At 62.3% G+C, this 57671-nt stretch carries 32 protein-coding genes (2 of these 32 only partly in view); 3 read left to right on the top strand and 29 right to left on the bottom strand.

Features of this window, described 5'->3' with window-relative positions; genetic code table 11:
* The 25 genes from C4J85_RS00875 to C4J85_RS00745 all read right to left on the bottom strand — a co-directional run.
* On the bottom strand, window positions 1-6856 hold the 5' portion of the coding sequence (locus tag C4J85_RS00875; protein WP_256657855.1) for a DUF637 domain-containing protein. The gene continues 2351 nt to the left of window position 1, outside the view; only the first 6856 of its 9207 coding nucleotides appear in the window; the start codon lies at window positions 6854-6856; its stop codon lies beyond the left edge, outside the window.
* Window positions 6857-7211: 355 nt separating this feature from the next.
* Complete coding sequence (locus C4J85_RS00870) at window positions 7212-7757, bottom strand: hypothetical protein (protein WP_124408771.1); 546 nt, start codon at window positions 7755-7757, stop codon at window positions 7212-7214.
* A gap of 212 nt (window positions 7758-7969) precedes the next feature.
* A complete protein-coding gene (locus C4J85_RS00865) occupies window positions 7970-8176 on the bottom strand; it encodes a hypothetical protein (protein WP_124408770.1) in 207 nt (68 codons plus the stop codon).
* A gap of 467 nt (window positions 8177-8643) precedes the next feature.
* Window positions 8644-9300, bottom strand: a complete 657-nt coding sequence (locus C4J85_RS00860; protein WP_305955171.1) for a hypothetical protein — start codon at window positions 9298-9300, stop codon at window positions 8644-8646.
* Between the two features lie 177 nt (window positions 9301-9477).
* Window positions 9478-9876, bottom strand: a complete 399-nt coding sequence (locus tag C4J85_RS00855) for a hypothetical protein (protein ID WP_124408769.1) — start codon at window positions 9874-9876, stop codon at window positions 9478-9480.
* Between the two features lie 596 nt (window positions 9877-10472).
* Window positions 10473-11000: a hypothetical protein gene (locus C4J85_RS00850; protein WP_256657854.1), complete on the bottom strand. Its 528-nt coding sequence runs from the start codon at window positions 10998-11000 to the stop codon at window positions 10473-10475.
* The gene (locus C4J85_RS27595; RefSeq protein WP_256657853.1) at window positions 10997-21331 is read right to left on the bottom strand and encodes a hemagglutinin repeat-containing protein; all 10335 of its coding nucleotides are present in this window, start codon (window positions 21329-21331) and stop codon (window positions 10997-10999) included. The genes C4J85_RS00850 and C4J85_RS27595 overlap by 4 nt, the downstream gene beginning before the upstream one ends.
* Before the next feature lie 31 nt (window positions 21332-21362).
* A complete protein-coding gene (locus tag C4J85_RS00835) occupies window positions 21363-23084 on the bottom strand; it encodes a ShlB/FhaC/HecB family hemolysin secretion/activation protein (protein ID WP_124408768.1) in 1722 nt (573 codons plus the stop codon).
* Window positions 23085-23788: 704 nt separating this feature from the next.
* Window positions 23789-24271, bottom strand: coding sequence for a poly-beta-1,6-N-acetyl-D-glucosamine biosynthesis protein PgaD (gene pgaD, locus C4J85_RS00830; RefSeq protein WP_124360714.1), 483 nt, complete (start codon window positions 24269-24271; stop codon window positions 23789-23791).
* Window positions 24272-24273: 2 nt separating this feature from the next.
* Window positions 24274-25614 (bottom strand): poly-beta-1,6-N-acetyl-D-glucosamine synthase, encoded by a 1341-nt coding sequence (gene pgaC / locus C4J85_RS00825; RefSeq protein ID WP_124408767.1) that lies wholly within the window; start codon window positions 25612-25614, stop codon window positions 24274-24276.
* A gap of 2 nt (window positions 25615-25616) precedes the next feature.
* Window positions 25617-27614, bottom strand: a complete 1998-nt coding sequence (gene pgaB / locus C4J85_RS00820) for a poly-beta-1,6-N-acetyl-D-glucosamine N-deacetylase PgaB (protein ID WP_124408766.1) — start codon at window positions 27612-27614, stop codon at window positions 25617-25619.
* A gap of 12 nt (window positions 27615-27626) precedes the next feature.
* On the bottom strand, window positions 27627-30107 hold the full coding sequence (gene pgaA, locus C4J85_RS00815; protein WP_124408765.1) for a poly-beta-1,6 N-acetyl-D-glucosamine export porin PgaA: 2481 nt from the start codon (window positions 30105-30107) through the stop codon (window positions 27627-27629).
* Window positions 30108-30408: 301 nt separating this feature from the next.
* Window positions 30409-31905 carry a YdgA family protein gene (locus C4J85_RS00810; RefSeq protein ID WP_124408764.1) on the bottom strand — a complete coding sequence of 499 codons (1497 nt, stop codon included), beginning with the start codon at window positions 31903-31905 and terminating at the stop codon, window positions 30409-30411.
* A 239-nt stretch (window positions 31906-32144) separates the two neighbouring features.
* The gene (locus tag C4J85_RS00805) at window positions 32145-32777 is read right to left on the bottom strand and encodes an NADH:ubiquinone oxidoreductase subunit N (RefSeq protein ID WP_124365346.1); all 633 of its coding nucleotides are present in this window, start codon (window positions 32775-32777) and stop codon (window positions 32145-32147) included.
* Between the two features lie 77 nt (window positions 32778-32854).
* Entirely contained in the window at window positions 32855-34297 is a 1443-nt protein-coding gene (locus tag C4J85_RS00800; RefSeq protein WP_124408763.1) for an efflux transporter outer membrane subunit, read from the bottom strand.
* Window positions 34294-35184 (bottom strand): efflux RND transporter periplasmic adaptor subunit, encoded by an 891-nt coding sequence (locus tag C4J85_RS00795; protein ID WP_124408762.1) that lies wholly within the window; start codon window positions 35182-35184, stop codon window positions 34294-34296. The genes C4J85_RS00800 and C4J85_RS00795 overlap by 4 nt, the downstream gene beginning before the upstream one ends.
* The gene (locus tag C4J85_RS00790) at window positions 35181-35390 is read right to left on the bottom strand and encodes a DUF1656 domain-containing protein (RefSeq protein WP_065876857.1); all 210 of its coding nucleotides are present in this window, start codon (window positions 35388-35390) and stop codon (window positions 35181-35183) included. The genes C4J85_RS00795 and C4J85_RS00790 overlap by 4 nt, the downstream gene beginning before the upstream one ends.
* Entirely contained in the window at window positions 35387-37465 is a 2079-nt protein-coding gene (locus tag C4J85_RS00785; RefSeq protein WP_124408761.1) for an FUSC family protein, read from the bottom strand. The genes C4J85_RS00790 and C4J85_RS00785 overlap by 4 nt, the downstream gene beginning before the upstream one ends.
* Window positions 37462-37881 carry a MarR family winged helix-turn-helix transcriptional regulator gene (locus tag C4J85_RS00780; RefSeq protein ID WP_124408760.1) on the bottom strand — a complete coding sequence of 140 codons (420 nt, stop codon included), beginning with the start codon at window positions 37879-37881 and terminating at the stop codon, window positions 37462-37464. The genes C4J85_RS00785 and C4J85_RS00780 overlap by 4 nt, the downstream gene beginning before the upstream one ends.
* Before the next feature lie 834 nt (window positions 37882-38715).
* Window positions 38716-38973, bottom strand: coding sequence for a DUF2789 domain-containing protein (locus C4J85_RS00770; protein WP_124360704.1), 258 nt, complete (start codon window positions 38971-38973; stop codon window positions 38716-38718).
* A 9-nt stretch (window positions 38974-38982) separates the two neighbouring features.
* Window positions 38983-39594: an adenylyl-sulfate kinase gene (cysC, locus tag C4J85_RS00765; protein WP_124408758.1), complete on the bottom strand. Its 612-nt coding sequence runs from the start codon at window positions 39592-39594 to the stop codon at window positions 38983-38985.
* On the bottom strand, window positions 39578-41092 hold the full coding sequence (locus C4J85_RS00760; RefSeq protein ID WP_124360702.1) for a TolC family protein: 1515 nt from the start codon (window positions 41090-41092) through the stop codon (window positions 39578-39580). The genes cysC and C4J85_RS00760 overlap by 17 nt, the downstream gene beginning before the upstream one ends.
* Before the next feature lie 41 nt (window positions 41093-41133).
* The gene (locus tag C4J85_RS00755) at window positions 41134-49011 is read right to left on the bottom strand and encodes an Ig-like domain-containing protein (protein ID WP_124408757.1); all 7878 of its coding nucleotides are present in this window, start codon (window positions 49009-49011) and stop codon (window positions 41134-41136) included.
* Between the two features lie 49 nt (window positions 49012-49060).
* A complete protein-coding gene (locus C4J85_RS00750) occupies window positions 49061-49903 on the bottom strand; it encodes a sulfotransferase (RefSeq protein ID WP_124411152.1) in 843 nt (280 codons plus the stop codon).
* Between the two features lie 110 nt (window positions 49904-50013).
* Window positions 50014-51627, bottom strand: a complete 1614-nt coding sequence (locus tag C4J85_RS00745) for a glycosyltransferase family 39 protein (protein ID WP_124408756.1) — start codon at window positions 51625-51627, stop codon at window positions 50014-50016.
* Window positions 51628-51827: 200 nt separating this feature from the next.
* On the opposite strand from C4J85_RS00745, the gene C4J85_RS00740 reads away from it, so the two are divergent.
* Both C4J85_RS00740 and C4J85_RS00735 read left to right on the top strand, forming a co-directional pair.
* Complete coding sequence (locus tag C4J85_RS00740) at window positions 51828-52418, top strand: phage tail protein (protein ID WP_124360699.1); 591 nt, start codon at window positions 51828-51830, stop codon at window positions 52416-52418.
* 49 nt (window positions 52419-52467) lie between these two features.
* On the top strand, window positions 52468-52776 hold the full coding sequence (locus tag C4J85_RS00735; protein WP_124360698.1) for a hypothetical protein: 309 nt from the start codon (window positions 52468-52470) through the stop codon (window positions 52774-52776).
* On the opposite strand, the gene C4J85_RS00730 is transcribed toward C4J85_RS00735, so the two are convergent.
* From C4J85_RS00730 to C4J85_RS00715, 4 genes are read right to left on the bottom strand one after another with little or no spacing between them, the layout of a single operon-like run.
* On the bottom strand, window positions 52752-53267 hold the full coding sequence (locus tag C4J85_RS00730) for a GNAT family N-acetyltransferase (protein WP_124408755.1): 516 nt from the start codon (window positions 53265-53267) through the stop codon (window positions 52752-52754). The genes C4J85_RS00735 and C4J85_RS00730 overlap by 25 nt on opposite strands.
* 11 nt (window positions 53268-53278) lie before the next feature.
* Window positions 53279-55375: a biotin/lipoyl-binding protein gene (locus tag C4J85_RS00725; protein WP_124408754.1), complete on the bottom strand. Its 2097-nt coding sequence runs from the start codon at window positions 55373-55375 to the stop codon at window positions 53279-53281.
* On the bottom strand, window positions 55375-56694 hold the full coding sequence (locus C4J85_RS00720; protein WP_124408753.1) for an efflux RND transporter periplasmic adaptor subunit: 1320 nt from the start codon (window positions 56692-56694) through the stop codon (window positions 55375-55377). Before C4J85_RS00720 ends, C4J85_RS00725 begins: the two co-directional genes overlap by 1 nt.
* A complete protein-coding gene (locus tag C4J85_RS00715) occupies window positions 56691-57461 on the bottom strand; it encodes an efflux RND transporter periplasmic adaptor subunit (RefSeq protein ID WP_124408752.1) in 771 nt (256 codons plus the stop codon). The genes C4J85_RS00720 and C4J85_RS00715 overlap by 4 nt, the downstream gene beginning before the upstream one ends.
* Window positions 57462-57620: 159 nt before the next feature.
* Here C4J85_RS00715 and C4J85_RS00710 point away from each other — a divergent pair, with 159 nt between their 5' ends.
* Window positions 57621-57671: the 5' portion of an outer membrane assembly lipoprotein YfiO gene (locus C4J85_RS00710; RefSeq protein ID WP_124408751.1), read on the top strand. Its footprint extends 2112 nt past the window's final position; the window shows 51 of its 2163 coding nt (coding positions 1-51); its start codon is at window positions 57621-57623; its stop codon lies beyond the right edge, outside the window.

Genomic DNA, 57671 nt, shown 5'->3' with positions numbered 1-57671 from the left:
CTGTAGAAATGCCACTTTCGATGACGGCATGAGTGCCACCGCGCAGGACAGCATCCTGAGCTTTTGGCCAGCTGAGCCAATCACTGGAATAACCCGGGTTCTGCACCGGCCCCGCCGTAGTGACTTTCGCGCCCGCGCCGTCGGCCGGGCTCGCGCCCTTGAACCAATTACTGTCGGCGTAGTTCAACGCCCCGGTCGCCAGCCCAGCGATAGCGGCGTTTTTCAGGCTGCTGCTGCTGAAAGTGTCCTTGAGCGCAATGCCGATGTTGCCTTTGTTGTTGATCGTGCTCACAGCACCGGTACTGGCCAGCGAGGTCAGCGCGGCGGTGGCCATCATGTTACCTAGCCCCGCACTTGTGGCTGCAACCGCCGCCGACGTACTGGTCGCCGCAACCGCAGCTGTGCCGGCGGCCATGGTTGAACCAGCCGATGCACCTGCGCCCACCAATGCACTCGCGCCACCCGCCGTCACAATGGTGACGATAATGATGACCGCCAACATGGCGCCCTGGCCCATGCCGGAGTTGCTGTACTTGAAGGAGTCGTGCAGCTCTTTGACTTGCCGCCAATCCACGTCACCGCGCTTCTCGGCGTCCTTAATCCAGGCTAATTGCGGGTCGGCCTTGACCATGGTGTCGATAGTCTGGCTGACGGTTTGCTGGTCGACTTGTTTGACGTCGATCTTCAGGCCGTTAACGGCTTCGATGACGGTCTGCCCCTTGGCAACCAGCTCACTCTGACGCAAGGTTTCATCGGTCTTGCCTTTGCCCTTCATTGAGAACCAAGCCATGTTGCTCTTGCTCTTGGTATGGCTCTCGTCGTGATAGTCCTTTACGCCTTCAAACGTCACGGCGCCGCCGCTTTTCAGGATCAGGTCGTTGCCGCTGTTGAGCTTGGCGACCTGGTACAGCTGGTCGCCGTTGCTAACCAAAGTCAGGTTGCCTGCGGTTTTGATCTCAGTGCCGACGTTGGTGGTCTGGGTAACTTCATCACGCTTGGCTTTTTTCGCGCCCCAGCCGCCGTTTTCCTTCATGTCATACAGGGTATGCGTGCTGTTCTGCGCCGCCAACAAACTCAACTTATCCCCGCTATACAGATAAGCCTCATTCCCCGCACTGATCCTGCTCGCCACAATCGTGGTATCACGCCCAGCCTGGCTGACAAAATCCCCGCCTGCCGTCAGTACGCTGGCCACTTGGGTGGTCTGGTCGTCTGAGGTCTTGATGCGTTTTTTGCCGTGCTTTTCCTTGCCCTCGACGTTGTGCATGTCGCTGACCGAGGCGACGTTGAGGTCGCGGCCGGCGGCGATGGTGAGGTCTTTGCCGGCCGTGGCGTTGCTGCCGATGATGTTGACGTCTTGCCCGGCTTGCATGTTGATGCTGCCGCCCGCCGTGACGCTGGCGGCGAGGTTTTTGACGTCGGTGGTGATGCTGGATTTGTGCCCGCCGTCGCTGAACTCGTGTTTCACGCGGGTATCGCTGGCGGCGATGAGGTTGAGGTCGCGGCCGGCGGTGAGGTTGGCGTCGTTGCCGGCGGTGAGGGCGCCGCGGTTGGTGAGGTCGCGGCCGGCGTCGATGGCGAGGTTTTCGCGGGCGACGATGGTGCCGGCGCTGGTGTCGGTGAGGGTGCGCATGCCGGCGCCGTCACGTACCTGGATGGCGGTGTTGTCGTTGGTGACATCGCCTTTGAGCGCGGTGAGGCTGACTTGCTTGCCGCGGATTTCGCCGGCCATGGCGTTGCGGATGCTGTCCTGGGCCAGCAAGTTGAGGTTGTTGCCGGCTTCGACCAGGCCGCCGGTGTAGATACTGCCGCTGCTGATGGCGGACAGGTTGTTGCTGGCGCGCAGGGTGCCGACGTTGATCAGGTCGCCGCCGGTGACCAGGTTGAGGTCGCGGCCCTGGATCAGGCTGTTGCCGCGCACGTTGCGCGACTCGGCCTGGGCCAGGTAGAGCACGGGCACGAGGACGGTCTGGCCATCGATGACGCGGTTTTCCATCCACACGATGTCGTGGGTCAGGGCGCCGACTTGCTGGCCGGTGAGGGACACGCCGAGGCTCAGGCGCAGGGCGTCTTTGCTGGCCAGTGCGTTGTCCATCAGGTAGCGGAACTGGTCGGCGTCGCTGTAGAGGCCGCCGGCGAGGAAGCGTTGGCCGGTTTGCGCGAGCACGGCGTCGCGGATCAGGCGGGTTTCGTACTGGCCGTCACCGAGGCGGCGCCAGGCGTTGTCGGAATTGAAGCCGAGTTTGCCGAGCATGTAGTCGGAGCTGAAGAAGCCCGATATCGAGGTGAACTCGGGGTTGGTTTCGATCAGGTAGTGGCTGGTGGGGTCGGCGTTCTTGACGAACAGGCCGTACTCGCCCTTGGGCAGTTGGAAGGTGGGCGAGGTGGTGGGGTCGACCGGGGCGAAGGCGGTGCCGGTGTAGTCCACGGGCACGAAGCCACCGCCAGGGGCCACGCCCACTACAGGCAATACGCTGCCGGGCGCCTGGGCGCTCGGGTCGTTGGCGTGTTTGCTCAGGTTGATGTTGATACCGCCGACGGGGATGCCGGTCTGGTCGTCGCCGAGGGTTCCAGTGAGTTGTGCCAGGGTGTTTTCGTGCAGGGTGCCGTTTTGCAGGGTGCGAGCAACGTTGAGGTTGACCGTGCCGCCGGCTTGTAGCGTCGCCGCGTAGCCAGGGCCGCCGTTGTCGGTCCAGGTAGTGACATTACTGACCTCGGCAAAACGGGCATCGGAAGACCGCGCCTTGAGTGCTTCAAACCGTGCCAGATCGAAGTTGCCGGCTGCGACGGCGGCATTGAACGCTGGGACGTCGTGAAACTCCATCTGGTCCCAATAATCGGTGTCGATCTTTTTGGGTGTACCCACGACGATGCTGTTTTGGCCGGTGCGGGTGCCCGCGCCCTGATTGAGCAGGTCGTTGGCGCTGATGCTCAGGTTGCCATTGGCGGCCAGCAGGCTGTAGCGGTTCTGAACGTTGTCGCCCTGGATGACCACGTCTTTGCCAGCGATTAGGCGAGCAGGTGCCGAGTCCTTGATCGCCGACTCGAGATAGGTCTGGTAAATGTTGATCTGCCCGCGCTTGAACCAGTCGTGGCCGGCGCAATGCTGGCCACAAACCCATTCTATACGGCCGGTTGTCAGTGTCTGGCCCAGCTCGAACTCTGCTTTGGCGTTTTCCACAAACGCGGAATTGATGCCGATATTGCCTTCGCTTTCCACAGTGCCGGAAAGGTTGCTGAAACCTGCCGCACGCCCGCCATCTACCGCCGCAAAGCTCAGGTTGCCCTTGCTGTAGACGTCACCGTAAAGGTTGCTGAAGCCATTGGCGCGCAACGCCATGTCGCCGCCGCTGAACAACAGCGAATCGGCGGCATTGGTGATGCCGTTGACGGCGGTCAGGTTCACCGCGCCCTGGGCACCGAGGGTGCCACGGTTGTCGATTTGCGCGGCTGCGATATCCAGTTGCTGGCGGGCGGTGAGGAAACCGAGGTTGTCCAAGGTGCCGCTCAGGTTGAGCTGAGTGCGTACGCCGGCCAGGCGGCCGCCGTTCTGGTTGAGATTGTTCGCAGCGACGGTGAGGGTTTGCAGAGCCGAGACGCGGCCGCTGTTGCTCATATCGCCAGTGGTGATGCTGATGTCACCGTCGCTGAGCAGTTCGCCGCCGTTGTCCAGGCTGGCCACGTTGAGGACCAAACCCTTGGCGCTGGCCATGCGGTCACCGGCCTTGAGGGCCAGCGCTTGGTCGCTCTTGTAGGTGAGCACGTCGTTGAGTTGCACGCGGCCCAGGCCGTCGACTTTGCCGAACGCCCAGTCGGCGCTGCCCATGCCCTGGATATTGCCCTGGCTGCCGGACAGGCTGGCGGTGTTGAGGTGGAACAGGCCGGTGCCGGCGTGTTGCAGCATGCCGTTCTGGTTGTTGAGGCTGGCCGCGTCGAGGTTGAAGGCCTGACTGCCGAATTCCAGGGTGCCATTCTGGTTGTTTACCGCCCCACTGAGGTTGAGGCTGCTGCTGGCGCCGCCCAGCCCGCGCAGTTGGCCGTTGGCGCTGTTATCCAGGTTGCCACCGGTGAGGGTCAGGCCCTGGTTGGCTTCGATCAGGCCGCCCTGGTTGGTGAGGGTGTCGCGAGAGGTGAGGTTGAGCTGGTTGCCGCTGATCTGGCCGCCTGCGCTGTTGTCGAGGGTGGCGCCGCTGACGGTCACCTGCTCTTTGCCGAACAGTTTGCCGCCACGGTTGGCCAGGGCTTGCACGGTGAGTTGCAGATTGCCGACCAGGCTCGCCATCAGGCCGTCGCTGCCGTTGTTCACGCTGTCGGCGGTGACGCTCAGGCTGTCGCCCTGCACGGTGCCGCCCTGATTATCCAGGCTGGTGGTGGTCAATTCGGTGAGGGCGCCGCCGCTGAGGATCAGGCCCTTGCGGTTGCTCAGGTCCCGGCCGCTGTAGCTCAAGCCCCCGGCGCCGGCCAGCAGTTGGCCGTTGTTGTTGTTCAGGTGCTGGGCGGCGATGTCCAGGCGCTTGCCGCGCAGGGTGCCGCCGTCGTTGTTGAGGGTGGTGAGCTGCTTGACCAATACGCTGCGTTCGCCCGCATCGATCTGGCCGCCGACGTTGGTGAGCAGGCCGCTGACCTTGAGCACCACGTCGCCGCCATCGCTGACCAGTGCGCCTTTGTTGCTGTTGTTGAAGGTCTGCGCGGTCACGTCGACGGTCTGGCCCAGCAGGATGCCGGCGCTGTTGTCGAAACGCTCGCCCTGCAATTGCAGCAGGCCTTCGCTCTGGATGCGGCCCTGGGCGTTAAGCAACTGGCCCGGGCCTTTGAGCAGCAGGCTGACGCCCTGGGCACCACCGGCGAGCAGGCCGGCGCTGCGGTTGTCGAGGCCGGAGGCGCGCACGTCGAGTTGGTCACCCAATACGCGCCCGGCACGGTTGTCGATGTCACCGCCGGCAACGTCGAGCAGCAGTTGCTTGCCGACGATCACGCCGTTCTGGTTATCCAGGTTCGCGGCGTGCAGTTCAATATCGCCCTGCCCCGCCTGCAGGCGGCCCTGGGCGTTGTTGAGCTGTTGCGCGGCGGTGAGGGTCAGCTTGCCGGTGTCGGCGCTCAGCACGCCGTTGGCATTACTGCTGAGGTTGCCGGCAGTGACGTTGAGGTCGGTGCTGGCCTGGGCGAAACCCTGGTTGTTGTTGAAGGTGTTGGCGACGGTGAGGTTGAGCGCGCCGCCGTCCGCCTGGATCAGCCCCTTGAGGCTGTTGTCGAGGTCACTGGCATTGACGGTGGCGGTCTTGGCCACCAGCACGCCGTTCTGGTTATTGAGCTTGCCGGCGTTGACCGTCAGGTCGTTGGCGATGACTTGGCCGCCGCTGTTGTTCAGGTCGGCACTGGTCAGCACCAGGCTGCCACCGGCCATTTCGATACGGCCCTGGCGGTTGTCCAGAGAGGCGCTGTTGAGCGTGGCGGCCTGGCCTTCGCCGAAGCGGATCAGGCCGCCGAGGTTGACGATGGCCGGCGAGTTGATCGCCAGGCTCTGCTCGCCGTACAGGCGTGCGCTGACACCCTGGTTAGTCAGCTTGGCGCTGCTGAGGTCGACGGTCTTGGCCTGGATGATCGCGCCCTGGTTGGTCAGCGCCTGCGCGGCGGTGATCGCCAACGCGCGGCTGGCCAGCAGGTTGCCGGAGGTGGTGACGGTTTGCGCGTTGACCACCAGATCGCCGGTGGTGTTGCGGGTGTTATCGGCGGCGACGCCGGCTTCGATGATGCCGGGGTTGTTCACGTTGGCCGCGTTGAGTTCGATGCGCTGGCCGGCGGCGATGCTTTTCTGGTTGACCAGGTTCTGAGCGCTGGTGACCTGCACGTTGCCGTTGGCGTAGACCTTGTCGGTCAGCTCGACATTCGGCGCCGTGACCTTGACGTTGCCGGTGGCCGCCGCCTGCGCCACGCTCAACCGCCCATTGGCATCAAGCTGGATATCCCCACCACTGGCCGCCAGCGTACCGTCGAGCTTCACGCCCACACCGGCCTCGGTGCCCACCAGTTTGATCGCACCGGCATACATGCCGCCCAGGGCCGAGGAGTCGATCGCCAGCTCGGGTTTGGCGCTGCCGTCATCGGCGCGGACGTTGGTTTTCAGGGTTTGCGCATCGACGTCGTTGCGCCCGGCGATCACGTTGAGTTCGCGGGCGTTGATTTTCGCGTTGATCTTGGCGGAGCGGGTGATGATGTCGAAGCGGTCGACGTTGCTGGCGTTCAGGCCTTCGCCGTCGATGGTCACGGCGCCGCCGTCGACCTGGTAGCTTTTGAGCTGGCCGGTCGGGTCGAGCACCGGTTTGCCGGTGGTCAGGGTCACGTTCGGCGTGTTGATAAAGCCGCAGCCGCTGCAGGTAATCCCGTACGGGTTGGCGACGATGACCTTGGCCGACTGCCCCGCCACTTCGGTATAACCGCGCAACTGGCTGGCGCTGCCGCCGTTGACTTCGTTGAGGATGACGCTGGCCGCGCCGCCCTTGAGGTTGGGGTTGCCGACGATGTAGCCGCCCAGCTGGGTGTTCACCACGGTGCCGGTGGCGTTGTTGAGGATCACGCCGTTGGGGCCGACGTTGTACTGCTGGAACTGGTTATGGGACAAACCCGCGCCGTTGGGCGTGGCGATGTTCACCACCGGCACGCCATTGCCCGCCGCACCCACGGTGGTGCCCGGCGCGCTGACCACGATGCCCTCGGCCTGGGCCAGCAGCGGCTGCCAGAACAGCGCGTTGGCCAGGATCAACGCCAGCCCGCGCTTGGGCAGGCCGAAGAACGCGTTGCGCGGCTTCAGGGCGGCAGAAGGTTGGCGGGCCAGAAAGGCGAATTGGCGAACATCCATTTTCGTAGTCTCGTTGCAGCGGGCATTAAGGACATGCGGTAGTAACCGGCGCTGTGGCTCGCTCATTACTGTCGACACGCGATCGTCAGGCTGGCGGGAAATAGAACCTCAAGCTCTTATTTCCATATCGAGAAAATGCCATTACTTAGCCATCAAATCGCCGAATAGGTTAGTACAAGGAAAGGGGCAAAAGTTCGCGAGGGATGTGTGAATTGGATCCCACTTATCGGGAATTTATGTGCAGGGCTGTTTTGAATAGCGGCGACGCAGCCGGCGAGTGAGATCCATCAGTTGCTGCCGCATCAGCGGGCGCCTACCTGAGCTGGGAGGAGCGGCCGAAACTCAGGGAGGCTATCTATTGTTTTGCACAACTACTCGATGGGACTTCTGCGATAGGGCCAGGCATCTCTACACCGGAGAGCAGTCGAATCACTGCGCCGCATCTCCAGTCATGCCGGTCCAGATACGCCTCATAATCCTTACCTGCCTCTGGAGTAAATACTTGAGGAGCTGGCGCACAGATGAATTGGTCAGTGACCATTTTCATCACGACCACAGAAGGGGCGCCTGCGGGGATAATAAACTCTGAGTACGATTCGCCATAGCTCAGATGATCACTCCTCCATGACGCAGGCATTCCGATGCTTCGTCTGGTGTGTTTGCCCAGGGTGGAATTGAGCTTATCTGCAAGAGTATCGCCGTAGGCATAAAGAGGTTCTTTGCTCGAAGCGCAGTCTTGCCCAGGATTGATTGCGACGGGCAAACCGTTGTTTCCGAAAAGACGGATTCTTGCGAAGGTTGTGTGATCGTAGAGCTGCTCTTGTATAGGCTGTTCGTGATTAGTAGAGCCACAGCCGCTGAGCAACAGCGCAGAAAAAAGGGCAAGTAATCGAATGTTCAAGAACAACTCCTTGGGTCAGATATCACACCGTAACTGGCAAATTCCGCATACCTAAATGTGACTGATGAATGCATCCTATATCGCTTCGATCGCTATTATAAGCGAATCCTCTCCGCCAGCTAAGCACAGCGGCGATGCGGCACGAACTTGGCCAAACGAATTAAGGCCTTTTAGATTTGCCGAAGGCAAATTTAAGGCCAAACTCATCAAACTTAATAAGCTATCCACTCTACCTCAAAATCAAATAACTGAGCTTGAAGCTCTGCCTCATGCTCGAACCAGTAGTCAAACCCTTCAGTATCACTTTTCTTCAAGTAAAGATAATACCCGCCAGTGTCGCCATCATGGTCGCCCACAACAACAATTTTCCAGCCAGAGTATTCGCCAGTGACAACGACACCCTTCCGAACGATAGACATATTTATATCCTAGCCCGCATAGGGAACATGATTGTTAGGAATATATTTTCCAGTCACAGGGGCTTTAACTTCAAAAATGTACATGCGGAACTTCTGGGGCCTGTGCTCATGATATAGATCCTGTAGCGAAAAAAAGTGATCTGCCCCCTATTCCCCGATTTTCAAACATCCAAGGGAGCTATTAATTCAGCACAATAGGAAGCACAATAGGGGTCAGACCACTATTCTCACTATTCTCATGTTTCTAGGGAGATCTATATCTGATTCACTTAAGCGCACTCCGGGGAACAACAACCTCACCTGAAAAATTTCTCTCAAAGGAACTGACGTGACTAAAATATTGGGACCCATGCGGATCGAGAATGGCTACAACGGAAATCCATTTCTAGTTATAATCCCATCAACCACAATGAAATGAGAAAAGTCAACGCAAAAACATGGTCTAACCCCTATTCGCCCCAGGCATATCATCCCTGAATTACACAAATAGCTGTAATAAGCTGATTCGGCTGTTCCTCCAGAGTAACCCCCCACCCCGTAATTTCAAGGGCACCATAATCACGACCGGTATAAAACCACCCTTCCGCCTCATCAAACTCCAAGCTTGTAAATGGCAAAATATCAGATATAAAACTTCCCAAACCTATGCACCCCGACAACAGCCCCTTGTAAACAAATTTATGCGCAGACTCGCCTGGAAAGCTAAAGTCATAAACCTTAACTGCGTACACTTTCCCACTACGAATAAGAATAGATAATGCAGGGATCGCTTTTTTAAACTCACTGACAATTTCATCATCAAACAATGAAAAAGAATAACCACCATTACCGCACTCATCCAGACCATACCTACTCAAGCAAAGGTCTGGCGCCCCTTCAAACCGATACCGCAAAAAATTCTTATCAGTCAAATATCTCGAAAGCACAGCCTCCAGATCACCAGCACTCGCATGCAACGGTATTCCTGCAAGTGATACACCAGGAACAATTGAAGCATTCCAAACTACAGAAAAACTATCTAGCGGCTTCATTTGGAAATCCACTTGTTGGTGGCAGTACAAAATAGGGGTCAAAAACGTGGTCTGACCCCCCAATTCCGCTTCCAGAGCAACAGCATCAGGCATAAACCGATGCTCTCACTCTGGCGTCTTGGCCTCGAATACTTGAGATGCTCCAGCACCGGATTGTCCTGCTCGAAATTGGCGGATATGGAGCTATTGCTGCGCGATGAAGTGCACCGGCAAACTCAGAGACTGGAGTAGATTTGTGGGGATTCCTCAGGGTTTGCCCTCTATTCCCTGCTATTTCACGCTCGACCTTGTATACCTATTACTGATTTCAGAGTAATTAATGGTCACAGAATTAACGTCATCAACAACACAATTCCATTTTTTACCGAACTCGTACGCCAACCATAAATACATCTCCATCGACCCTTTTGAGTGTCCCAACTGCATTTCAATCATTGTCCTCGGTGTGGCACCCAATAAAGTCTCCCATTCTAAAATATCTTGCGCATCATAAAAACCTATGAATTTTTCGGAGGTGAGTAATGACACATACAAAGTCGCCTCGCCCCAGCTCAATACTCCGCGACTACGTTTACCGCCGCTGACGATTCCACCTATAGAGTGAAGAAAATCAGCGAACGTGTCTTCATCAATTTCCACATCCGATATAATTGATGCTGAGTCGCTCACAACTATAACCCCCCTTTTTTGGCCCCATACTCGAATAACTCTTCGACGCTATTAATTACTTTAACCCCTACCTTTTCATAAGCTTTGATCTGCTGCGGCTTAACCACGTTCGGAGCAAAAAGCAAAATAGGAAGCAAAATAGGGGTCAGACCACTATTCTCATGTTTTTAGGGAAATCTATATTTGATTTCACCTAAGCGCACTCCGAGGAACAACAACCTCACCTGAAAAATTTCTCTCAAAGGTACTGACGAGACTAAAATATTGGGACCCATGCGGATCGCGAATAGCTACAACGGAGTTCCCTTTCTAGTTATAGCCCCGTCAACCGCAATAAGATGGGAAAAGTCAGCGCAAAAACGTGGTCTGCCCCCTATTCACCCACCTTAGAGACTCGACAACCATAGGCACTTCTACTGGACAAGCCTGAAAAGCAAGTTCGCAAGCCACTTTTACAGCAATTTTTCGTCGCTCCTCACTGACCAACTTAAGCTTTTCTACAAGTCCTTTCTCAACCATTTCTAAACGCATAATCATTGTTTAGCCTTTGGCAGTGGTTTTAATATGGCGCGGACACATCCTGTGCGCTCTTTAAACTACGACTGCCAGAATGTCAGACAGACGCCATATTCATCTAGAAGATCGTCAGCAATTTCAAACTGAAATACTTTTTCTGGAAAGGCGTCGGTTAACGCGCGTTTCCAATATCTAGTGATCTGTTCAGCAAATAAATGACAAAGACGATAATCTTCTTCCGACAGACCCACTTTAAATACGGGTCGGCCCGGTGCATCCTCCCACTTTGAAAAGAACTGATTTATTGAAAAAATATTTCTGTATCGTTCAACGTCTCTACGCGATGTACTTTGCTCCAACACACCAGATTCGGTCTCAACCAGCCCGTTCAAATGAAATTTTTGCGGATCGTATTGCTGAGCGTTAGGCAGCCAGAAAATGTGACCATTGACCTCAATAAAATCAGGAGAGAGCAAACCCAGAACAGAAATTGCCTGTTCTAATGAAACCAAGTGCCCTACATATGAAAAAAACTCCCCGGAGCCAATATCTGAAACAAACAGACTTAACGACTCTTTAGAAATATTACCCTGATAAATTTTCATCATTTCAACCCCAAGCTATCAAGAACCGATCGAGGAACATTTCCCTCAAAAACTTTTGTATCACTTCCCTTCTTGGGGAAATATGTTCCATTCGGAGCTTGGTTCCATTCGACCACCTTAATCCGGGAGCTAGACACATCATATAGTGCACGCCCCTCAGGACCGTAGACAACAACATGCCCATTTCCAAGATTCGCATAAGAATCGGGAGTTTGCCCTTGCAACGGATACTGAACACCACCACGCGTTCCCGTGACCGTCACATTCGTTTCCCTAAGTCCCTTGGTATAATCTAAATCAATAGTATTACCGGCAGAGTCCGTAATGAACCTGGGTGTATTTGGAGCGTTGGTAGTTGTTTTTGGACCCGCGAAATCCGCATCGTTAGCAGCAGCCTTACCAGCATCTACAAAGCCAGTTTCTCCAGAAACCAGCCCTGAAGGGGTTGCCTTCGCCCCCCCCAACTCTACTCGAGCAGCGACCTTAGCCGTAACCTTCTCCGCCAGCAAGGCGCCACCCTTCACCAGCCCACCGCCAGCTGAAAGGACCGCAGCCATATCGCTGATCAGCCTTCCAGTTTCAACCCCGGCGTTATAAGAACCACTGGGCCCGGCTTCTTCATACTGCGCTTGCAGTCGATCTATGCGGTCAATATACGGCTGCTTGACCGCATCCCAAACACCACCGCTCTCAACTACTGCTTTCAGCGCCGCATAAGTCTCCTTGAGGCTGCCTGCAGTGTGTACGATGCTGTCAACGGTGTCGTTTAGCCCCAGAACAGCACCAGCGGCAGCACCGACTGTAAAACTCGCATCCTGCGCGATGTCGATCGCTGTCCACTTCGTCGCTGTGCCTGTACTGCAGACCAACGTCGGACACTCCCCCATTTCCTTGTCTCTCTGAGCCTTCTGCGCCTTGCTCAGATAGTTGTTCTGGACGGCATTGGTGCCCGCGTGCGCGCCCGTCGCTGCCCCACTCAGGTCACCACCAGCAATTCCCCCAGCCAACCCTGCGGCCAAGCCGGACAGCGCAACCACCGTCTCCCTCTGCTCCTGCGTCAGATCCGCCGTCGCCGTGCCCGGATAGAGTTGATGCGCGATCAGCTCGCCCGTCGCTGCCCCGGCACCGCCTGCCAGCGCCGAGTTACCCTGCGCCTGCGCTATCACCGCACCCAATACGGCATGTGCCATGGTGTTGAGTGCGTCGTTGTTTCCAGTCGTTTTCTTGATCACTTGCGCCAGATACGGCGCCGATGCGCCCGCAACGGCTGAACCGATATCGCCCCCAACCAGCCCTTGCAATGCCGCTGTTACCGCCTGTGCTACGCGTGGGTAGTCGCCGCCCACGCCGTAGTCAGCCATGACCTTTTTGTAGGCATCGCTGGCCGCGATCTGCTCCTTCGTCGGCTGATCGATACCTTTGTCGACCAGTTCCTTGCGACCCGCCTCCTTGGCGTTGAGCTCGCCCTGTGTGTGCACAATATCGACGGTTTGAGCACCAATATCCGCAATCAACTGCACCTGCCGCAGCCGTTTCTGCTCTTTCTCCTTATCGAAGATGGGGCTGATGGCGCCGTTGGCGTGTTCAACATCGTGGCTCAGCGTCGCAACGTCCTGCTGCTGCTTGGCAGGGTCGCGGATGTCGAGGGTGCCGTTGGAAATGGCCGAGGACGTGGTGCCGCTGTCGCTGTCGCCGTGGTTGAATGCGATCAAACTGCCGGTGGGCATGTTGCTGATGAACGCGTTGGTGCCATCGCTGCCACTGCCGACGCTGGCGCTCTGCAACTGGCTTGAGTAGTCAGCCTTGTTCTTTAGAACGCTCCAGCCAAGGGTGCCGGTGTTCAAGCGGTTTTTGTCCGGCGTAGCCGTGCTGGCGATCACGCTGCCATCGAGTTGGGTATGGTTGCCCACATCAATCTGGTAGCCGCCCTTGCCGCCGAACAGGCCGGTCTGCTCCTGCACACTCTGGTATTTAGAGTCGATCTTGCTTTTGCTGATGCTCAGGTTTGCGCTGCCACCGGTGCCGATGATGGCGAAGCTGATGCCCCCGCTGACATCCGTCTGCTTGGACTTGTAGTTATCGGTGTCCTGCAGGCTCTGCAGCGTAAGGTCACGACCCACGGTGGCGGTGATTGTGTCTGCGCTGACTTGCGCGCCCTTGAGGGCGGTGTCTCGCCCGCTGATCAGGCTGACCTGTTTGCCGGCGTCCAGCGTTGTCTCCGTCCAGGTGGTGCCGGTGCCCTTCTCGTTGCCGGTGCCCTTGCTCGCATTGGCGAAAATGCTCAGGCCACCGCCTTCGGAGCCAACGCCCAGGCTGATGCCGACCGCTCCACCGCTGCTGCTGTTTTTTCCATCGAGCTTTTGATTGTTGGCCGCAGCCTCAAGGCGAATATCGCGCTCCGCAGCCAGCTGCATTTCATTGGTGGCCTGGAGCTTGCTGCCTTGAACGCGGATATCACCTGCGTCTCCCGGCGTGCCATTCCCCTGCGCCACGATGGTGAGGTTATTGCCGGCCGTCAGGCTGCTGCCCTGGCTTAAGGTTTGCTCCTGCGTCTGTTTGGATTCGGACTTTTGCGAGCCCAAGGAGATGCTGATACCGACAAACTGCCCGGCGTTGGCGCCGGACATCCCGCCATCCTGCTGCGCCGCTTGCCAGGCCTGTACGCCGGTCAACCCTGCTTTAACACCTTGCAGCGCGGAGAGGCGGCTGTCGTCCTCGTTCCTGGCTTGCTTGGCGGTCTGGTACGCGGCGTCCACTGCGCCACCCACGGTGCCGGATAACGCCAGGGTCAAACCACTGGATTTGCTCTTGGAGGTCTGTTCGCTGCGGTTGTTGTTCTCGGACGCCAGGATGCTGATATTTTGCCCAATCAGGCTGATGTCCTTGCCGGCAACCACATCAGAGCCGCGAATGGTCAGGTCTTTACCGGCCTGGACATCCACACTGCCCAGCACACTACCGATGTTGCTGGCCCGGGTGGTCTCGGTGCTGCTGGTGAAGGTGTTCTTATTGCTGCTTGAGCCCAACGTGAAGCCGATGCCGCCGCTGCTGAGCAAGCCCGACTTTTTGGTCGAGGACGAATGGCTTTGCTCGAAGGTTTCCGTCGCCCCGTCGATCACCACATTACGCCCGGCAACCAGACTGGTGGCGTTGGTGGACACCACGTCACTGGCGCTTGTGCCAATGTCTCGACCAGCACGCACGACCACCGTGTCGGCACTGATGGAGGAGCCCTGCTGGGTAATCTGGTTACTGCTGTCAATGCGCGTTTTCTGGCTACTGGACAGTAATCCACTGCTGGTTTTGGTTTTGCGGTAATAGCTGTAGTCGCTGTTCTGCGCGGCGTTCAGCGTCAGATCATTGCCCGCGTAGAGGTAGGCTTCCTTGCCCGCGCTCGCGCGGCTGGCGCTGACGGCGAGGTCGTTGCCTGCACTCAGGGAGAGGTTGTCGCCGGCCACCAATGAGGTGCCTACCTGCTGAACATGATCCTCTTGACTGGTGACCTTCTTGGAATTAAACGCCGAATGCTGTTCATTCGCCGCCGAAGCCAGGTTCACATCCCCCTTTGCCACCATCGCCAGATCACGCGTTGCATTCAACTGGCTGCCGATGGCGCTGATGTCCCGTGCCGCCACAATCTGGAAGTCCCGCCCGGCTTCTACCACCGTGCCGTACTGGGTCGCGCTGCTGTTACGTGAGTAGGTGCTGACAATATTGGCGTTACGCTGTTCGGCGGTGGCCAGGTTCACGTCACGCCCGGCCTGGATGCGGGTGTCGGCGCCACTCTTGAGTACACCGCCGGTGCTGTTGACGTCGCGACCGGCTTGCAGGGTCAGGCTGTTGGCGGCCTCGATGCGCGCGGCGTTGTCGACGAAGTCGGTGCGTTCGGTGCGGTAGCCGCTACTGCTCTGGTGGCTGGTGACGCTGCGCTCATTGAGGACATCGCCGCTGATCGCGCCCACGCTGACATCGCGTCCGGCAATGATGCCGCCGGCGCGGTTGGTCAGGCTGTTGCCGGCGAGCAGGTCGAGACGGTTGCCGGCCTGGGTCAGGCCGCTGTTGACCATGTTGCGCCCGGCGCTGGCGGCGAGGTTGTTGGTGGCGCGCAGGGTGCCGACGTTGTTGAGGTCTGCGCCGCTTACCAAACTCAGGTCGCTGCCGGTGATCAACGCGCCATTGGGCGCCAGGCGGTTGTTGGCCTGGGCCAGGTAGAGCACGGGCACCAGCACTTGCTGGCCGGCGACGGTGGCGTTTTCCATCCACACGATGTCGTGGGTCAGGGCCGCAACTTGTTCGGCGGTGAGGCTTACCCCTACCGACAGGTTGAGCGCCTGACGGCTGCCGATGGCGTTGTCCATCAGGTACTTGAACATCGCCGTGTCACTGGTTTGGCCGTCGATGAAGCGCTGGCCGGTGCGGGCAATGACCGCCTGTTGGATCAGGCGTTGTTCATAGAGGCCGTCACCCAGGCGTTTTTGCGCCTGGTCGGGGTCGTAGCCGAGCTTGGACAGCATGTAATCGGAACTGAGGAACTGCCTGAGGTTGGTCAGCTGCGGGTTGGTTTCGATCAGGTATTTCTGTGGGTTGGAGACGAACTGGCTGTCGGGCAGGCCTTGCACGCGATTGATGGTTACACCGTCGGCCGAGGTGCCGGTGCCGGCTACCGCCGGCCCGGAAACCGGGGCTCGGTCTACGCTGCCGCCGCCCAGGGTCCAGCCTTGCGGGCCGGTACTGGCCGGCGCGCTGGCGCTTTGGCCGCTGAGGCGGAACAGGCCGCCCTGCCCGCTGGGCAAGGTAAAGCCGGGCAAGCTCAGCGGGTTGATCTGCTGCTGGGCCAGATCCGGGGGCAATTGCGCGTTGAGGGTGACGCGGGTCGAGTAACCGTCCGCGCCACTGGCACCGGTCGCGCCGGTGGTGGTTTTTGCACCCGCCCCGATGTAGGTGTAACCCAGGCGCACCACGCTGTTGTCGATACCGGCTTGCGCCTTGACGTCCACCGCACCGCCAGCCTGAATCACGGCGGCGTAACGCTGATCATCGCTGGCGATTTTGGTGACCTTGCCGAACTGGGTACGCTCGCTCTCCATCATGCCGACGAAGTTGGCCACGGTGGCCTCAAGGCCGCCGAGGTCATTGGGGTTGTAACCGGCGCTTTTGTACCAGTATTTGTTGGTCAGTGCGCTGGCGGCATTGAACCAGGCACGCGGATGTTCGGTGCGCGCGGAGGTAAAGAGCCGATAGGTCTCGGTCTCGCCGGTTTCAATCCCCGTGTTGACCAGGTTGTTCAGGCGCGCCGTGAAGTTGCCGCCGGCTGCAATCGAACTGCTGCTGTTGAGCAGGTCGCCCCCGGCCAGGGTCATGTTACCGCCCGAAGTGATGCTCGAACCGGCACTGGCGGCGGTCACCTCCAGTTTGTCGCGGGTCACCACTTCCCATACGTAGTTACGCCCCGTGCCACCAGCATGGCAGTCACCGGCGTTGACGTACTCGATGCACGTGCCTTCAGTGGCAGACGCGGTGTATACGCCCGCATCATTGACGGTCAGTACCGCACGTTCATTTTTGATCGTGGCGGCGGTAAGGCTCAGGTCACCATCACTCTGCATGCTCGACGAGCTGTTGATAATGCTGTCGGCCAACCCGCCCTTGCCGTCGCGATCGACGCTCAGGTTGCCCATGCTGTAGATGTCGCCGTAGCTGTTGTTCAACGACGCGACGCGCAGGCTCATGTCGGCGCCGCTGAAGATCAGGCCGTGGTCGTTGAGCAACGCGCCAGTGGTGACCGTGAGCGCTTGCCCGCTGCCAAGCGTGGCGTAGTTGTTGAGCGCGCCCGCGTCGATCAGCAGGTCAGTGGCCGAGGTCAGGCGGCCACGGTTGTTCAGGGTGCCGCTGAGGGTTGCGCGGGTCACGACGCCGCCGGCGATGCTGGCGGTGTCGCTTAGGTTCGCCTGGGCGGCGGTCAGGTTCAATTTGCCCAGGCTGCTGATGCGCCCGCTGCTGTTCAACGCGCCGCTTAACGTAAGGTCGAGGTCACCGTCGCTGGCGATCAGGCCGTTGGTGGACCAGTTGCCGCCGCTGCCGATAAACCGCCGGGCGCCGAGCAATTGGCCGGTTGTTGTCTGGTCGAGCGTGTTGACGTTGACCGTCAGTTGCCCGGCCTGGATCACGCTGCTGTTGGTCCAGTTGTCCCGGGTGATGGTCAGGTCGCCCCGCGTCACCAGGCTGCCGCCGACGTCATTGAGGTTGGCGGGGGCAATGCCGAAGTTGCCGGTGCCCACGTGCAGCACACTACCGCCAAGGTTTTGCAGGCTGCCGGCGTCCAGTGTCAGGTTGGTGTTGGCGGTTTCCAGCACGCCGTTGCGGTTGTCGAACACGCCACCGATGGCGAACTCAGTCGTGCCGTCGGGGCCCAGGGCACGCAGGCGTCCGGTCTGGTTGTCGAGGCTGGCGGCGTGCACCTTGAGGGTGGAGTCACTTTCGATGATGCCCAGGCGGTTGTTCAGTGCGCCGCTCAGGTCAAGGTCGATCTGTTGGGCGGCTATCTGGCCATCGTTGTCGCCGCTGTTATCGAAATCGTGCCCAACCACGCGCATCAGGCCTTTGGCATAAAGCCCGCCGTTGCGGTTATCGAAATTGCCGGTGGTGACCAGGCCGTTGCCACCCTGCGCAGAAATGCGTCCGCCATAGTTGTCCACGGCGCCGGCTTGCAGGTCCAGGGTTTGGCCCTGCATCACACCGCCCTGGCGATTGTTGTTGAGGTCGTAGCCGTTGCGCAGCACGCCGACGACTCGGGTCTGGAGCAGGGCCTTGAGGCTGGCGAGGGTGCCGCCACGGTTGTCGAGGCTGGCGGCTTTGATGTTCAGGTCGCCGGTCTGGGCGATCAATTTGCCGCTCTGGTTGTCGACAGCGTCGACCACGTCGAGGGTCAGACCGTTCTGGCTTTGCACGGCGCCTTTGCCGTTGTCCAGCCGATTGGCGCTGAGCTTGAGGTCAGCGTTCTGGCTGTAGATCAGGCCATCGCTGCCGTTCTGCACCAGGCCGCTGGCGGTGATGCTCAGGCGCTCATTGGCGGCCAGTGTGCCGCGATTACGGTTATCCAGGCCGCCGGTCAGCAGCGTCAACAGGCCTTGGCTGGCGAGCTGCCCGCCCTGGTTGTTGATCTGCGCCGCGCGGCTGATCAACAGCGAGCCGCCGCTGGCCAATTTGCCGTTGGTATTGGTCAGGGTCGCCAGCAGGTCCAGGCTGGTGTCGGTGCCGCCGCTGATGCTGCCGGCGCTGTTGTCCAGGTTCCGCGCGGTCAGGTCCAGGGCCGTGCCGCTGTCGATGGTGCCACCGTTGGCGTTGTTCAGCAGGCCGGTGACCTTGAGGTTTTGTTCGGTGGCGCTGGAAAGCACGCCCTTGTCGCTGTTATCCAACTCGGCGGCGCTGACCGTGAGCGCCTTCTGGCTGACCAACGCACCCGCGCCGCTGTTGAGCAGGCTGCCGATGAGTGTGGCATTGAGGGCGCCGTAACGGCTCGACAGGGTGCCGCTGTTGCGGTTGTCCAGGCTGGCGGCAGTGGCGCTCAGGCCTTGCCAGCCGGACATCAACCCGTTTTGGTTGATCAGCGTGTCGGCGTTGAGCACCAGCAGGTTATTGCTGATCAGCTTGCCTGCGCTGTTGTCGAGGGTGCGTCCACTGAGGTTCAGGGTTTGCGCGCTGGAGAGTTCACCGCCCTGGTTATTCAAGTCGCGCAGGTGATCGATGCTCAGGTTGCCGGCGGTGGTGATCAGGCCACCAGAGTTATTCAGATCGCCGGTGGCACTGCCGAAGTCCACGGCAATCGCGCTGCCCAGCAACGAGCCGCCCTGGTTATCCAGGCTCGCGGTATTGATGCTCAGAAGGTTGGCCGCGTTGATCAGGCCCTGGGCCCGGTTGGTCAATGGGCCACTCACGTTGAGCACGGTGTCGCCACGGCTGGTGAGGGTACCGCCGCTGTTGTCCAGGCTGGCGGCGCGTGCATCCACCGCAGCGGCGGCAATCATGCCCTTGACGTTCGCCAGGGCCTGGCCGATGCGCAGGGTCAGGGCAGTATTGCCGAGCACTTTACCGCCGCTGTTGTCGAGGTTGTCGGCAGTGAGCGTGAATGCCTGGCTGCTGGAAATCTCGCCGCCCTGGTTATTCACATCCTTGAGGTTGTTGAGCACCAACAGCGGGCCGTTGATCAGCCCGCCCTGGTTGTTGAATTGGCCCCGATTGAGTTCGAGGGTCAGGCCGGTGGCGCTGGTCACCTGGCCGCCTTGCTGGTTGTTCAGGTCACGGGTGTCGATACGCAACGCATCACGTGCGCTGAGGGTGCCTTGCTGGCTGTTGTCGACGCTTGCGCTGGTCAGGGTCAGGGTGCCGTCGGTCACCAGGCGCCCGCCCTGGTTGTCCACCGCGTCACGGGCGCCGATGGTCAGCGGGCCAGCGCTTGAGAGCGCGCCACCACGGTTGACCAAGGTGCCTGCGGTCACGGTGAGCAGCCCTTCGCTGCTGATCAGGCCCTGGTTGCGATTGAGCAATTGATCGACGTTCAGGTTCAAGCCGCTGCCGGCCACTACCAGGCCGCCATCGCTGTTATCCAACTGCGTGCCGTTTACCGCCACGCCCGCACGGCTGGACAGCTCGCCGTTGCGGTTGTCGATGTTGGCGACGTCGATCTGCACGCCGCCGGTGCTGGCGACCAGGCCTTTCTGGCGGTTGTCCAGGCGATTACCGGTGAGGTGAAGGACGCCCTGGCTGGTGACCAGCCCGTTCTGGTTGTCGAGCGTGCCGGCGCTGAGGCTCAACGCCTTGCCTGCGGTGACCAGGCCCGCGACGTTGTCCAAGGTGGTCACCGTCAGGGTGGCCGTGTCCAGGCTGGAGATTTCGCCGCCGGTATTTTGCACCGCGCCCACGTTGGCGGTCAGTGGCCCATTGCTGGTGACCAATCCGCCCTGGCCGTTCTGCAGTTCGCTGGCGCTGACCTCCAGCGCGGCGTTGCTGAGGACTCGTCCCTTGTTGCGGTTATCGAGCGCAGCCGCCGTGACGCTGGTGTGTTGCCGGGCGCTGAGGGTGCCGCCCTGGTTGTTCAAGGCTTGGGCATCAACGGTCAACGCACGACTGGCGATGACGCTGGTGCCGGTGTTGTTGAGGGTCGTGGCGCGCAGGCTCACATCACCCGCCGTGTTACGGGTGTTATCGGCGTTGACGCCGGCTTCGATGACGTCGCTGTTGGTCAGCGTGCCGCCGCTGGACAGCGCGATGCGGTCACGTGCGGCGAGGCTTTTGCGGTTGATGAGATCGCCTTGGGCTTGCACGTCCAGCGCTTTACCGGCGTAGACCTTGTCGGTTAGATCGACATTTTGCGCCGTGACCTTAACGTTGCCGGTGGCCGCCGCCTGCGCCATGCTCAAGCGCCCATTGGCATCGAGCTGGATATCCCCACCACTGGCCGCCAGCGTGCCGTCGAGCTTCACGCCCACACCCGCCTCGGTGCCCACCAGTTTGATCGCACCGGCGTACATGCCGCCCAGGGCCGAGGAGTCGATCGCCAGCTCGGGTTTGGCGCTGCCGTCATCGGCGCGGACGTTGGTTTTCAGGGTTTGCGCATCGACGTCGTTGCGCCCGGCGATCACGTTGAGTTCGCGGGCGTTGATTTTCGCGTTGATCTTGGCGGAGCGGGTGATGATGTCGAAGCGGTCGACGTTGCTGGCGTTCAGGCCTTCGCCGTCGATGGTCACGGCGCCGCCGTCGACCTGGTAGCTTTTGAGCTGGCCGGTCGGGTCGAGCACCGGTTTGCCGGTGGTCAGGGTCACGTTCGGCGTGTTGATAAAGCCGCAGCCGCTGCAGGTAATCCCGTACGGGTTGGCGACGATGACCTTGGCCGACTGCCCCGCCACTTCGGTATAACCGCGCAACTGGCTGGCGCTGCCGCCGTTGACTTCGTTGAGGATGACGCTGGCCGCGCCGCCCTTGAGGTTGGGGTTGCCGACGATGTAGCCGCCCAGCTGGGTGTTGACCACGGTGCCGGTGGCGTTGTTGAGGATCACGCCGTTGGGGCCGACGTTGTACTGCTGGAACTGGTTATGGGACAAACCCGCGCCGTTGGGCGTGGCGATGTTCACCACCGGCACGCCATTGCCCGCCGCACCCACCGTGGTGCCCGGCGCGCTGACCACGATGCCCTCAGCCTGGGCCAACAGCGGCTGCCAGAACAGCGCGTTGGCGAGGATCAACGCCAGCCCGCGCTTGGGCAGGCCGAAGAACGCGTTGCGCGGCTTCAGGGCGGCAGAAGGTTGGCGGGCCAGGAAGGCGAATTGGCGGACGTCCATTGTCAGGTTCTCATTGCAGCGGGGCGTTGAATTACAGGAAGAAATCCAGGCGGAAGTAGATCGGCGCTTCGCGCTCGGTGATCACGCCAGGTCTTTCTAACGAGTGGGCAAAGGTCACGCTGGTGCTGACGTTTTTGCCGCGGGCGAACAGTTCCAGGGAGTTGCTGGAGACCCGCCCATGCAGGTTGTCGTTGTAGCGGTCGTTGCTGATCACGCCCTGGTCGTAGCCGACGCTGGCGCCGTATTCGAAGAAGGCCGGGCGCATCCAGTCGAGGGTCACCGGGCGCGCCCAGCGCACTTCGTTGCGCCAGTAGCCGCCGCTGTCGCCAGTGAGCAACTGGTCCTTGAAGCCGCGCACCGAAGCCGAGCCGCCGAGGCTCATGCGTTGCGGGCTGAACAGGATGTCTTCGCTGCGTTGGCCGGTGGCCAAACTGCTGAAGCTGAACGACTCGCCCCACAGGCTGAACGGTTGCAGGTAGCTGACGGTGGCGGTGTATTTGCGGTAGCGCGAATTCGGCTGACGCCGGCCAAATTCATCGCGCTCTTCCTGCGACTGGGCGTCGAGCAGGCCGATGCCGTTTTGCATGCCCAGGTCGAGGTTGACGAAGGCGCTGCCAATACGGCGGCCGTGGTTGATGCCCAGTTGCAGTTCGCTGAGGCGGTTGCTGCTGGGCGCGGTGCGCACGTCGAGGAGGTAGTTGTTGGTGCGCAGGTGCGCCAGGCCGACGTTGACCGAGGTCTTGCTCACGTCATCGCGGTGAATCACCCGCTCGGCGCGCAGTTGGTGGTTCTGGTTGTCGCCGTCCTGCTTGTACTTGGCGTTATCGACGAACAGGTAGGTGCGGTAGTCGCTCTCGTTGTAGCTGTAGCTGAAGTTCCACCAGCCCCACGGTACGTTGTAGTAAAGCAGGGTGTTTTTCGAGGTTTTCTGATGGTCGCTGATGGCGTCGTGGCCGCCGCGCAGCATCAACTGGTCGCCCAGGCCCAGCGGGCTGTCCCACTCAAGGCCGGCGCCCCATTGCTGTTCGCCGGTGCTTTTCTGGCCGTCGTTATTGCGCGACAGGCTGGCGCGCCAGGGCTTTTGTGCGGTGTTCTTGACCACCACGTCGCTGCCGCCGACCTGGCTGCCGGGGGTCAGCTCCATCTGCGCCTGTTTGGACGGCAGGCGGTTGAGCTGGTCCACCAGTTGCTCGATTTCGCGCAGGTTCAGCGCCTCGCCGACCTTGCCGGGAAAGGCCATGGCCAACTCGCGCTCGGTCACCGTGCTGCCCTCGGCGCTTTTCAGGGCTTCGAGCTTGCCTTCCACCACCAGCACTTGCAGGTGGCCGCTGGAGAGGTCTTGCTGCGGCAGGTAGGCACGGCTAGTGACGCGGCCTTTGCCGAGGTAGTAGTCGGTGATGGCCTTGAGCAGTTCGTTGAGCTGGGACACACCCAGGCACTGGCCGATATATGGCTTGAGCAGGCGCTCGCGGTCGGCGGCCGGCAGGCTGTCGGCGCCTTTGAGTTCGATGTCCTGGATCGGGAAGCAGCGCGTATCGGCGGGGGTGGCCGGTGCTTCGGGCTTGGCTGCTTTGCCGGGCAGGTCCTGGAGTTCCTGCAAACGCCGCTGCTGCTCTTCGAGCAGGCGGTTTTGACGGTCGCGGATCAGGTCCTGGTCGCCGGGGGTGGGGGCGGCGAATGCAGTGTTCAGGCCCAGGCAAGTGAGCAACACAGTGCATAGAAGAAACCGAGTCCGTGGCATTAACAGAGGCATGTTCGATCCGTCGAAAATCAAGGGCCGGCAAACTAACATCGAACTTCCAGCAGTCCAAGAAGCTGGGCTGTTGGGTGTTCAAGAGTGCCAGACACTTAATGTATTGATTAGTAACAAAATTTAATTATCTAACAGCGTTAAGGCCGACTGCTGGAACGTTTAATCCGACCGGCGGCAGCTGTTTCGATGAGTATTCGACTGAGCAGCCATTGATCGCCATTATTTAGCCATCAGGTGTCGTCGCTAGATTAGTACCGGGGATTGGAGGAAAGTTCGCGGGGGTTTTGTGAATCCGATCCCATTTATCGGAATTTCGAGAACAGGGATTGAACCGCTGCGCCTAGGTGATCGTTCCCATGCTCCGCGTGGGAATGCAGCCCCGTGACGCTCCGCGTCACCTGTGTGAGCGGTTGGCGGGACGCGGAGCGTCCGAGGAGGCATTCCCACGCGGGAGCGTGGGAATGATCTTTAGACCGCTATCGGGGGCAAGCCCTAATGCCAGTCAGTTAAGAAGTAGAAAGGGTAAAAAGTAACCTGTGGCGAGGGAGCTTGCTCCCGCTGGACTGCGCAGCAGTCCCATTTTTGGGGCCGCTTCGCGGCCCAGCGGGAGCAAGCTCCCTCGCCACAGGTACAGTGTTCGTCCTTAACTGACTGGCATTAGGGCAAGCCCCCTCCCACATTGGGTATTCACTGCATTGAAGAGCCTAGCCAATGCCCTTGTCTTTTTCCGAGCCGGGCACCAGGGCCAGGCCGGGGCGTTCGACGTCGCGGGACACGTGGGACTTCACTTCTCCCACCCCACCCTCTTCATCGTTGTGAATCACCAGCACGCCAGGCCGGCGCAGTTGCTCCAGGTCGCCCGCGCCGAGGTTGAAACTTTCACTCAAGTGCTGATCGCTGAGCGCATTCGCCTCGGCGCGGCGCTGGGCGAATTTGCGCCCTTTGCGTTGCTGGTAGCGCGCCCAGGCGATCAGGATCACGGCGTTGAACAGGGCGATCCACAGATAGATCTGCAAGGTATTGAGCGCGGCGAAAATCGGCGCTTCCAGGCGCGGGCCGCCGTGGGTTTCGAGCATGGCGCTCATGCCCCGGGCCAGCAGCCAGACCAGGCCGCCCCAGGCCAGCAGGGTGAGCAACACATCGATGATCCACATCACCAGGTGCTGGCGGGTTCTGACCAGTTTCATCGTCACGCCTCCTCTTGGGCAGGTTTGATACCACGGTCCGGGCTGACCCAGCGGGCGCGTTTCTGGTGCTGGTTGAACAACACCTTGGGAAAGCTGACCAGCGTGGTGAACAGGCTCACCAGCCAGAACACCATCGGGTACCACACGGTCCAGAACAGGGTTTTCCACAGGTCTTTTTCGTAGCGCCGGTCGATCAGGATGCTCACCGCGAACTGCAGCAGGCACACCATTGCCAGGACCAGCCCGGTAAACGCCGGGGGCACCAGGGAGATGACGGTAATCGCCTGCGGCAACACCATGAATTTACCCAGCCCCCAGAAAAACACCGAGAGCAGGAAGGTGAACGCCCAGCCGGTGGACAGGCAATACTCGAACAGCAGCGGCCACAGGTAGCGATGGCGCCATTGCCAGATGCCGCGAATATTTTTGAACAGCACTTCAGCGCCGCCCTGGGCCCAGCGCAGGCGCTGTTTCCAAAGGCCGCCGACGGTTTCGGGCATGAGGATCCAGCACAGCGCGCGCGGCTCGTAGAAGATCGCCCAGTGATCGAGCTGCAGCTTCCAACTCACGTCGATGTCCTCGGTGATCATGTCGGTGCTCCAGTAATCGATGCGGTTCAGCGCCTTCTTACGGAACGCCACCACCACCCCCGACACGGTGAAGATCCGCCCGAACACGCGCTGGGTACGCTTGATCAGGCCGATGATCGAGGAGAACTCGCCCACCTGTACCCGGCCGATCAGGGTTGAGCGTGTGCGTACACGCGGGTTGCCGGTCACGGCCCCCAGGCGCGGGTTGTCGAGCATCGGCGCAACCATATAGGCCGCCGCGTTTTTGTCGAGCAACGCATCGCCATCGATGCACACCAGGTATTCGCTGCGCGCGGCCACCGCCCCCATGCGCAGGGCCACGGCCTTGCCCTGGTTCTGCGCCAGGTGCAGCACGCGCAGGCGTGGGTGTTGCAGCGCCAGCGCGTCGAGTACGGCGGCGGTGTTGTCGCTGGAACCGTCGTTGACCGCGATCACTTCGATGTTCGGATACACCTGGGCCAACGCGGCGGCCATGGTGTCGGCGACGTTATCGCCTTCGTTGTAGCAGGGGATGATGATCGAGATCAGCGGGTTGCCGGCCAGGGTCGGCGCCGGGGTGTCTTCCTTCCACGGCCAGTGGCGCTCCCAGTGCAGCCAGAAGTACAGGCCGCCGGCGATCCACAGCGCAGACATGAACAACGGGTAGAAAAACACGAAGTCCATCAGGAACTGCCCGGTGACCAGGAAGATCAGGCCCAGGGGCACCCCCAGTACCAACGCCAGCACGAATAAAGCCAGGATTCTGTCGAACATGATCAAGGGTTCCACTGGTTGGAAAGGGCCGGGCGTACGGTCTTCAGGTCCGGCGAGTTTTCCAGGAAGTTGTCCGGGTAGTAGCCAAAGCTCTTGACCCCCTGGCGTTTGAGCACACCCATCCATTCGGCCATTTGCACAGCGTTGATATCGGGGGCTTGCTGGGTACGCCAGTCCTTGGCTTGCAGTTCGAATACGGTGCGCTCCAGCGCACCGGGGCGGGCCTTGACGGTGGCGACCAGTTTTTCCAGCCAGGCGTTGGAGTTTTCCAGCGACTGGCCTTCCATCAGCGGCATGGCCATCGGCGCGGTCCAGTCGTAGGCCTGCAGGAAGTCATCAAGGTTCTGCGCGAACCAGGCTTCGCTGGCCGGGTTGAGCATCGGCTCGGCAAAAATGTTGCGAGCGGTCAGCACCTGCGGCCCGGCGATGGCGCGCACCTTGGTGGTCAGCTCCTGGGTGAAATCGATCAGGTAGCGGCTTTTGAAGCGGGTCCAGCGTTGCAGCGTGGCAGGGTCTGCGCGCAAGGCGGCGATGCTGCCCGGCAAGCCATTGGCCGCATAAGCCTTGAGCGCGGCGGGGCTGGCGTCTTCGAAGTCCGAGAGCACGGCGTCGTCGTGGTACAGCACACCGTCGATGGCGCTGTTGCGGGCGAGGTCTTCGTAGATCTCGCCGATGATTTTGCGCACCTGCGGGTCGAACGGCGACAGGCGTTTGTACTGATCAGGATCGGCGCCCAGCTTGCCGCTTTGCGGGTCCCAGCGGGTCACGCGGGGCAGCTTGGGGTCGAGGGCGAAACTGAGCACCGGCATCCACGCATACACCGCAGCATGGGCGCGGGTGTGCAGTTGCCAGGCGACGCGGTTGAACAAGTCGGCGCGCACCGGCAGATGACGGTTGGGGAAATACAGCGAATGCACCAGGCCGTCACCCTTGGGGTCGGCGAAGGCCTGCAGGAATACCGTGCCGGCGCCCATGTCCACTACCCGCTGGACCAGTACGTCGAGATTGCGCGCCTGCTGGGCCGGGTCGGGGTCGTAAACGTTGTCCAGGTCCACGTGCAATACGCGCAGCGGCGCCGGGGTCTGCGCCGCGACGATGCTGTTGGCGAAGTGCTCGCCGTCCGGGTCGGAGGCCACCAGGAAGCGTGGGCTGTTCATCAGGTTGCCGGGGCTGTCGAGGCCGTCTTCCAGGGTCAGGGCCATCTGGTAGCCCTGCTCGCTGACCACCGCCAGGGACGTGCCTTTGGCCGCGCCGTACGGCCACACCCACACCCGTGGCGCCTTGCCGGTCACGCTGCGGATTTTCTGCGTGATGGCCGTCACATCGGCCCGCATCCGCGCCTGGAACTGCGCTTGGGTTTCATAGCGCTGGGTCGCCGGGTCGTAGCGCAGCGAGGTCGCCGCCGGCTCCAGGTTACCCTGGGGATTGGCCAGAATCCCGGTGTGGCTGGCGTCGGTGTGCGCGGCGATTTCCACCAGGCCCGACTGGGACACTTCGCGAATCTGCTGCCAGGTGAGGAATTCGCCACGCGGGCGCGGTGAGCCGGCGAAGTCCACCGGCTTGTTCAGCGGCGTATCGATCCAGTAGCCCACCGGCGCCAGCACGGCCGGCCAGTGGTAGGCGCGCAGAATCGGCATCACGCGGGTGTAGAAGCTCGTATAACCGTCGTCGAAGCTGAGCATCACGGCCTTGGGCGGCAGTTCAGGGCCACCGTTGCGCGCCGCCAGGATCTGGTCGACGCTGACCGCCTGGTAGCCGTTCTCCCGCAGCCACGACAGTTGCTCGATCAAGCGTTCGGTACGCACCGCCACCACCGTCTGGTCGGGGTCGCGATCATTGACGTCGTGGTAGGCAATGCCCAGGAAATGGTTTTTCGGCCAAGGCGCTTCGTTCGGCGCGGTTGGCCGCTGCGCGGGTGGGGTGTAGGGCACGGGTTGCTGGGCGCAGGCGGCGGCCAGCATTACACCCAGGACCAACAAGCAACGGCTGAGGACGGTCATGGTCAGGCTCTTCTAGAAACGGTAAGTGAGGTCGACGAGCAGGCGCAGATCGCGTTCGCGATCACCGTCATAAGGTCGGCTGATCAGGCTGAGGTTGGCGCCCATTTCCAGTACGTCGTTCCAGCGAAAGCGTTGGCCGTAACCGATAAGGCCGATGCCGCCGGTGGAGTAGTCGCGCTGGCTGTAGGTGCCCGCACCGATCTGGAACTGCTGGCTCCACTGGGTCTCGTAGCGGTGATAGAGCACGTGATTGACGTTGATCATCGGTAACACCGTGAAGTCCGACTTCGGGTTGAAGTACGCGGTGTCTTCCTTGCTGTTGCGGCTGGCGCCCACTTCCAGGCCCAGGTCGACTTGCACATGGGGCGAGCTGTAGAGGCCTTCGCGGCCGCTGAGCAGCGCTTCGAAGCGGTCGTTGCCGTCACTGAAGTGCGACGGGCTGAGGGTCAGTTTCCACTCGCGGCTTTCATTGGCGCGCCAGCGGATAAACCCACTGCCGCCGTTGGCGGTGACGCCGTCGTTCAAGGCGCGCAATGGCGTGGTGGTGAGCAGGTAGCCGACGCTGCCGCCGTACTGCCAGTGGTCATTGATGTCGCGGGCAATCGACACTGCCGCGCCTTGCTTGGAGCCATCGCCGTAGGAATGGTTGGACACTTCGGCCTCAATGGTCATGTCGCGGGTACGCCGCTCCACGCCCACGCGCTGCCAACGGTGCTGGCCGGTGCCTTCGCTGAAGTCGGCGGTGGCGTAGCCGGCACCGGCGAACAGGCGCCAGTCTTCGTCGATGGGCGGCGTGTAGATCACGCTTTCAATGCCCCAGTCACGGCTACCGGCCACGGCACCGGCGTCGTTGTCATTGCCCCCGCCATAGCTTTTGCCGGTGTAGGCCTCGACGCGCAGTTCGGCCATGTCATGTACATCGCGCAGGCGGCGCAGGCGTTGCACTTGGCGGTTGTCCGGGTTGCGCGCAACCACGTCGTCGGTGAGGGCGTCCATCTGGCGCCACTCCTGCAGGTCCATGGCGGTATAGGCCTGGGAAACTTCCAGGCCGATGTCGCGTGGGGCCTGGGCTTCGGTTTCCTTGAGGGTGCCTTCGGCGCGGCGCGGCCAGTCACGGGCGCGGTACATGTCGGCCTGGGCGATGCGCAGGCCGACGTTGCCCGGTGCCTTGGCCACCAGGGCTTCCAGGCTGGCTTCGCTGCCCGGCAGGTCGCCGCCGAAGGTGCCGGCCTGGGCGGCCAGTTGTTGCGCGTCCATCCAGTTATCGTTGGGGTTGCCAATCGGCAGGCCCTTGAGTTCGACGCGGGGGTTCTGTTCCTTGGCCAGGGTGTTGGCGACCTGGCGGGCGTCCTCGACCTTGTCGCTTTCCAGCAACGCGTAGAACAACGCGGTGCTGTCGTCGACGCGGTAACTGGCGTCGGCATCCGGTGCGGTCAACACCTGGCGGTACAGCGGTTCGGCTTTCTCCGGCTGGCGCTGGTCGAGGTACGACGCGGCAACCCAACGCAACGCGTAAGTGGGCAACTGCACGCCTTCGCCGGTGAGGGTCTGGTACTCGCGGATCACTTCAGCGGTACGCGCCCTGGCCTTCAGCGCGCCCAGGCGGTCGATGCGCCAGCGCACCACGTCGTCATGGGCGCTGGCGTCCGGGGCCCAGCGGGCGATCAGCCGGTCGTAGTCACTGAGCGCGCGGTCGGCCACCACGTAGCGTTCTTTTTCGGTGCGCGTGGCGAACTCGGCGATGCGCACGCGCTCGGCGGCGAGGTCGCCTTCCAGGCGGCGCTGGGTCACCGCGTCCACCAGCCCTGGGCGCTTGGCCGACAGGCGCAGCGCGGCTTCCGGCAGCCGGGCCTTTTGCAGGGCGACGATGTATTCACGGGCCATGTCGGGTTTGTCACCGGCGCGGATAAACGCCTGGTCGAACTCAAACAGCGCGTCGTAGTTCAAGCCCGCGCGGCTCAGCGCGTAGCCCAGGGCCATGCGCCGGTTGGGGTCATTCGGCTGCGCGGCCACCAGCGCGCGCAAGCGTTGCACCGCCTCGGTGGCTTTGCCGCCATCGGCCTGGGTGAGCGCCAGGCCCAGTTGCAGGTCGATATTGTTTGGCTCACGCACCAGCGCCTGGCGATAGACCGCCTCAGCCTGGGCCCACTGTTTTTGATTGCGGTAGGTGCGCGCCACGGTGGCCAGCGCCTGGCTGGTCAGGTTGCGATTTTTGCCCTGGGCTTCATACACCTTCAGCACTTCGGCGTCCTGCCCGGCCCAACCGGCAATCACCAGGTGATCGCTGACCTGCCCTGGGGTTTGACGTTCGGCGGACAGTTGGCGCAGTTGGGTCAGGGCCGGCGTGAAGTGGCCGTTGCGGGCCTGAATGATCAGCGCGTCATAGGCAGGGTCGGCCACGGCGTAGGCGGGCATCAGCAATTGGCTGCACAGGGCTGCTCCGATGAGCAACCGCAACCGGCCTGATGCACTGAGTGAATGGATTGGCAACATGGCGTCAGCTTCCTTACAAGGAAAGCTGCAACGATGGGTGATCCTGAGCGATGTGCATCAGGGTGTCGGCGTCTCGGGACCCGACCTAGCTTTCCTATGGGAACTATCCCTCAGCCAGGCGAGGCCAAGGGTAATTCAGAACAATTGTTCAGAATTGGCTGAAAGCGATTTCTTGCCGAACACAAAACAAAATGTGGGAGGGGGCTTGCTCCCGATGGCGGTGGGTCAGTTATGAATATTCTGACTGACACTCCGCTATCGGGAGCAAGCCCCCTCCCACATTTTTAACTGCATTTCAGGGTTATTGCGCGCCGCTCATGGCGCCGGCCTTGGACATCACGAAGCTGATGAACTGCTCGACAGTCATCTTCTGGCCATTGAAGGTCACTTCGTTATTGGCGTAGTGCAGCTTGGACACCACATCGGTGCCTTCCAGGGTTGCCAGTTGAGTACCCACGGCCACGCCGCTGACCATATCGGCCGCCATCTGCGATTGCTGTTCGATGGCTTTCGGGTCGGTCACGCCGCCGACCTGCGCCTGCAGCGCGGCCACGTCGCCGATCATCGGCTTGGACAGGCTCAGGTTGGCGTCCAGCAGCGAGATCATCTGCTTGCCCAGTTCAACCGGCGGCAGTTCCATGGAGGCCGGCTTGGCCAGGTCCAGCACGAAGCTGAACTTGCTTTCGCCATGGGTGGTTTTCAGCGACAGGTTTTCCACGGCCAGTTGCGGCTTGGCGGCCAGCACCTGGTTGACGTTGGCTTCGGCCAGGGTCTGCTCGGCTTCGGTCAGTTGCAGCTCCGGCGCGGGTTGGCCGGCAGCGGCGGCGGCTTGCACCGGCTGCATCTTGTCCTGGTAGAGCTTGGTCAGCACCAGCATCGCCGGGATATCGACGTTTTTCATGCTGACGGCCATGGCGGCCGAGCCCACCGGCTTACCCTGGTAACCGATCTCGTCGATCTTGTAGTCGACGCGGCCGGCCAGGTTGTTGTCCTTGGTTTCGCTGGAGTCTTTCTGCTCGAAGCCCTTGAGGGTCAGCACGGCTTTCTGCGGGCCGAAGGTAACCTTGGTGTCGGTCAGTTCGATGGTGTTCTGGCCGGTGTAGAACCCGAAGGTGGATTTGGCCAGGTTGCTGGCGACGGTCAGGCCGGCCAGTTCGGCTTCGAACGCGTCGCCGTTGGCATCGACCGCCGCGACCTTGAGGCTGTTCATGTAGCCGTCGGCCTTGACCTTCTGGCCTTCGGCGCTGCTGTCGAAGTCGAGGTTGGCGCCGGAGAAGCTCACCGAGGACTTGTCGTCCTTGAATTCCAGGGGCAGCAGTTCGACATTGCCGCTGACCGAACGGCTGTAACCGATATTGGCCACGCCTTTGAGCGGCGACACGTCTTTGCTGGCGGCGAACCATTGTTCGGTGGTGGCGTTCTTTTCCAGTGCGTAGTGACTGGTGGCCATCACTGGCAGCCACTTCAGGCTGACCAGGCGCGAGAACGGCAGCGGGCCGTGTTCGATATGGTCGACGAACAGCAGCTCGGGGTTCGAGTTTTGCTCGCCGAACACACTGCCCTGGCCCTTGAGGCGGTAGTGGGCGGTGCTGCTGAACACGCCGCGATCCAGGGACACCAGTTCCAGGGACACGCTGCCGTCCACGCCGGCCATGGAGGTCTGCAGTTCCTTGTTGGCGTTCTGGATCGCGGTTTGCAGGACCGGCTCCAGTTGTTTACCGGTGTACCAGGCGCCGCCTGCACTGACGACGCCAACGGCGACAACGAAACCCAAAAGAACGACTGCTGGCTTATTCATGAAGTGACCTGATCAAATCCTGTGAGAAGTGGGCTGTCTTCCTTGAACTGTAGGAGCGAGCTTGCTCGCGAAGAACGCACAGGCACCGCGTTCATTCAGAATGCACGCGTTATCGTTGACGTTTTTCGCGAGCAAGCTCGCTCCTACAGTACTGGCCCGTATGGCCGAAAGGCTGGGGAAGATTAGCACTGGCGGCCGCAAACGGCCCAGCCTTTCAGAGGGATCAGTTCAGCAGGAGTTCACGAGTACTCCAGTTCAATTTCATCCAACTGGTGATCGAAACTCTTCAAGCGCGCCGTCCAGGTGTAGACCAGCACCTCAAACTCGCGGTGTATCACCGCATTGCCGGGGGTGTCGGTCTTGGGGTCACAGAAGTCCAGTTGGTAGCGTTCACGGGCCATCTGCGTGGCGACATCGGACAATTCCCGCGCATTATTGAGCCAGTGCCTGCCGTCCGCGACCTGCCGGTCGAGCACCACGCACTGCTTCTTCAGGACTTCGAGGCTTTTTTCCAGGGGCGTGCCGGTGAGGTCGCCCATGACTTCCTGGAAGGTGCGCCCGGGTTGCCAGTAGCTGCCCCAGAAATAGCGGTCGAACACGGTTTCGACACGGCGCAGGGCAACCTTGGTGTCCCAGATCGTTACGCGGGTCTTGCCTTGCTCGAGCAGCTTTCGCTTCACCCGCTGGTTTTGATAGGACGCCCAGGCCACCACGCCGATGGACAAGGTGCCGATGACCAGGCAGGCGCTGTCGAGAAACACCATGGCCTTGTCGAGCTGGTGGGCGAGCATGACCCCGTAGAAATACGCGGCCGATAACAGCACCAGTGCGAAGAGCACGCACCAGAAAGCGGGAGCATAAGGGTTTTTCATTATTGGAATCCCCATGAGCAAACGCGAGCAGTGTCAGGCGAGGCTTTACGCCCCTTAGACACAGCATAGCCATCACCTCACGGATTGCCGGGTTTTACCCCTTGCGTTCGTCCGCTTTCCCAGCCGCCGCCCAGGGCCAGGAACAGGTCGATCTGGCTCATCGCAACCTGGGTGTTGGCCGCCGCCAGTTGCGCGCGCATGGTGGTGTAGGTGCGGGTCGCTTGCAGGTCGGCGAGGAACGACTCGCGCCCGGCCTGGAAGAAGCGGTGGGTCTGGTCTGCCGCTTCACGTGCCGAACGTTCGGCGTCGGCCAGCGCCTCACGGCGCTGCAACATGGCGGTGTACTGCGCCAGGCCGGTCTGGGTTTCGCGGATCGCGTTGAGCACCACCCCGTCGAAATGCGCCAGGGCGCCCTGGGTCGCGGCTTCGGCTTCGTGGATACGGGCGCGGGCGCCATTGGTCGGCACTGTCCAGCTGATCATCGGGCCAAAGCCCCAGCGATTGGTCGCCGGCTGGCCGAGGTTATCGAGCAGGCCCACCGTGCCCACCGTGGCGCCGATGGCGATGTCCGGGTACAAGGCGCCGGTGGCCACGCCGATGCGTGCGGTGGCAGCGGCCAGTTGACGTTCGGCCTGGCGTACATCCGGGCGGCGCTTGAGCAGGGCCGCGCCGTCGCCCACCGGCAACAACTGCGCAATGTGCGGCAGCTCGGCGCAACTGGCGGTGCCGGCCGGCAGTTGCTCGAGCGGTTTGGCCAGCAGCATCGACAGCCGGAACAGCCCCGCCTGGCGCGCCGCTTCGTAGCGCGGCATATCGGCGCGCAGGGATTTGTATTGGGTTTGCGAGCGCGTGACCTGGGTTTCATCGCCACGCCCGGCGTCGCGCAGGCGTTGGGTGAGCTGGGTGCTTTGCGCTTGCAGGTCGAGGGATTCGTTGGCAATCGCCAGCTCTTCGTTGGCGGCGCAGACCTGGGTGTAGGAACGCACCACATCGGCCACCAGGGTAATGCGCGCGATATCGGCGGCCGCCTGGGCCGCATCGGCGCTGGCCTGAGCGCTTTCGATGCCACGCTGCAGGGTGCCGAACAGGTCGAATTGATACGAGGTGGTGATGCCGACACTGCCGATGTTGCCCACCGGGACTTTATCTTCCAGCAAGAAGGCTTCGCCAGACTCCTGCAACCGCTGGGCTTCGGCCTTGGCCCCGGCGCTCCAGCCGCCTGCGGATTCGGCCTGCTGGGTCTGATAGCGCGCGCGTTGCAAATTGGCGGCCGCCACGCGCAAGTCGGTGTTGGAGGCCATGGCCTGGCGCACCAGCTCATCCAGGCGCGGGTCTTTGTAGAGTTTCCACCAGTCCGTCGGCACGGGCGCCGACACCACGTTATTGCCCTCCCCCGCGATAGCGCCTTGCAGGTCGCCACGGTTGACGGCAGCGGCGTCCGGCAATTTGTAGTCCGGGCCTACCGCCTGGCAGGCCGACAGCAACACCCCCAGCGCAGCGGTGGCCAGCAGTTGCTTCATGGCTGGTCTCCGGCTTTGGCCTTGTCATCGATGATCGACACCGTCGCCGTACGCCCGGCGATCATGCGAAAGTCCGGTGGCACATCATCAAAGGCAATGCGCACGGGAATCCGCTGGGCCAGGCGCACCCAGCTGAACGCCGGGTTGACGTTGGGCAGCAGGTTGGAGCCGCTGCTGCGGTCGCGGTCTTCGATACCGGCGACGATGCTCTGCACATGCCCATGCAGACGGGCGTTGTCGCCGATCACGCGGATGTCCACGCCCATTCCGACGCGGATGCCGTCGAGCTTGGTCTCTTCGAAGTAGCCGTCGATATGGAAGGAATTGCTGTCCACCACCGACAGCACTGGCCGCCCGGCGGTGACGAATTCCTGGGTGCGCGGCGCGCGGTCGTTGACATAGCCGTCCACGGGGCTTCGGATCACCGAACGGTCGAGGTTGAGCTGGGCGGAATCCACCGTCACTTGCGCCTCGGCCAGCGCCGATTGGGCACGGGCCACGCGGGACTGGCTTTCTTCCAGTTGCTCGCTGGGCACCAGGTTGCCCAGGCCACGGTTACGCTTGTACTCGCGCTGGGCCTGCGCCAGGGTTTCCTGGCGATCAGCCACGGCGGCCTGGGCCTGGCGCAGGGCCAGCTTGAAGCGGTCCTGGTCGACGGCAAACAGCACCTGGCCCTTGGTCACCAGTTGGTTGTCGCGCACGTCCACCCGCTGGATCAGCCCGGACACGTCCGGGGCGATCTGCACGATGTCGGCGCGGATGTGCCCGTCGCGGGTCCAGGGCGCAAACATGTAGTACATGACCATGCGCCACACGACGACGACCGCGAAACTCACGATCAACAGCGTCAGGACTACACGGCCGATGGTCAAAAAAGGTTTTTTCATGTCATCAAATATCGACTGAGTGAGTCCACCGCGCCCAGCAACAGCGCGTAGAGCCCCACATTGAACAATGCCCGGTGCCAGACCAGGCGATAGAAGTGCATGCGCGTCAACAGCCCGTGCACCACCAGAAACAACAAATAGGTAATGCCCATCAGCACCAGCAGCGTGGGCAGGAATACGCCGCTGATATCCAGGTCACCGATCATAAAGGCGCTCCATCGGGTAGCGGCGCTTCCATTTCCGTGCCGCCAATGAACTCCACGCCAGGCAACAGCGCCAGGCGCAGGCCGGCCAGGGCATGCAGCAGGTGCAGGCGCGTGTCGCCGTCGTCTTGCAGGCCTTGGCCGTTGAGGGCGCGGCGCGTGCGGTCCAGGGTCATCAGCAGACCGCTGGGCGCGGGCAAGCGTTCACCGGCCTTGAGGCACGCCTTGAAATAACCACCCACGCCATCCACCACCTGGCTGAGCAGCACGCGAGGCACGCCGAGGATGCGCGGCGAGTAGGCGAGCAGATCGAGCAGGTTCAGCGCCACGCGCAGGTCGCGCAGCGCGGTGCCGGTGTCCTGGCCGGTAAGGGCCAGGCGCGGCAGGTGCTGCATCAGGCGGTCGAGCATTTGCGCGGCCATGTGTCGGTGTTCGGCCAGGGTCGCAGGTTCGGTAAGGCTGACGATGTCGCGCCAGCTGAAACGGGTCAGGCGCTTGGCCGCCAGTTCCGCGCCGAAGGGCCGCGCGATCAGGGTCCAGATAAAGGCAAACAGCAGGCCTACGGGACCGGCCAGGTTGACGTTGGCGAAGTTGAGAAAGTCCGCGTCATAGGCGCCCTGGATGCTGATGAACGATGAGGTGTTGACCAGCGTCAGCAGCATGCCCAGGTAAAAGCGTGGCTGCACGGTGAGGGTGCCGATGCAGATGAACGGCACGGCGAACGCCAGCACCAGCATCGGGAAATCGTGCAGGTTGGGCAGCACCAGGAACAGGTACAGGCTGGCGAGCAGCACCGACATGGCGGTCCAGAAAAAGAACCGGTAGATCTGCGGTGCGGGGTCGTCCATCGAGGCGAAAAAGCTGCAGGCGACGGCGGCCAGGATCACTGCGCTGCCGCCGTCGGTCCAACCCAGCAGAATCCACAGCACCGAGGCGACGATGATCGCGCTGACAGTGGAAAACGCCGAGTAGAACATCAGGCCCCGGTCGAGGAACGGCGTGAGCCGGCCCAGGCGCCAGTGACGGTATACGGCGCGCCAGGTGTCCTGGCTTTCGCACTGGATGGCGGCTTGCAGGCTGCGGCAGTCTTGCCACAGGTCGACCCATTCGCCGAGGCGGTACAAGGCGTTGGAGAACAGCAGCGTGTGGCGGTCGTCCAGCGCTTCGCCTTGGGGTTGCGCGGCGTCGATCTGGTCGCGCAGCACGCGCCAGCGTTCAAGGGGAGCTGTTTGGGTGGTGCTTTGCAGCCAGGCGTCGGCCTCCTGGAGCAACGGCGTGAGCTGAGCGAGAAACTCGGGGGCGCGATGTTCGATGGCGTACACCGCATCGTCCAGGGCATCGATCCCCGGCAACAGGTGAATCATGCGCCCGCGCAGTTCCTTGGTGTTGCGCACCGTCTGCGGCCGCGCGCCTTCGTGGGGCAACTGGCCGATCATCAATTCGAGGGTGTTGAAGGTCGCGACCATGCCACCGCGCAGGGTGCTGATGGCTTCAGGCTCCACATCGCGGGTGAGAAAACGTTGGCTGTAGACCTGGGCGTCGGTAAACCACTTGGCCACGGAGCCATCGAACACAGGCATCAGGCGACGCGGCCAGAACATTGCGCCCACCACCGCCGCCACGGCGATGCCAAGGAAGATTTCCTCGGTACGCGCCTCAGCCACGTCCCACACCGCCAACGGGTTATCCACCACCGGCAGGGCAATCAGCGGCAAGGTGTAGCCGGCCAGCATCAGCGCGTAGTTGTTGGCGGTGCGCAGGTGCAGGGAGAGAAACAGCAAGGTCCCGGTCCACAACGCGATCACCACCACCAGGATGTAGGGCGACTGCACGAACATCGGCACAAAAAACACCGCCGCCGCCGCGCCCATCAAGGTGCCGATAGCGCGGTACAACGCCTTGGAACTGGTAGGCCCGACAAACGGGCTGGAGACGATATACACCGTGGCCATCGCCCAATAGGGACGCGGCATTTGCATGAGCATGGCGATGTACAGCGCGATCATCGAGGCGGCGAAGGTACGCACCCCGTAGAACCAGTCGCGAGCGGGCGGAAAGCCGGTCAAGAATCCGTTCAAGGCGCCACAGCCTCAGCCGCCTCGAAGGCGCGCAGAACGCGCAATGCGGCTTGCAAGTCGTCGGGGGGAAGATCCGCCAGGACGTCCTTGCGCAGGCGCACCAGTTGCGCCTCCACCGCCTGCACCAGTTCACGGCCGCGCTCGGTGAGGCTCAAAGCCTTGGCGCGGCGGTCGTGGATGTCCTCGGTGCGGCACACGTAGCCGTCGCTGCACAGGCGGTCGAGCAGGCGCACCAATGACGGGCTCTCCATGCCGGAAGCCTGGGCCACCTTGACCTGGTGCACGCCGTCACCCAGGCGGCCGATCATCAGCAGCGGCACGGCGCAGGCTTCGGAGATGCCATAGCTCACCAGCGTGGTCTGGCAGATTTTGCGCCAGTTACGGGCGCCCACCACCATGCTGCTGCTGAGGTTCATCTGGAGTTGTTCGAGGGATTGAGGCACGGGATCGTTCGCATACAGTTAGTTTGCTAACTATCAATATGGTGGATCGATGCGCGCCCGTCAAGTTTGGAAACAATTTCGCGGATGAGTGGAGCGACTTGGCGGCAACACCGCAGGGCAAATGTGGGAGGGGGCTTGTTCCCGATAGCGGTGAAACAGGCAATAAACTGTCGACTGACACTCCGCTATCGGGGCATAGGTATCTACACAACTTTGGCGCGGCCCTGAACCTGCGGCGGCCCAGGAGCCGAAGCCTCTCTAACTGATGCCCCGCGACCAAAATGTGGGAGGGGCGGTGCGACGATTCGACTTGCCCCCGATGGCGGCCTGACAGCCGACCAGGATGTTGGATCAAGGCGAGTACATATCCGTTGCTGCGGTAACGGCGGCTTAGGGTTCCGCCCTGACGGCGGCTCACTTTTGAAAGCGCAAAAGTAAGCAAAACGCTCTTGCCCCACCACTCGGCACCTCGCCCCGGCTCGGTGTGCCCGTAATCCGACAGTGATTTGGGGGGCCGCCGCCACGCGCCATCCATGGCGCGGGGCGGCTAAACCGGCATCCCTGCCGGTTTACCCCCCAAATCACTATCGAATTCCGGCCAGCGTGGTTTAACGGGGCGCCTAGATCAAAAGCAAGATCAAGAGCGACTCGCTTCGCATCGTGGTTACCGTAGGCTGCTACAAAGTTGTGTAGATATCTATGGCTATCGGGGGCAAGCCCCCTCCCACACTCTCAAAAAAATTCACCTAGCCGACTAAAGCTCGGTTTTTTTCAACCCTCACCATTTTTTTTCAAGTTTTGGCCTTTTCACACATTTTTTTGCACATCTCGCCCGCCCCGCAACATCACATTCAACTCATCCACCACCACCGCCCAATCCGCATCTTCCAGAATCTCCTCACGCAAAAACGCTCTTTGGCTATCGGTCCAGAAAAACGCATCCGCCAGTTTCAGTTCCGGCTTGAGCGGTGAATGAACCGCCACAAATTGCTCAATGCTCACCGGGTCATCCGCTAATCCAAGCTGTTTGAACAGTGACGACAAGCTATGCACAGGCGATTCCATGGCGGGCTCCTAAGAAGACGATTCCCCAGAGTCTAGCCCAGGCGCCAGCCACGCCAGCAACCGCTCGACGCACTGCTGTGCCGACAGCACGCCGGTATCCAGCACCAGCGACGCATGGGGCGGTGGCTCGTAAGGCGAGCCGATGCCGGTGAACCCCGGCAGTTCTCCCCTTCGCGCCCGGGCATAGTGCCCCTTGGTGTCGCGGCCTTCGCACACTGCCAGTGAGGCGCTGCACCACACTTCGCGATAATCCGCGCCCAGGCGCTCGGCAAACACCGCGCGCAGCTCAACCAGCGGCGCGATCAACGCCAGGATCACGATGTGCCCGTTTTCCACCAGCAGTGCCGCGAGTTCGCTGGCGCGGCGGATGTTCTCCAGGCGATCGCTGTCGGCAAAACCCAGGTCTTTGTTGAGGCCACCGCGCAAGGCATCGCCGTCGAGTACCAGGCTCTGCCGGCCCTGTTCGAACAGCGCCGCTTGCAGCCCCTGGGCCAGGGTTGATTTGCCCGAGGCAGGCAAACCGGTGAGCAGGATCGCCACGCCGCAATGCCCATTGCGCGCTTCGCGTTGACGGCGAGTGACGCTCGCCGTCGGCGCCACCAGGTTATTTGGCGACGGCACGTGGCACCGGCGTGGTGATATTGCCGGCAGCCCACGCTGATTCGCGGCCAGCCAACGCCGTGGCGATGGACTGCACGCGGTCCGAGTCCAGCTCTTCGGGCAACGGGTCGAGCCCGGCGCTGGCGAAGATCTGGCCATAGGCGTTGCGCAGGTCGGCGTAGGCCAGGTCGCGGCGCAGGTCGGCTTGCAGGGTGTTGAGTTCGCCCTGGATCAGGTCGAGTTCACCTAACCCGGCGGCCTCATGGCGGTTGCGCAACTGGGTGAGGATTTGCCCGTCGATGCTGGCCAGTTGTTCGCTGGTCTTGAACTGGCGCACGGCTTCCTGGTAATTGGCGTTGGCCACGTAGACCTGGGCCAGCACCGCGATGGACATCGCTTGGCGTCGGGCTGTCGCGACGTTTTCACCGGCCTTGGCGACGTCGATGGCGGCCGGCGCGGAGATCACGTTGAACAGGTTCCAGGTGATCTTGGCGCCGTAGTCGGCCCAGCGGTTGTCGACCAAAAACGAGTTGCTGTCGTAATGGCCTCCGGCCGAAAACTCCAGGCCCGGCAGCAGGCGCAGCATGGCTTTGCGGGTTTCGGCGGCGCTGATGCGGGTCTGGTAGTCCTGCTCGCGCAGTTCAGGGCGGTTGGCCAGGGCTTCCTGCTCCAGGCTGGCCAGCTTGACCTTCAGTTGCGGCACGCTGTAGTCATCCGGCGTTACCAGCTTGAGGTCGGTGCCCATGGGCAGGTTGATCAGGGTCGCCAGTTCGGTCTTGGCCAGGGACAGCGCGCGGCGCTGTTCCTGCAACTGGCGCGTGGCTTCGATCAGCGAGCGCTGGTAACCGAGGGCCTGCACCGGGTCGCCGATGCGCTGCTCGCTCATGCTCTGGCTGTTGGTCTGGGCCTGGTTGACCCGCGCCATCAGGCTGTCGATCTGGGTCAGCAAGCGTTCAGCCGCCACGGCGCGCCAATAGGCCGAGCGCACATCCTGCACGATGGTGTTGATCACCTTGCGCCGACGTTCCTGGATGATCAGACGCTGGTCGCCCTGCTGCTTGGCGCTGATGTAGCTCACACCAAAGTCGAGAACGTTCCACACCATGGTCAGGTCCGCCACGCGGCGGTCGCGGTCCTGGGAGGTCGACGGTTCCAGCGACTGGTTGCCACTGAGCACGCTCTGGCTGCTGGAGGCGTTGGTGTTGTTGCGCCCGGCGTAGCCTGCGGACAGGGCCATACGCGGCAGCATGTCGAAGCTGGAAAGGTCGGACTGACGCATGGCCAGGGCTTCTTCCATGATCTTCAAGCGGCCTTCAAGGTTGTACTTCACCGCACGGGCCATGGCCTGGTGCAACGTGAGCGGGCCGCTCAGCGGCTCCTGGTCCTTGTACATGCCTTGCAGATCGCTGCGGGCTCGCTGCTCACTGACACTGCGTTCAATCGGCTCGCTGGTGACCGCACAACCGCCGATCGCCAGCGCCAGCAAGCTGGCGCCGAACAACTTATGACCTGTTTTCATCCTTGGAGCGCCCCTGTTCCTGCGTCTTGAGTTAAGTATGTTCAAGCCTGCATTTCGCTGATGCCGACCTGTTGCAGTGCATGCGCCAGGTCAATCACCTGGCGTTGTTCGGTGTCCTTGAGTTGCTGCAATTGCTGGCCGAGGGTCGGCGCGCCAAATACGCCACGCAACCCGTGGGCCGGGTCGGACTGGCCCTTGATCGACTTGCTGTCGAACGCCTTGAGGCCGCTGTCGTCGCCGCCGGTTTCACGGTTGAACAGACTCGATAAGGAGCTTGAACCAAACACCCCGCCATCGCCGCCGCCAAAGCCGAGAAAGCCCTTGCCGCTGCCGTCACCGGCGTCGTTAGTGCTGAAAACCTGGGCGATAAAGCTCGGCGCCGACGCACCGTTTTGAATGAAGATACTGCCCAGGGGCGGCAAACCCGCGCCTATTTCGCGCGGTGCAAACAACGGCGAGAAGCCGATGAGTGAGCCGAGATTGCCGGTCGGCTGGCCGAAGATAACCGGCTGCAATGGCATGTTCGTCGCAACCTGCGACGGTGCCGGCTCGGTGACGCGAAACAGCGGATCGCCGGTCAACGTAACGGTATTGATCGAGAAGTTGTTGGAGTTGGCAAAACCGCTGCCCGTATTGCCCGACAGGTCATTCACCAGCCCGGTATCGAGGGTGATGAAGTTGCTCGGGTCGTTGAGGTTGGCTGCCGGGGTCAAAGTGGCCGTCCAGGTCCGGCCGCCATCGCTGGTAGCCAGGTTGGACAAGCTGCCGTTGGCCACGCTCAGGTCATCAAGGTCGAAGCCACTGACTTTCTCGCTGAAGGTGAAGGTCACGGTGGTGGTCTGGCCCACCGTCAGGTTCGGGTTGGCGATGCTGATCGTCGCGGTGGGACGTTCGCCATCGATCGCATAATTGTTGGAGATCGCAATGCCGCTGCCGGCATTACCCGCCGTGTCATTGACTTGACCCGCATCCAGCACGATCAGGTTGGTCGCATCGCTGATCACCGCGGTCGGGGTCAGGAGGGCGGTCCAGGTTTTACCGCCATCCTGGCTTGCCAGGTTGGACAGCACACCATTGGCCACACTCAGGTCCGACAGGTCAAAGCCGCTCACCGCTTCGCTGAAGGCGATGGTAACGGTGGTGGTCTGCCCGATGCCCAAGGTGCCGTTGGCCACGGAAATACTCGCGGTGGGGCGTTGGGTGTCGACGGCATAGTTGTTGGAATCGGTGGTGCCGCTGCCTGCGTTGCCGGCCGCGTCCTGCACGCCGCTGTTGTTCAGCGTGACCAGGTTGCTGGTGTCGGTGATGTTGGCTGTCGGCGTCAGGGTCGCGGTCCAGGTCACGCCGCCATCGCTGGAGGCCAGGTTGCCCAGAGTGCCATTGGCCACGCTCAGGTCGCCGGTGCTCAAGCCACTGACTGCCTCGGAGAAGGTAATGGTGACTTGGGCGGTCTCACCCACCTTCAATGCGCCGTGGTCGACCACAACCGTCGCGGTCGGCCGCAGCGTGTCGATGCTGAAGTTACTGGAGCCCGTCACGCCACTGCCGACATTGCCTGCCAGGTCGCTGACACCGGCGTTATCCAGCGTGATCAGGTTGGTGGTGTCGTGAATGTCGCTGGTCGGCGTAAACGTCGCCGTCCAGGTGATGCCACCGTCGGCGCTGCTCACCGCCGAGAGCGTGCCGTTGGGCACGCTCAGGTCGCTGTTATCGAAACCTGCAACCGCCTCGCTGAAGGTGATGGTCACCAGCGAAGTTTCCCCGGCGGCCAGGGCCGGGTCGGCGACCACGATCGTGGCCGTTGGGCGCTGGCTGTCGATGGTGTAGTTGTTCGAGTCGGTGGTGCCGCTGCCGGCGTTGCCGGCCTGGTCAGCGATGCCGGTGTTGTTCAGAGTGATCAGGTTGCTGGTGTCGGTGATTCCGGCCGTCGGCGTGAAGGTTGCGGTCCAGGTAATGCCGCCATCGCTGCTGCTCAAGGCGCTCAGGGTACCGTTGGCAACCGTCAGGTCGGCGAGGGTAAAGCCTGTGGCCGCCTCGGAGAAGGTGACCGTTACCAGCGAAGTCTGGCCGACGCCGAGGGCGGTATTGGCAAGCACAATGCTGGCGGTCGGGGCCTGTGTGTCGATGGCGTAGTTGTTGGAGTCGGTGGTGCCAGTGCCGACGTTGCCCGCACCATTTTGCACGCCACTGTTGTCCAGGGTGATCAGGTTGCTGGTGTCGGTGACATTGCTGATCGGCGTGAACGTTGCCGTCCAGGTGATACCGCCGTCGCTGCTGCTCACCGCGCTCAGCGTACCGTTGGCGATGGCCAGGTCGGCGTTGCTGAAACCGCTGACCGCTTCGCTGAAGGTGATGGTGACCAGCGAGGTTTCGCCGACGCTTAACGCGGTGTCAGCAATGACGATGGTTGCCGTCGGTTGCACCGTATCAATGGTGAAGTTGCCCGAGTTGGTGATGCCGGTACCGGCATTACCGGCCAGGTCGGCGACCCCGGCGTTGTTCAGGGTGACCAGATTGGTGGTGTCGCGCACGCTGGAGTTCGGGGTGAAGGTTGCCGTCCAAGTGATGCCACCGTCGGCGCTGCTCACCGCCGAGAGCGTGCCGTTGGGCACGCTCAGGTCGCTGTTGTCGAAACCTGAAACCGCCTCGTTGAAGGTGATGGTCACCAGCGAGGTCTCACCGGCGCTCAACACTGGGTCGGCGACCACGATCGTGGCCGTTGGGCGCTGGCTGTCGATGGTGTAGTTGTTCGAATTGGTAGTGCCGCTGCCAACGTTGCCGGCCTGGTCGGCGATGCCGGTGTTGCTCAGCGTGATCAGGTTGCTGGTGTCGGTGATTCCGGCCGTCGGCGTGAAGGTTGCGGTCCAGGTAATGCCGCCATCGCTGCTGCTCAAGGCGCTCAAGGTACCGTTGGCAACCGTCAGGTCGGCGAGGGTAAAGCCGGTGACTGCCTCGGAGAAGGTGACCGTTACCAGCGACGTCTGGCCGACGCCGAGGGCGGTATCGGCAAGCACAATGCTCGCAGTCGGGGCCTGTGTGTCGATGGCGTAGTTGTTGGAGTCAGTGGTACCGCTGCCGACGTTGCCCGAGCCGTTCTGTACACCGCTGTTGTCGAGGGTGATCAGGTTGCTGGCGTCGGTAATGGCGCTGGTGGGCGTGAACGTCGCCGTCCAGGTGATGCCGCCGTCACTGCTGCTCACCGCGCTCAGCGTACCGTTGGCGATGGCCAGGTCGGCGTTGCTGAAACCGCTGACCGCTTCGCTGAAAGTGATGGTGACCAGTGAGGTTTCGCCGACGCTTAACGCGGTGTCCGCGACCACGATGGTTGCCGTCGGTTGCACCGTATCGATGGTGAAGTTGCCCGAGTTGGTGATGCCGGCGCCGGCATTACCGGCCAGGTCGACGACCCCGGCGTTGTTCAGGGTGACCAGATTGGTGGTGTCGCGCACGCTGGCGTTCGGGGTGAAGGTTGCCGTCCAGGTGATGCCACCGTCGGCGCTGCTCACCGCCGAGAGCGTGCCGTTGGGCACGCTCAGGTCGCTGTTGTCGAAACCTGCAACCGCCTCGTTGAAGGTGATGGTCACCAGCGAGGTCTCACCGGCGCTCAACACTGGGTCGGCGACCACGATCGTGGCCGTTGGGCGCTGGCTGTCGATGGTGTAATTGTTCGAATCGGTAGTGCCACTGCCGACGTTGCCGGCCTGGTCGGCGATGCCGGTGTTGTTCAGCGTGATCAGGTTGCTGGTGTCGGTGATTCCGGCCGTCGGCGTGAAGGTTGCGGTCCAGGTAATGCCGCCATCGCTGCTGCTCAAGGCGCTCAAGGTACCGTTGGCAACCGTCAGGTCGGCGAGGGTAAAGCCGGTGACTGCCTCGGAGAAGGTGACCGTTACCAGCGACGTCTGGCCGACGCCGAGGGCGGTATCGGCAAGCACAATGCTGGCAGTCGGGGCCTGTGTGTCGATGGCGTAGTTGTTGGAGCTGGTGGTGCCACTGCCGACGTTGCCCGAGCCGTTCTGTACACCGCTGTTATCCAGGGTGATCAGGTTGCTGGCGTCGGTAATGGCGCTGGAGGGCGTGAACGTCGCCGTCCAGGTGATACCGCCGTCGCTGCTGCTCACCGCGCTCAGCGTACCGTTGGCGATGGCCAGGTCGGCGTTGCTGAAGCCGCTGACCGCTTCGCTGAACGTGATGGTGACCAGCGAGGTTTCGCCGATGCTCAACGAGGTGTCCGCGACCACGATGGTCGCTGTCGGCTGTACGGTGTCGATCGTGTAGTTGGCCGAGTTGGTGGTGCCGGACCCGGCGTTGCCGGCGAGGTCGGCGACGCCGGTATTGGCCAGGGTAATCAGGTTAGTGGCGTCATTGACGCCAAGCGTCGGCGTGAAGGTGGCGGTCCAGGTGATACCGCCATCGCTGCTGCTGACGGCCGTCAACGTACCGTTGGCAATCGACAGGTCGGCATTGGTGAAACCGCTGACGGCCTCACTGAAGGTGACGGTGACCAACGAGGTCTCACCGGCGCTCAACACCGGGTCGGCGACCACGATGGTCGCGGTCGGCCGGACGGTATCGACGGCGTAATTGGCCGAATCGGTGGTGCCGCTGCCGGCGTTGCCGGCCTGGTCGGCAATGCCGGTATTGTTCAGGGTGATCAGGTTGGTGGTGTCGCTGGTGCTGGCGGCAGGGGTAAACGTCGCTGTCCAGGTAATCCCGCCGTCGCTGCTGCTGATGGCCGTCAATGTGCCGTTGGCAATGGTCAGGTCGGCATTGGTGAAACCCGACACGGCTTCACTGAAGGTGACGGTCACCAGCGAGGTGTCACCGATTTTCAGGGCGGTGTCGGCCATTACGATGGACGCGGCCGGGCGCTGGGTGTCGATGGTGTAGTTGTTGGAGCTGGTGGTGCCGAGGCCCTGGTTGCCATTCGCATCACTGACCCCGGTGTTATCCAGGGTGATGAGGTTGGTGGTGTCGGTAATGCTGGCCGTCGGGGTGAGCGTCGCGGTCCAGGTGATGCCGCCGTCGCTGCTGCTGACGGCCGACAACGTACCGTTGGCGACAGCCAGATCCGCGTTGGTAAAGCCGCTGACGGCCTTGTTGAACGTGATGGTGATCGTTGAGGTTTCACCGATGGCCAGCGCGGTGTCGGCCACGACGAGGGTGGCGGTCGGACGCGTGGTGTCGACCACGAAGTTGTTCGAATCGGTGGTGCCCTGCCCGGTGTTCCCGGCAGCGTCTGCTACCCCGGCGTTATTCAGGGTAATCACGTTGGTGGTGTCAGTGACGCTGTTGGTGGGCGTGAACGTGGCCGTCCAGGTGATGCCGCCGTCGCCGCTGGTGACGGCCGACAGCGTCCCGTTGGCGAGGGTCAGGTCGGCGTTGGTGAAACCGCTCACGGCCTCACTGAAGGTGATGGTCACCAGCGAGGTTTCACCGATGCTCAAGGTGTTGTCGGCGACCACGATGGTCGCGGTCGGCCGAGCGGTATCAATGGCGTAGTTGACCGAATCGGTGGTGCCGCTGCCGGCGTTGCCGGCCTGGTCGGCAATGCCGGTGTTGTCCAGGGTGATCAGGTTGGTGGCGTCGGTGATAGCAGTGGTCGGGGTAAAGGTCGCCGTCCAGGTGATACCGCCGTCGCTGCTGCTCACCGCGCTCAGCGTCCCGTTGGCGATGCTCAGGTCAGCATTGGTGAAACCGCTTACGGCTTCACTGAACGTAAAGGTCACTGCCGTGGTTTCGCCGGCTTTGAGCGCCGTGTCGGTGATAGCGATCGTGGCCGTCGGGCGAAGCGTGTCGACCACGTAGTTGGCGGAATTAGTGGTGCCGACGCCGACTGCGCCGTCGGAGATGGCCGCCACGCCGGTGTTGTCCAGGGAAATGATGTTGGTGGTGTCCGAGATGGCATTGGTGGGCGTGAACGTCGCCGTCCAGGTAATGCCGCCGTCGGCGCTGGAAACGGCCGTCAACGTGCCATTGGCGATGGCCAGGTCGGCATTGGTGAAACCGCTCACGGCCCGGCTGAAGGTGATGGTTACCAGGGAGGTATCGCCAATTTTGAGGGCGCTATCGGCCAGCACGATGGTCGCGGTCGGGGGCTCGACATAGGCGGTATTGAGCACGCCGCCACTGCTGTAAATCGAGGGCTGCGCGCTCGGCGTGGTGCCCGCGGTGCCCCCGCTCGTGGGGCCGCCCACCCCGCTGGCCGCGGCGTTACCGCTCAGCGCGGCAAAGTTGGCGGCGGTGATCAACACGGTCCCGCCGTTGTTCCAGATGGCCCCCACACCGCGACCACCAGCGCCGCCATCGAAGATCTTGCCGCCGCTGCCGCCGCCCCCACCGCCGCCACCGGCCGCGATGTTGTTGCTGATCACCGAAGCACCGATCACTTTCAGGGTGCCGCTTGAAGCGTTGTAGATACCGCCCGATGCATTGCCGCCGACGCCGCCGACCTTGTCCCAGCCGGAACCGCCACCGCCACCGCCAATCGAAAGCGTGCCGTTGGTCGCCGATCCGCCGTCACCGCCGTGGCTGTAGCCGGACGCGCCATTGCCACCCAGGCCGCCAGTGCTGGTGCCGCCGCGTCCGCCCATATCGTTGACTGAGTAGCCACCCCCGTAGCCGCCAGCGCCGGCGCTGCCGGCGCCCCCGGCATACGTGAGGTTGCCTGGGCCGGTCGAACCGCCATGGCCGCCGCTTCCCCCACCGATACCCCCGCCGCCGCCGCCACCGCCGCCGGAATAGGCGGGCGTCACGCCACCACCGCCACCGCCACCGGACGCGGCGTTGGCGGTGACCGTCACGTTGTTGAGCGTGAGGGTGCCCGCGTTGAAAATCCCGCCGCCCATCGCGCCCGCCGCTGCCGCGCCGCCGTTGCCGCCGTTGCCCGCCACCAGCCCTTTGGTGATGACCAGGCCATCGAGGGTTACCGTGCTGCCGGACGCGATTTCCACGACGCGGGACCGGTACTGGCCATCGAGGGTGATATCTGCAGTGCCATTGTTGTCCAGGTCGCCATCGACGGTGATGTTCTTGTTGATCAGCAACTCGGACGTGAGCGCCACGGTCGAGCCGGAGAGGCCTAAATTGAACGTGACGATATCGCCGTTCTGCGCCGAGGCGATGGCCGCGCGCAGCGAGCCGACCCCGGTGTTGAGGTTGTTGGTAGCGGTCCAGGTCGCCAGGCCCCACTGGTAATCGCTCATGGCTTTGGTCGACAGCACGTTGGCGCTTTCGATGGACCCGGTGGCGATCTCCAGGTCCCAGTCGCCGCCCACGCCCGTGCGGTTGAGCGACGCCGCTACGTCGCGGCCGGTCAACTGCGCCAGGGAATCGACAAAATTCAGGCCGCGTTCGCCCTCGGCGGTGTAGCAGCCGTAAATCAGGATGTCGCCGCCAACGTTCATGTCCTTGCCGATTTGCCCCAGCACCGCGCTGCGGGCCGCAACATTGTCGGCCGACAGGTAGGTAGTACCGAGCCACAGATCGCCCGCATTGCCGTGGGCAATGATCTGCACCGAGCTGACGCCCTGGTGAGTGTCGAGGTAGTCGGCAATCTGCTGCAGGCCGTCCTTGCTCGCATCCAACTGGATGACTTGGGCGCCCGGGGCCACGCCTTGCAACAAGCTGGCGGAGTCCTTGACCCGGGCATCCACGAACACCACGGTTTGACCGGGCACGGCTACGGGTGAAACGGCTGGCGCGTCGGCCTGGCCGTGGGTGTCTTTGCTCACGCTCGGGTGGTCAGCCGTCGGCGGCTTGGCGGCGTCAGCGGTGGGATGGCTGTCGGGTTGCGCCGCTTCAGCCACGGTGGCGGCGACTGCGCCGTCGAACAGCATGCGCGGCTCCAGGTGCATGATCATCGGCGAGACCCGTGCCCGTACTGCTTCGGTTTCCCGCGACTTGCGATTGCTCCACCACATGCTGCTCACCCGGCGTCAAACGTTCTTGAGAAAAATGGAAACGCCGCGATCAACTGAGCGCGGCGTTGGCCTTCATACGAATCACATTGGCGGCGCTGGCTGAGCCGTCCTGCCAAAACGACAACTCGGTGTACTGCTGGAACAAGTCCGGCGGCAGGATGGTGCGCCGCGTCTGCAAACGCACCTTGGGCTGGACCTTGTGCAAGCCGGAAACGCCCAGCGCCTCGTCGAATGCCGGCGCGTCGTAGGCGAGGTTGTCGAAGTCATGCTCAAACCATGGCTCGCCGATAAAATCGTAGACCAGCCGCATGACCCGCTCCGGGGCCTGGCTGAGCAGGTCGTAATCGACGATCAGCAAAGAATCGGCATGCTCACCGTAATAGGCTTCCTTGAGCGCAGCCCAGGCAAACCCGACCAGACGGTTGCGCTGGGCCAGGGTTTCACAGCGGCTGTAGACCGTATTGCGCTCGACGTCATCGCCAAACAGCTTGGTGTTTTCGAAAGGATTGGCGCGATACAGGCGTTCCAGGCTGTCCATGATCCAGGCAACGTTGCGCACACAGGCGACGACCTTGGCCTGGGGAAACAGGTCGTGCAGCGCAGGCATGCGCGCACACCACTGGCGGTTGGTGTCGAATACCACCGGGATGGAGGCTTTGTCGGCGTAGTAGGAATCAAACAGGCCGCGCAACAGGCGACGACGGGTGTTGGCATCGATGACCGAGCCAAACTCGCTGCCGGCGCTGCACTGCGCCAGCACACCATTGAACAAAGTGCCTAAAGGGCTGCTCATGCCGGCGTGAAAACGCGGGTTCTGCAATAAAATCGCAGAGAGCAGGGTCGAGCCGGAGCGCGGCAAGCCCGAGATAAAGTGATACTGCAATCCGTTCACCACTTTGTAGGACAAAAATCCATTTGTGGGCCGCAGCGTAGTTGAGAAATGCAGTGCCGACTAGCGATCATTTGCCACTATTTTGGCATGCCCCTAATACCAATTCGTGATTAGCGGCAACCGGCGGGCCGCGAAGGCTCTGGCCCGCCACACAGCACGAACAGCCGCGCCCGCGAGCCGCCGCCGTCCTGCTGCAAAAGTTCTTGCCAGCCTGGCGGAATCGGCGCGAATTCATCCGGCAGCTCGTTGCTGCTGATCAGCCAGACACGGCGGGTGTCGGGCGCTAAGGCAGACAGACGGTCAAGGTAGATGCGCCCGCCGTCCTGATCCACCAGGGTGCCGAAGCCATAGGCATTCGGCCGAGTCGGCGTGCCGTCGGGCCTGGGCGGGGTGTAAAGCTGCAGTTGGGCGTCGGTCTGGTCGTAATACACGTAGCTGAGGTACCACATCATGTCGCTGAGAACGATGCGGTCGCCTTCCTGGTAGTTGCGGTTGACGAACTCCACCGGCACGTTGAACTGATCATGCCCATCCACCGTGGCATTGTTTTTCAGCCCCAGCAGCTCCACTCCGACAAACACCACGCACAACGCCGCGCCCAGCCATGCCAGGCGCGTGGGCAGGCGGTCGATGGCCAGGGCCACAAGGATCGGCAAGCCCAGGGCGTATACCGTGAGGTAGCGCTCGATAAACACCGGCGAGATGAACGACACCGCATACACCAGCAGTAGCGGCAACAGGAAGAACAGCGCCAGCAGGCGGGCCGGGTGATGGCGCTCGCGATCCTGCCAGGCGGTGGCTATCACGACAGCGATCAACAACAGCGGGAACAGCCAGAACAGCGGTCGCCAGAAGCCCACGCCTTCATCCTGAAGCGTGAACTGCCAGATCATCGACGGCACTGAAGTCAACGTGACCGGGTCTTCCCAGCCAATGTCACCGCCGACCTTGAGCTGTTCGACGTGTTGCACGAGGTCAAGCAGGTTCGGCAGCCAGGGCAGGTACAACGCCACGACCAGCGCATTGGCGCACCACCACGACGGACGCAGGATCAGGCGCTGGCTGGGCGCCTGGGACGGGCACAGCAGCCCCAGGTAAGCCCAGTGCACCAGCACGCACAGTGCAGTGAAGTAATGGGTATAAAACCCGGCGGCCATCAACAGCGCATAAACGACCAGGTAACGCGTGCGCGCGGGTTGGCGCACCCAGTACACCAGCGCCAGCGTGGCCCCCAGCAACCACACGGCCAGCAGCGAGTACATGCGCACTTCCTGGCTGTAGCGCACGGCGGAGGGGAACAGCGCCAGCAGCACCCCCGCCAGCACCGCAGCGCGACGGGTAGACAGTTGCCGTGTGAGCCAGACGCCCAGGCCCACCGCCAGCACGCCGGGGATCGCACTCATGCCGCGAATCGACCAGATGCCGTCGCCGAACAGTTCGATCCAGCCGCGCAGCATGAAAAAGTACAGCGGCGGGTGCACATCATGGGCGGCGTGAAACCACAGGTCGTCCAGGGCGTATTCGCTGAGCAGCAGGCTTGAGCCCTCATCGCCCCAGATCGCCGCAGCCGTCAGGCCATAAAACCGCACGGCCATGGCCAGCGCCAGGATCGGCATCCACCACAAACGGCTGAGCCAACCGGCGCCTTCCCAGGCGCTCGCAAGGCGATTGACTAAGGAAAATGCCGCCACTTTGTCGTCTTGTTCTACCACAGACCGTCGCACCTCAACTCCCCAGACACAGCCCGTTTACCGAGCAAACTCCGCACATGCGCAAACACGCGCCACTCTAGGACAAAAGCCCCGGTTTCGCTCGCTGTTTCGCAACAGCCAGGCAGCAAGCAACAACGGCGACTACGCTCTGCGATGGCGCCGGACCGATTGGCGTCCTCCCCCTGTCTAGCCATCACAAGGATGAACGATCCATGGAAGTTTTCATCGGCACCATCCAACCCTTTGCGTTTGATTTCGCCCCCAGAGACTGGGCCCTGTGCGCCGGGCAAACCCTTGCCGTCAACCAGTACCAGGCGCTGTACGCCCTGCTCGGTGTCGTTTACGGCGGAAATGGCAGCGTCAGCTTCATGCTGCCTAACCTGCAAGGTCGAATGCCCATTGGTCAAGGCAGCGGCGCGGGGTTGTCGGCGCGCGTCATTGGCGAAATCTCCGGCACGGAATCCGTCACCGCCACCCTGCTCAACCTGCCTGCCCACACCCACGCCATGACACCACTCACCGCCACCACTTCGGTGCAACTGGCGAACACCTCCAGCAACCCGCTGACAGTACCCAGCGCTACCAACGCGTTTATCGGCGCTTCCGGCGGTGGGCCGGGCAGCGCCGCAATCTATTCAGACCAGCAGGGCGCCACGCCGGTCCCTCTGCAGGGCGTGAGCACCGCCGTGGCCGGAGGCACGATCAGTGTCGCCGGCCAGGGCCAGGCCTTGGCCACCATGAACCCTTACCTTGCGATCAATTTCAGCATTGCCTTGAACGGGCTTTTTCCGTCGCGCGATTAACCCCTGGCCGGGGCTCGCAGGCCCCGGCATCTCTGAAATGGAGCCTCACATGTTGAACCTGGTCACCCCGGAACACTTTCGACCGTTGCTTGATGGCACCGCCGTGCTTTACCTGCCCGACGGTTCGGCGCTGCCGATCCAAGTCCAAAGCCTCACCGAAACCCCCAAAGCCACCTTGCCAGGCAGCCCGCGCGGGGCCTTCAGGGTGCTGCTCGAAAGCCTTGTACCCACGGATTTCGTCGACGGCTTATGCCGTTTACCGCTGGCGGACGCCTGCCTCGAACAGGTGTTTGTGTCCCGCGAGCCCGCCATGGGCCGCGACAGCGAGCGGGGTTATTTCTGCATCGTGTTCAACTGAGACGGGTACCACACCAACCGCTGCGCGGCGGGCGTCTGTTCTTCCACCCGAAACCCCAGCGCCAGGTAATGCCGGCACGCATGGGGGTTGCTCGCCCACACCACCGTGCACACCGGGCACATCACCTGCGTGGCCGCCTGCTGCACCCCTTGCAAAACCGCGCGGCCAAAACCCTGGCCACGCGCAGTGGGGATGAATGCCAGGTACAACACCCGGATTTCATGGGCTCCGAAGTCGGCACTCAAGGCGCCGATAGGCGTGTCCAGTTTTTCGATGACATAGTGCAGCGCACCGGGAAAATGCTCGTCCAGGCCCTTTTCCTGGACCTGGAATTGCTGGGCGATCACCTCCTCGACCAGCGCCTGCTCGCCATCAATCCACTGCAGATCCGCACGTGCCGAGCGGTAAAGGCGCTGCAAAAACGGCCCGTCGGTACTGCGTGAGGGACGCATCACCAGGCCCTGCGCCAGAGCACCTTGCTTGTTCGACATTGCGTTCACTCCTAGAACCCGCTTTCCCGTACACCCAACGCCGCCGCCCGGCGCCAGGCCACGCCCAGCACCGACTCACTGCGCCCCTGCAGCACCACCACGCCGCGCAACGGCTGACGGGGCGTTGCAATCGCTTGCAGACTTTTCAAGCGTGCGCCGTATTGCGCCTGCACCGGCTCCGGGCGCTGGTTTTCATCGCGGCGCACGGCAATCGGCCCGTGGTGGTCCGAGGTCAACGCCTCCTGGTCCAGGTAGGCCACACCGTTGGCGTCGATATCGATCAACTCCACCGGAATAGCCGCGTGCATCGGGTCATCGGCGATAAACCGTCCGGTCGCCCCCGGCGCCACTCGCCACAGCTCGGCCTCGGCGATGTAACCGCGCAGGCGGGCGCCTTCTTCCACCACCCGCGCCAGCGAATCCTTGGGCGACAGCCAGCGCCCCACGCTCAATTGCGGCAGCACATCGCGCACCGTGCCGGCGTGAGGCGCGCGCAGCAGCAGGCGTTCGCGCTGGGCGGCCAGGCCACGGTATTCGGCGAGGGCCTGGGACAGGCGCTGATCATTGATGCCCGCGTCCACTGCCGTTTCACTGCGCCCGGCCTGGCGGCGCATCTGCAACTGCAAAATCTCCACTTCGCGACGCACGATACCTTGCCGGGCGTCGAGGTCCGGTGATTCCAGCTCCATCAGCACCTGGCCCTGGGTCACCTCTTGCCCGTCCCCCACCCGCAAGTGCTTGACCCGCGCCGCCACCGGCGCATGCAGCGCACTGGCGCGCCCGGCTTCGAGCATGGTCGGCAGCTCCACCGCGCTACGCCAGGGCACCACCAGCGCGAGCACCACCAGCACCAGGCCCAGGCTGCTGAGCATGACCCGCGGCGCATGCGCCTGGCTGCGTCGGCTCCACCATTGGCGCCACTCCTTGAAGATCGGCAGGCCGATAAACCACACCAGTTCCACGCCCATCAGGACGATCCCCAGCAGCTTGAAAAACAGGTGATACACCGCCAGGGCGATCCCTAAAAACAGCGCCGCGCGCCACAGCCACGCCAGGTAGCCCCACCACAATAGCCGGCGTTGCATATTCGGCGACCACGGCTCCGGTGCCGGTTCGCCATAACCGAACAGCAGCTCGCGCAAGCGCCAGCGACACAGCGCAAAGGCGCGACCTTGCAGGTTATCCACCTCCCACCAATCGCTGATCAGAAAGTAACCATCGAAGCGCATGAACGGGTTGAGGTTGATCGCCAGGGTGGTCAGCCAGGTGGCGCTTGCCAGCATGAACGCTGCCGTGCGCGCCGGGCCGTCCGGCAGCAGCGACCAGGCCAGCAGGGCGATGCACGCCAGCAACAACTCGGCCATGACCCCACCCGCCCCGATCATCAAGCGCGCGCGACGATCATTGACCCGCCAGGCGTCGCTTACGTCGGTGTAGAACATCGGCAGCAACACCATGAATGCCACGCCCATGCTCTGCACCCTGCACCCGGCGCGCTTGGCCATAAAGGCATGGCCGAATTCATGGCACAGCTTGGCAAAGAACAGCGCCACGCCAAACGCCAGGGCGCCGCCCAGGCTGAACAGATGCGGAAACGTCGCCACAAAGCGCTGCCAGTCGCGCGCGACCAGAAACACCCCAAGCGCCAAAATGATCGGCAAGCCGTAGCGCAGCAACCCAGGGCCAAAGCGCGCCAGCAGCGGCCAGGCACGGTTGAGAAACGCATCCGGGCGCCACAGCGGAATCCGGAAAAACAGGTATTGATGCAGCAGCACCTGCCACAGGCTTTGTTTGTGCGCGGCAGATTTGTAGAGGTAACTGGCACGCTGCTGCGGGTCGAGGGCGGCGATCAGGTCGTGGGCGCGCAGAAAACCCAGCAGTTCATCCACTTCACTGCCGCCCAACGCCAGTCCCGGCTCGCGGTTGGCGGCCTGCAGGACTTTTTCCGGGTCACCCAGGGACCAGTGTCGCAGCAAGCGAATGGCGGTGGCGCCCAGTTTGAAATAGCGCCCGCGCACCGGGTCGGCCAGGGTCCAGCGCGGCGAGCCGTCCAGGGCCGCGCCGGCGCTGGACAGTTGCAGGTCTTCACGCAGTTTGGGCAAGTCCATCAGAGGCCCACGCTTTGGCGCAGGCCTGCCAGCGGCCGCCGCAACAGGTACAGCGCCAGCGGCGCGCGCTCGCCAAACAGCTTGGCCGTGCCGCGCAGGCCGATACGCGGCGGTGCTTCGTCAAATTGCGCATCCAGGCGATAGGCCAGTTGGCCACCCGGTGTGGGCTGCGCTTCATAGGCTGCCCGTTGCAAGGTCGCCAGGTGGCGATGCAAAGGGTCGCTGTCGAGGAACAGCGCTACCTGGGCGTTCGGCTCCAGGGCGATCGCATCGCCTACCGCCAGCTCAATGCGCAACTCGGCCTGGTCGGGGTCGGCAATCTGCAACAGGCGCTCGCCGGTTTGCACGGGCTTGCCGGTCCAGCGCTCGGCGTCGGCGAAGACGGCGATACCGTCGCGCTCGGCGCGCACTTCGCTGCGCTTGAGCAGTTCGCGGGCGTAATCGCGTTCAGCGCGTTTTTGCTCGACCCGGGCCGCCAGCAGGTCGATACGCGAATTCGATTCGGCATCGGCAAAAGCTCGCTGCGCGCTGGCCTTCAACTCGGCCTCGGCCACGCCCAGGGCACGCGCCGACACGTCGGCCTGGGCCGTGAGGGTGGTGCTTTCGAAACGCAGCAACAGGTCACCGGTTTTTACCGCCTGGTTGGGCTTGACCAAAAACTGTGCAATCACCCCATCCAGCGGCGCCGCCACCACCTGCCCGGCCAGCGGCACCACTTCGGCGGGCGCCAGCACGGATTGGCGCACCGGAATCAGCAGTAACAGCAGCAAGGCGACCACCACCATCAGCCGGCGCTTGCGGGTCAGGCGCAACCGCCACGGCCGCTGCGGCTGCAGCGCATGCCAGGCATGGCTGCAGGTGTCGCCCAATTGCGCCAGCAACACTTGCTCGGCCGGATTCCACGGGGTATCTCGCGCCAGCCACAGGCCACCGAACACTCGGCCCTGGGGGTCGATCAACGGCAACCAGAACACCTGGCCGGCAGACAGGCTTTGCCAGTCCGCCCGCACCGCCTCGCTCAACTGCTCCGCCGGCACGACGCGTGCGGTCTGGGCCAGCGCCTGCTTGTGCAACTGCGTCACCGCCTGCTCGACAAAGGCCACGAACGGCGCATTCGGGTCGACGTTACTCACGGCTGTCACCGCCTGCACTTTGCCGGCGATCAACAGTGCGGCATGCCGATAGCCGAACAGCGGCTGGCTGTCATTGACCAGGCTGTAGGCCAGTTGCTCGGTGGTGCGCGCGGCACGGGTCTGGCGTTCCAGGTCCAGAAACTGCGCAAACACCCGCTCGCTGCTGCCCGGCATCGGGGCGTTCATTGCAATTGCGCAAAGTGTGCGGTGCCGCTCATGCCTGCCATCAACCCGGCGGCGTTGGGTAAAGTGGCGACCAGCAGCAGCGTCTGGCTGCCCTCGTCAATGCGCGCGCCGAGTCGTTTGACCGTGGCGCTGAACGCCTGGCCGGTTTCATCGGGGGTAAAAGTGAAGGTCTGGCCGGGCTTGAGCTTGTCCATCCAGCGTGACGGCACCAGCAGGTGGATTTCCAGGCTGCGGTTGTCGACGATTTCCAGCAGCGGCGCCCCGGCCGATACGCTTTCATAGCGCTGCACCTTGCGCTGCACCACCTGGCCGTCATACGGCGCCAGCACGCTGCAACGCTTGACCTGCACCTGATAGACCTGGGACTGGGCCTGGGTTTCGCTGAGTTTGGCTTCGGCGCGGGCCACTTCAAAGCGCCCGACTGAATTGAGCGCCGCCAGCTGTTTGTTGTGGGCCAGCTCTTCACCGGCGCCACGGCTGGCAGCCTGGGCGGCATTCAATTGCGCCTGGTAGGCCGAGCAATCGAAACGCGCCAGGGTGTCGCCCTTCTTGAACGACTCGCCCTCACTGAACGGCAGTTCGACGATGCGCCCCGACAACTCGCTGGCCAGCATCGCCTGGTCGCGGGCCCGCAACACGCCTCGCGCCTCGTCAGTGCCGGCGGCAGCCGCCGGCGGGTGATCCAGCAAGGGGTCGTCCGCCATGGCGACAGGCGCCACGCCGATCACGCAGGCAACACTCAACAGCCATAGCCGCAATAGCTTCATACGATCCTCCCTGATGAAGAACGCAGTCTATGTCAGCAAGGTTAAAACGCCACTACCCTCAATCGGACAAATCCGTGATTTGTGTGAGCGTTCACCGAAGCTGGAGTCGGATCACGCTATGATTGCCGTCCTCCAAGGACCCAGGATCAAGGACACGTCATGCGCATCGGTTTTCTGTCACCTCTGGCACTGGCCCTGCTGGCCGGTATT

It is taken from the genome of Pseudomonas sp. R4-34-07, assembly GCF_003852375.1.
Taxonomy (GTDB): Bacteria; Pseudomonadota; Gammaproteobacteria; order Pseudomonadales; family Pseudomonadaceae; genus Aquipseudomonas.
The sequence above is the reverse complement of the archived record's forward strand: the minus strand, read 5'-3'. Positions and strand labels throughout refer to the sequence as shown.

Bases quoted from the DNA above. Each gene is read 5' to 3' on its own strand.
- C4J85_RS00715 (WP_124408752.1), bottom strand. From the start codon at position 57,461: ATGAAGCTATTGCGGCTATGGCTGTTGAGTGTTGCCTGCGTGATCGGC.
- C4J85_RS00760 (WP_124360702.1), bottom strand. From the start codon at position 41,092: ATGAAAACAGGTCATAAGTTGTTCGGCGCCAGCTTGCTGGCGCTGGCG.
- C4J85_RS00810 (WP_124408764.1), bottom strand. From the start codon at position 31,905: ATGAATAAGCCAGCAGTCGTTCTTTTGGGTTTCGTTGTCGCCGTTGGC.
- C4J85_RS00795 (WP_124408762.1), bottom strand. From the start codon at position 35,184: ATGAAAAAACCTTTTTTGACCATCGGCCGTGTAGTCCTGACGCTGTTG.
- C4J85_RS00800 (WP_124408763.1), bottom strand. From the start codon at position 34,297: ATGAAGCAACTGCTGGCCACCGCTGCGCTGGGGGTGTTGCTGTCGGCC.
- C4J85_RS00770 (WP_124360704.1), bottom strand. From the start codon at position 38,973: ATGGAATCGCCTGTGCATAGCTTGTCGTCACTGTTCAAACAGCTTGGA.
- C4J85_RS00730 (WP_124408755.1), bottom strand. From the start codon at position 53,267: ATGTCGAACAAGCAAGGTGCTCTGGCGCAGGGCCTGGTGATGCGTCCC.
- C4J85_RS27595 (WP_256657853.1), bottom strand. From the start codon at position 21,331: ATGGACGTCCGCCAATTCGCCTTCCTGGCCCGCCAACCTTCTGCCGCC.
- C4J85_RS00780 (WP_124408760.1), bottom strand. From the start codon at position 37,881: ATGAACCTCAGCAGCAGCATGGTGGTGGGCGCCCGTAACTGGCGCAAA.
- C4J85_RS00850 (WP_256657854.1), bottom strand. From the start codon at position 11,000: ATGATGAAAATTTATCAGGGTAATATTTCTAAAGAGTCGTTAAGTCTG.
- pgaA (WP_124408765.1), bottom strand. From the start codon at position 30,107: ATGTTGCCAATCCATTCACTCAGTGCATCAGGCCGGTTGCGGTTGCTC.
- C4J85_RS00725 (WP_124408754.1), bottom strand. From the start codon at position 55,375: ATGGACTTGCCCAAACTGCGTGAAGACCTGCAACTGTCCAGCGCCGGC.
- pgaB (WP_124408766.1), bottom strand. From the start codon at position 27,614: ATGACCGTCCTCAGCCGTTGCTTGTTGGTCCTGGGTGTAATGCTGGCC.
- C4J85_RS00865 (WP_124408770.1), bottom strand. From the start codon at position 8,176: ATGTCTATCGTTCGGAAGGGTGTCGTTGTCACTGGCGAATACTCTGGC.
- C4J85_RS00755 (WP_124408757.1), bottom strand. From the start codon at position 49,011: ATGTGGTGGAGCAATCGCAAGTCGCGGGAAACCGAAGCAGTACGGGCA.
- C4J85_RS00805 (WP_124365346.1), bottom strand. From the start codon at position 32,777: ATGAAAAACCCTTATGCTCCCGCTTTCTGGTGCGTGCTCTTCGCACTG.
- pgaC (WP_124408767.1), bottom strand. From the start codon at position 25,614: ATGTTCGACAGAATCCTGGCTTTATTCGTGCTGGCGTTGGTACTGGGG.
- C4J85_RS00790 (WP_065876857.1), bottom strand. From the start codon at position 35,390: ATGATCGGTGACCTGGATATCAGCGGCGTATTCCTGCCCACGCTGCTG.
- C4J85_RS00835 (WP_124408768.1), bottom strand. From the start codon at position 23,084: ATGCCTCTGTTAATGCCACGGACTCGGTTTCTTCTATGCACTGTGTTG.
- C4J85_RS00720 (WP_124408753.1), bottom strand. From the start codon at position 56,694: ATGAACGCCCCGATGCCGGGCAGCAGCGAGCGGGTGTTTGCGCAGTTT.
- pgaD (WP_124360714.1), bottom strand. From the start codon at position 24,271: ATGAAACTGGTCAGAACCCGCCAGCACCTGGTGATGTGGATCATCGAT.
- C4J85_RS00740 (WP_124360699.1), top strand. From the start codon at position 51,828: ATGGAAGTTTTCATCGGCACCATCCAACCCTTTGCGTTTGATTTCGCC.
- C4J85_RS00860 (WP_305955171.1), bottom strand. From the start codon at position 9,300: ATGCCTGATGCTGTTGCTCTGGAAGCGGAATTGGGGGGTCAGACCACG.
- C4J85_RS00735 (WP_124360698.1), top strand. From the start codon at position 52,468: ATGTTGAACCTGGTCACCCCGGAACACTTTCGACCGTTGCTTGATGGC.